This window comes from Nocardioides sp. (assembly GCF_004803405.1).
Taxonomy (GTDB): Bacteria; Actinomycetota; Actinomycetes; order Propionibacteriales; family Nocardioidaceae; genus Nocardioides; species Nocardioides vastitatis.
In genome coordinates this window covers 1-43,322 of the sequence record NZ_SSXI01000261.1, presented here as the reverse complement: position 1 = coordinate 43,322, position 43,322 = coordinate 1, and the positions used below count along the sequence as shown (strand labels likewise).

55 protein-coding genes and 1 tRNA gene are annotated in these 43,322 nt (G+C 70.7%); 17 read left to right on the top strand and 39 right to left on the bottom strand.

Features of this window, described 5'->3' with window-relative positions:
* The 9 genes from E7Z54_RS19000 to E7Z54_RS18965 form a co-directional block, all read right to left on the bottom strand.
* On the bottom strand, window positions 1-939 hold a 939-nt coding region (locus E7Z54_RS19000), incomplete at its 3' end, for a WYL domain-containing protein (protein WP_136436291.1).
* A 22-nt stretch (window positions 940-961) separates the two neighbouring features.
* Complete coding sequence (locus E7Z54_RS18995) at window positions 962-1,726, bottom strand: crotonase/enoyl-CoA hydratase family protein (protein WP_136436290.1); 765 nt, start codon at window positions 1,724-1,726, stop codon at window positions 962-964.
* A 99-nt stretch (window positions 1,727-1,825) separates the two neighbouring features.
* Window positions 1,826-4,264, bottom strand: coding sequence for a penicillin acylase family protein (locus E7Z54_RS18990; protein WP_240769788.1), 2,439 nt, complete (start codon window positions 4,262-4,264; stop codon window positions 1,826-1,828).
* A gap of 55 nt (window positions 4,265-4,319) precedes the next feature.
* Entirely contained in the window at window positions 4,320-4,643 is a 324-nt protein-coding gene (locus E7Z54_RS18985) for a co-chaperone GroES (protein ID WP_240769787.1), read from the bottom strand.
* A 2-nt stretch (window positions 4,644-4,645) separates the two neighbouring features.
* A complete protein-coding gene (locus E7Z54_RS18980; RefSeq protein ID WP_136436289.1) occupies window positions 4,646-4,894 on the bottom strand; it encodes a DUF3618 domain-containing protein in 249 nt (82 codons plus the stop codon).
* Window positions 4,891-5,682 carry an energy-coupling factor ABC transporter ATP-binding protein gene (locus E7Z54_RS18975; protein WP_136436288.1) on the bottom strand — a complete coding sequence of 264 codons (792 nt, stop codon included), beginning with the start codon at window positions 5,680-5,682 and terminating at the stop codon, window positions 4,891-4,893. Before E7Z54_RS18975 ends, E7Z54_RS18980 begins: the two co-directional genes overlap by 4 nt.
* Entirely contained in the window at window positions 5,679-6,299 is a 621-nt protein-coding gene (gene cbiQ, locus E7Z54_RS18970; RefSeq protein WP_136436287.1) for a cobalt ECF transporter T component CbiQ, read from the bottom strand. Before cbiQ ends, E7Z54_RS18975 begins: the two co-directional genes overlap by 4 nt.
* Window positions 6,300-6,363: 64 nt before the next feature.
* The gene (locus E7Z54_RS23490) at window positions 6,364-6,696 is read right to left on the bottom strand and encodes a PDGLE domain-containing protein (protein WP_168798413.1); all 333 of its coding nucleotides are present in this window, start codon (window positions 6,694-6,696) and stop codon (window positions 6,364-6,366) included.
* Entirely contained in the window at window positions 6,693-7,400 is a 708-nt protein-coding gene (locus tag E7Z54_RS18965) for an energy-coupling factor ABC transporter permease (RefSeq protein ID WP_168798412.1), read from the bottom strand. The genes E7Z54_RS23490 and E7Z54_RS18965 overlap by 4 nt, the downstream gene beginning before the upstream one ends.
* 116 nt (window positions 7,401-7,516) lie before the next feature.
* On the opposite strand from E7Z54_RS18965, the gene bcp reads away from it, so the two are divergent.
* From bcp to E7Z54_RS23815, 4 genes are all read left to right on the top strand, one after another.
* Window positions 7,517-8,002: a thioredoxin-dependent thiol peroxidase gene (gene bcp / locus E7Z54_RS18960; protein WP_136436286.1), complete on the top strand. Its 486-nt coding sequence runs from the start codon at window positions 7,517-7,519 to the stop codon at window positions 8,000-8,002.
* A gap of 26 nt (window positions 8,003-8,028) precedes the next feature.
* The gene (locus E7Z54_RS18955; RefSeq protein WP_136436285.1) at window positions 8,029-9,144 is read left to right on the top strand and encodes a hypothetical protein; all 1,116 of its coding nucleotides are present in this window, start codon (window positions 8,029-8,031) and stop codon (window positions 9,142-9,144) included.
* A gap of 42 nt (window positions 9,145-9,186) precedes the next feature.
* Window positions 9,187-9,263, top strand: a tRNA-Leu gene (locus E7Z54_RS18950).
* Between the two features lie 44 nt (window positions 9,264-9,307).
* Window positions 9,308-9,868, top strand: coding sequence for a hypothetical protein (locus E7Z54_RS23815; protein ID WP_206056401.1), 561 nt, complete (start codon window positions 9,308-9,310; stop codon window positions 9,866-9,868).
* Between the two features lie 9 nt (window positions 9,869-9,877).
* Here the strand turns inward: E7Z54_RS23815 and rdgB are convergent, their stop codons facing one another.
* From rdgB to E7Z54_RS18920, 5 genes are all read right to left on the bottom strand, one after another.
* Window positions 9,878-10,483, bottom strand: a complete 606-nt coding sequence (rdgB, locus tag E7Z54_RS18940) for an RdgB/HAM1 family non-canonical purine NTP pyrophosphatase (RefSeq protein ID WP_136436284.1) — start codon at window positions 10,481-10,483, stop codon at window positions 9,878-9,880.
* Complete coding sequence (gene rph / locus E7Z54_RS18935; RefSeq protein WP_136436283.1) at window positions 10,480-11,187, bottom strand: ribonuclease PH; 708 nt, start codon at window positions 11,185-11,187, stop codon at window positions 10,480-10,482. Before rph ends, rdgB begins: the two co-directional genes overlap by 4 nt.
* A 10-nt stretch (window positions 11,188-11,197) precedes the next feature.
* A complete protein-coding gene (locus E7Z54_RS18930) occupies window positions 11,198-11,956 on the bottom strand; it encodes an SGNH/GDSL hydrolase family protein (protein ID WP_136436282.1) in 759 nt (252 codons plus the stop codon).
* A 97-nt stretch (window positions 11,957-12,053) separates the two neighbouring features.
* Window positions 12,054-12,887, bottom strand: coding sequence for an ABC transporter permease (locus E7Z54_RS18925; protein WP_136436281.1), 834 nt, complete (start codon window positions 12,885-12,887; stop codon window positions 12,054-12,056).
* Window positions 12,884-13,873, bottom strand: coding sequence for an ABC transporter ATP-binding protein (locus E7Z54_RS18920; RefSeq protein ID WP_206056400.1), 990 nt, complete (start codon window positions 13,871-13,873; stop codon window positions 12,884-12,886). The genes E7Z54_RS18925 and E7Z54_RS18920 overlap by 4 nt, the downstream gene beginning before the upstream one ends.
* 132 nt (window positions 13,874-14,005) lie before the next feature.
* Here E7Z54_RS18920 and E7Z54_RS18915 point away from each other — a divergent pair, with 132 nt between their 5' ends.
* Together E7Z54_RS18915 and E7Z54_RS18910 are read left to right on the top strand one after the other, a co-directional pair.
* Window positions 14,006-15,211 carry a histidine kinase gene (locus E7Z54_RS18915; protein ID WP_136436280.1) on the top strand — a complete coding sequence of 402 codons (1,206 nt, stop codon included), beginning with the start codon at window positions 14,006-14,008 and terminating at the stop codon, window positions 15,209-15,211.
* A gap of 5 nt (window positions 15,212-15,216) precedes the next feature.
* Window positions 15,217-15,873 carry a response regulator gene (locus E7Z54_RS18910; protein ID WP_206056404.1) on the top strand — a complete coding sequence of 219 codons (657 nt, stop codon included), beginning with the start codon at window positions 15,217-15,219 and terminating at the stop codon, window positions 15,871-15,873.
* Between the two features lie 15 nt (window positions 15,874-15,888).
* Here the strand turns inward: E7Z54_RS18910 and E7Z54_RS18905 are convergent, their stop codons facing one another.
* Together E7Z54_RS18905 and murI are read right to left on the bottom strand one after the other, a co-directional pair.
* Entirely contained in the window at window positions 15,889-16,677 is a 789-nt protein-coding gene (locus E7Z54_RS18905) for an MBL fold metallo-hydrolase (RefSeq protein ID WP_240769786.1), read from the bottom strand.
* A complete protein-coding gene (gene murI, locus E7Z54_RS18900; RefSeq protein WP_136436278.1) occupies window positions 16,674-17,495 on the bottom strand; it encodes a glutamate racemase in 822 nt (273 codons plus the stop codon). Before murI ends, E7Z54_RS18905 begins: the two co-directional genes overlap by 4 nt.
* Before the next feature lie 80 nt (window positions 17,496-17,575).
* Between murI and E7Z54_RS18895 the strand changes: the two genes are divergently transcribed.
* The gene (locus E7Z54_RS18895; protein ID WP_136436277.1) at window positions 17,576-18,613 is read left to right on the top strand and encodes an alkaline phosphatase family protein; all 1,038 of its coding nucleotides are present in this window, start codon (window positions 17,576-17,578) and stop codon (window positions 18,611-18,613) included.
* A gap of 3 nt (window positions 18,614-18,616) precedes the next feature.
* On the opposite strand, the gene E7Z54_RS24105 is transcribed toward E7Z54_RS18895, so the two are convergent.
* From E7Z54_RS24105 to E7Z54_RS18875, 5 genes are all read right to left on the bottom strand, one after another.
* Window positions 18,617-18,751: a DUF3152 domain-containing protein gene (locus E7Z54_RS24105; protein ID WP_240769785.1), complete on the bottom strand. Its 135-nt coding sequence runs from the start codon at window positions 18,749-18,751 to the stop codon at window positions 18,617-18,619.
* Window positions 18,752-18,771: 20 nt separating this feature from the next.
* Window positions 18,772-19,740, bottom strand: coding sequence for a PLP-dependent cysteine synthase family protein (locus E7Z54_RS18890; protein WP_136436276.1), 969 nt, complete (start codon window positions 19,738-19,740; stop codon window positions 18,772-18,774).
* Window positions 19,741-19,743: 3 nt separating this feature from the next.
* Entirely contained in the window at window positions 19,744-20,025 is a 282-nt protein-coding gene (locus tag E7Z54_RS18885; RefSeq protein ID WP_136436275.1) for a MoaD family protein, read from the bottom strand.
* Between the two features lies 1 nt (window position 20,026).
* Entirely contained in the window at window positions 20,027-20,491 is a 465-nt protein-coding gene (locus E7Z54_RS18880; protein WP_136436274.1) for a Mov34/MPN/PAD-1 family protein, read from the bottom strand.
* Between the two features lie 74 nt (window positions 20,492-20,565).
* Window positions 20,566-21,516, bottom strand: a complete 951-nt coding sequence (locus E7Z54_RS18875) for an acyl-CoA desaturase (RefSeq protein WP_240769784.1) — start codon at window positions 21,514-21,516, stop codon at window positions 20,566-20,568.
* A 121-nt stretch (window positions 21,517-21,637) separates the two neighbouring features.
* Between E7Z54_RS18875 and E7Z54_RS24225 the strand changes: the two genes are divergently transcribed.
* Window positions 21,638-21,760 carry a hypothetical protein gene (locus E7Z54_RS24225; RefSeq protein ID WP_276606247.1) on the top strand — a complete coding sequence of 41 codons (123 nt, stop codon included), beginning with the start codon at window positions 21,638-21,640 and terminating at the stop codon, window positions 21,758-21,760.
* Window positions 21,757-22,176, top strand: coding sequence for a universal stress protein (locus E7Z54_RS18870; protein ID WP_136436272.1), 420 nt, complete (start codon window positions 21,757-21,759; stop codon window positions 22,174-22,176). Before E7Z54_RS24225 ends, E7Z54_RS18870 begins: the two co-directional genes overlap by 4 nt.
* Before the next feature lie 14 nt (window positions 22,177-22,190).
* Here the strand turns inward: E7Z54_RS18870 and E7Z54_RS18865 are convergent, their stop codons facing one another.
* Together E7Z54_RS18865 and clpS are read right to left on the bottom strand one after the other, a co-directional pair.
* The gene (locus tag E7Z54_RS18865) at window positions 22,191-22,775 is read right to left on the bottom strand and encodes a DUF2017 domain-containing protein (protein WP_136436271.1); all 585 of its coding nucleotides are present in this window, start codon (window positions 22,773-22,775) and stop codon (window positions 22,191-22,193) included.
* Between the two features lie 3 nt (window positions 22,776-22,778).
* Window positions 22,779-23,084, bottom strand: a complete 306-nt coding sequence (gene clpS, locus E7Z54_RS18860) for an ATP-dependent Clp protease adapter ClpS (protein WP_136436270.1) — start codon at window positions 23,082-23,084, stop codon at window positions 22,779-22,781.
* Window positions 23,085-23,188: 104 nt separating this feature from the next.
* Between clpS and E7Z54_RS18855 the strand changes: the two genes are divergently transcribed.
* Window positions 23,189-23,686 carry an ArsR/SmtB family transcription factor gene (locus E7Z54_RS18855; RefSeq protein ID WP_206056399.1) on the top strand — a complete coding sequence of 166 codons (498 nt, stop codon included), beginning with the start codon at window positions 23,189-23,191 and terminating at the stop codon, window positions 23,684-23,686.
* Window positions 23,683-24,939, top strand: coding sequence for an MFS transporter (locus E7Z54_RS18850; RefSeq protein WP_136436269.1), 1,257 nt, complete (start codon window positions 23,683-23,685; stop codon window positions 24,937-24,939). The genes E7Z54_RS18855 and E7Z54_RS18850 overlap by 4 nt, the downstream gene beginning before the upstream one ends.
* On the opposite strand, the gene E7Z54_RS18845 is transcribed toward E7Z54_RS18850, so the two are convergent.
* Together E7Z54_RS18845 and E7Z54_RS18840 are read right to left on the bottom strand one after the other, a co-directional pair.
* Entirely contained in the window at window positions 24,908-25,450 is a 543-nt protein-coding gene (locus tag E7Z54_RS18845; protein WP_136436268.1) for a DUF1697 domain-containing protein, read from the bottom strand. The two genes, E7Z54_RS18850 and E7Z54_RS18845, sit on opposite strands and share 32 nt — an antisense overlap.
* A 49-nt stretch (window positions 25,451-25,499) precedes the next feature.
* Complete coding sequence (locus tag E7Z54_RS18840) at window positions 25,500-25,964, bottom strand: PaaI family thioesterase (RefSeq protein WP_136436267.1); 465 nt, start codon at window positions 25,962-25,964, stop codon at window positions 25,500-25,502.
* Window positions 25,965-26,028: 64 nt separating this feature from the next.
* On the opposite strand from E7Z54_RS18840, the gene E7Z54_RS18835 reads away from it, so the two are divergent.
* Entirely contained in the window at window positions 26,029-26,577 is a 549-nt protein-coding gene (locus E7Z54_RS18835; protein ID WP_240769783.1) for a winged helix-turn-helix transcriptional regulator, read from the top strand.
* Window positions 26,578-26,604: 27 nt separating this feature from the next.
* Here the strand turns inward: E7Z54_RS18835 and E7Z54_RS18830 are convergent, their stop codons facing one another.
* From E7Z54_RS18830 to E7Z54_RS18815, 4 genes are all read right to left on the bottom strand, one after another.
* Complete coding sequence (locus E7Z54_RS18830; RefSeq protein ID WP_240769782.1) at window positions 26,605-28,374, bottom strand: DEAD/DEAH box helicase; 1,770 nt, start codon at window positions 28,372-28,374, stop codon at window positions 26,605-26,607.
* On the bottom strand, window positions 28,371-28,637 hold the full coding sequence (locus tag E7Z54_RS18825; protein WP_136436293.1) for a DUF3039 domain-containing protein: 267 nt from the start codon (window positions 28,635-28,637) through the stop codon (window positions 28,371-28,373). The genes E7Z54_RS18830 and E7Z54_RS18825 overlap by 4 nt, the downstream gene beginning before the upstream one ends.
* Window positions 28,638-28,820: 183 nt before the next feature.
* Window positions 28,821-29,387 carry a YqgE/AlgH family protein gene (locus E7Z54_RS18820; protein ID WP_136436264.1) on the bottom strand — a complete coding sequence of 189 codons (567 nt, stop codon included), beginning with the start codon at window positions 29,385-29,387 and terminating at the stop codon, window positions 28,821-28,823.
* A gap of 35 nt (window positions 29,388-29,422) precedes the next feature.
* Window positions 29,423-29,965, bottom strand: coding sequence for a hypothetical protein (locus E7Z54_RS18815; RefSeq protein WP_136436263.1), 543 nt, complete (start codon window positions 29,963-29,965; stop codon window positions 29,423-29,425).
* Between the two features lie 169 nt (window positions 29,966-30,134).
* On the opposite strand from E7Z54_RS18815, the gene E7Z54_RS18810 reads away from it, so the two are divergent.
* Window positions 30,135-30,884 carry a TetR/AcrR family transcriptional regulator gene (locus tag E7Z54_RS18810; protein WP_136436262.1) on the top strand — a complete coding sequence of 250 codons (750 nt, stop codon included), beginning with the start codon at window positions 30,135-30,137 and terminating at the stop codon, window positions 30,882-30,884.
* A 15-nt stretch (window positions 30,885-30,899) separates the two neighbouring features.
* Here the strand turns inward: E7Z54_RS18810 and E7Z54_RS18805 are convergent, their stop codons facing one another.
* The 6 genes from E7Z54_RS18805 to E7Z54_RS18780 all read right to left on the bottom strand — a co-directional run bounded on the left by E7Z54_RS18805 (window position 30,900) and on the right by E7Z54_RS18780 (window position 36,271).
* Window positions 30,900-31,916: a DUF3048 domain-containing protein gene (locus tag E7Z54_RS18805; protein WP_168798411.1), complete on the bottom strand. Its 1,017-nt coding sequence runs from the start codon at window positions 31,914-31,916 to the stop codon at window positions 30,900-30,902.
* A gap of 90 nt (window positions 31,917-32,006) precedes the next feature.
* Entirely contained in the window at window positions 32,007-32,777 is a 771-nt protein-coding gene (locus tag E7Z54_RS18800) for an SDR family NAD(P)-dependent oxidoreductase (protein ID WP_136436260.1), read from the bottom strand.
* A 90-nt stretch (window positions 32,778-32,867) separates the two neighbouring features.
* Window positions 32,868-33,275 carry an HIT family protein gene (locus E7Z54_RS18795; RefSeq protein ID WP_136436259.1) on the bottom strand — a complete coding sequence of 136 codons (408 nt, stop codon included), beginning with the start codon at window positions 33,273-33,275 and terminating at the stop codon, window positions 32,868-32,870.
* Between the two features lies 1 nt (window position 33,276).
* Window positions 33,277-34,710, bottom strand: a complete 1,434-nt coding sequence (locus tag E7Z54_RS18790) for a M15 family metallopeptidase (protein WP_136436258.1) — start codon at window positions 34,708-34,710, stop codon at window positions 33,277-33,279.
* A gap of 42 nt (window positions 34,711-34,752) precedes the next feature.
* Window positions 34,753-35,931, bottom strand: coding sequence for a glycerophosphodiester phosphodiesterase (locus E7Z54_RS18785; protein ID WP_136436257.1), 1,179 nt, complete (start codon window positions 35,929-35,931; stop codon window positions 34,753-34,755).
* A 130-nt stretch (window positions 35,932-36,061) separates the two neighbouring features.
* Window positions 36,062-36,271, bottom strand: a complete 210-nt coding sequence (locus E7Z54_RS18780; RefSeq protein ID WP_206056397.1) for a DUF4287 domain-containing protein — start codon at window positions 36,269-36,271, stop codon at window positions 36,062-36,064.
* Window positions 36,272-36,399: 128 nt separating this feature from the next.
* Between E7Z54_RS18780 and E7Z54_RS18775 the strand changes: the two genes are divergently transcribed.
* Together E7Z54_RS18775 and E7Z54_RS18770 are read left to right on the top strand one after the other, a co-directional pair.
* Entirely contained in the window at window positions 36,400-36,963 is a 564-nt protein-coding gene (locus E7Z54_RS18775; RefSeq protein WP_136436255.1) for an RNA polymerase sigma factor, read from the top strand.
* On the top strand, window positions 36,960-37,811 hold the full coding sequence (locus E7Z54_RS18770) for a hypothetical protein (RefSeq protein WP_136436254.1): 852 nt from the start codon (window positions 36,960-36,962) through the stop codon (window positions 37,809-37,811). The genes E7Z54_RS18775 and E7Z54_RS18770 overlap by 4 nt, the downstream gene beginning before the upstream one ends.
* Before the next feature lie 84 nt (window positions 37,812-37,895).
* On the opposite strand, the gene E7Z54_RS18765 is transcribed toward E7Z54_RS18770, so the two are convergent.
* Window positions 37,896-38,555, bottom strand: a complete 660-nt coding sequence (locus E7Z54_RS18765) for a MerR family transcriptional regulator (protein ID WP_206056396.1) — start codon at window positions 38,553-38,555, stop codon at window positions 37,896-37,898.
* A gap of 141 nt (window positions 38,556-38,696) precedes the next feature.
* Here E7Z54_RS18765 and E7Z54_RS18760 point away from each other — a divergent pair, with 141 nt between their 5' ends.
* Complete coding sequence (locus E7Z54_RS18760) at window positions 38,697-39,197, top strand: DUF6194 family protein (RefSeq protein ID WP_136436252.1); 501 nt, start codon at window positions 38,697-38,699, stop codon at window positions 39,195-39,197.
* Between the two features lie 30 nt (window positions 39,198-39,227).
* On the opposite strand, the gene E7Z54_RS18755 is transcribed toward E7Z54_RS18760, so the two are convergent.
* Window positions 39,228-39,707: a hypothetical protein gene (locus E7Z54_RS18755; RefSeq protein WP_136436251.1), complete on the bottom strand. Its 480-nt coding sequence runs from the start codon at window positions 39,705-39,707 to the stop codon at window positions 39,228-39,230.
* A 1,052-nt stretch (window positions 39,708-40,759) separates the two neighbouring features.
* Between E7Z54_RS18755 and E7Z54_RS18750 the strand changes: the two genes are divergently transcribed.
* Window positions 40,760-41,524: an inositol monophosphatase family protein gene (locus tag E7Z54_RS18750; protein WP_206056395.1), complete on the top strand. Its 765-nt coding sequence runs from the start codon at window positions 40,760-40,762 to the stop codon at window positions 41,522-41,524.
* A 40-nt stretch (window positions 41,525-41,564) separates the two neighbouring features.
* Here the strand turns inward: E7Z54_RS18750 and E7Z54_RS18745 are convergent, their stop codons facing one another.
* Window positions 41,565-42,995 carry an LCP family protein gene (locus E7Z54_RS18745; RefSeq protein WP_240769781.1) on the bottom strand — a complete coding sequence of 477 codons (1,431 nt, stop codon included), beginning with the start codon at window positions 42,993-42,995 and terminating at the stop codon, window positions 41,565-41,567.
* A 55-nt stretch (window positions 42,996-43,050) separates the two neighbouring features.
* Window positions 43,051-43,322, bottom strand: a 272-nt coding sequence (locus E7Z54_RS18740; RefSeq protein WP_136436249.1) for a pyridoxal-phosphate dependent enzyme, incomplete at its 5' end; no start/stop codon positions are given.

The window sequence follows — 43,322 nt, the reverse complement described above, 5'->3', positions numbered from 1 at the left end:
CGCGGCCAGCTCGGCGACGACCTCGGCGCGCACGTCCTCGGGGCCGACGATCCGCACCCGGCGTCCCAGCTCGTTGAGCCGGGCGCGCAGCGCCGCCCGGTGGGTGACCAGGTAGCGGATCAACACGGTGTCTCCCCCGGCGCCGGGCTCGACGGAGAGCGGCTCGCCCAGCCAGCGTCGTACGTCGGGCTCGAAGTCCGCCGTGGTCTGCAAGGTCACCTCGACCGGCGGGTCGATCTGCCACGTCATCGGGTGCAGCCCGGTGTGCCGGACCGCCGGGAGCGCCCGCGCCGACCCGGGCGCGCCGACCTCGGGGTCCTTCATCCGGCCCACCACGAAGGCCTTCACGACCGCGCTCTCCGGTCCGGCCGCGCTCCCGGAGAGGTCGGTCTCCTCGACGCCGCGGAGGTACCACGTGCCGTTCTGCGTACGGAGCGACTCGGGGTGCACCTCGCGTGCCGTGCCCTTGTAGCCGAACCGCAGCATGCACCGATCACGGACGGCGCGTACGACGTGGGTGAGCCGCTGGTCACCAGGCGCCGCGGCCGTCGGCACCTGGGCGTCCACCTCGGACGGCTTCGACGACTCCGGCAGACCCAGCCGTTGCACCAGGTCGCCGCGGTCGGCCAGCAGCACCGCCCGCCGCAGCGCGGCCTGCTGGCCGGGCGTCAGCCGGACCCGGAGCCGGTTGTCGACGGTGGTCATCCGGTAGACGGCGGTGCCGCCGGGCTCGCCGATGTTGTCGATCTGCCAGCCCTGGCGCTCGAGGTACCGCAGCTCACGCTTGAGCTGACTGCCCGGGTCGGCGCCCGTGAACCCGGCGAGCTGAGCGAGGCGGTCGCCATCCACGCCGTGCTCGCTGTTGGCGCGCAGCACGGCCGCGATCCGCACCAGCCGCTCCATCGGCTCTCGCTGGTCGCGTCCCGGACCGTTGACCACGTCGTTCCCTCCCGAAGGACTGCTACTCGAAGGCACCGTGCCGCCCGGCTCCACCGGCGAAGCGTGCCACGCCGTGGAGAGTATCGGCGGCGAGCGAGCGCAGTCCGTGGCGCCACTCGACCATCAGCGCCTCGTCCAGTGCCAGGCCCTCCTGCTCGTACGTCGCCAGGCGGTCCTCGCGCAGGCACGTCTGCGGGAACGCCGCGAGCTGCGCGGCCAGGACGAGCGCCTCCTCCAGGGCCGCACCCGGGGCGGAGACGCGGTTGGCGAGCCCCATGCGCAGCGCCTCCTCGGCCCCGACCTCGCGGCCGGTGAGGACCAGGTCGAGGGCGTGCGAGTGGCCGATCAGCCGCGGCAGACGGACCGTGCCACCGTCGATCAGCGGCACACCCCAGCGCCGGCAGAACACCCCGAAGCTGGCGGCCGGGTCGGCCACCCGCAGGTCACACCAGAGCGCGAGCTCGAGGCCCCCGGCGACGGCGTAGCCCTCCACGGCGGCGACCACGGGCTTCGACAGCAGCATCCGGGTCGGGCCCATCCCGGCGGGCCCCTCCCCCGGTGCTCCGACCTCCACCTCGCCGCGGCTCACCGCCTTCAGGTCGGCACCGGCGCAGAAGGTCCCGCCGGCGCCGTACAGCACGGCGACCGCGGCGTCCGGGTCCGCGTCGAACTCCTCGAAAGCGCGGGTCAGCGCCCGTGCGTGCTCGGCGTCGACGGCGTTGCGGACCTCCGGACGCGCCAGGGTGACGAGCGTGACCGGACCGCGCTTCTCGACCTCGACAGCCATGGCCGGAGACTACGGTCTCGTGACGGTCGCTGCGCGACCTCCTCGACCTGGGATGGGTCGCTGCGCGGCATCACGGTCTCGACCTGCGTTGGGCCTGCGTCAGCTGCCGCGCAGCACGACGGTCGCTTGCAGCGCCGCCGACACCTGCGCCGGCGTCCAGGCGAACCTCACCCAGCGCTCCTGGGAGAAGAGCTGTGTCTGGTCCGAGGACCACGGGGACGCCGGGTCGTCGTACTGCCCGTAGGTCAGGATGGTCTGGGCGTCGAGCGAGCCGTCGGGGAGGTAGGAGACGGCCTGGATGTGCGAGGAGCCGTAGGAGATCGGCTTGTACCGGGCGGTGTTGGCCGGGGCGTTGCGTGACGCGACGGCGTTGGCGTTGCCGGCGAGGTCGCCGTTGCCCCCACCGATCGGGTAGGCCGGAGCGCCGCGGTCGCCGGCGACCTGGAGTGAGCCCCACGCCGCGTCGAACGACACGCCCTTGGCCCGCACGTGCGCGATGGCGTCCCTCATCGCCTGGACGACGGCCGCGCCGGTCTTGAGGCCGCGCGGAGTGTGGAACGGGTCGTTCGCGTCGAACGGCACGTCCCAGAGGTTCATCCCGGTCGGTGCGCGCTCCACGAACGCCTCGAAGATGTGCGTCCCGACGGAGTCGACGTCCGAGTGCCCGTCCCACGCCCTCAGCACGGCGCACGCCTCGGCCTCCCCGGTCTGGGCACAGACCTCGTCCAGCCGGCCGTCCTCGCGCATCACCTCGGCGGCGCGGACCCGGTTCTCGTGCTGGTGGCCCCGCAGGCTCTGCGGGGTCTCCCTGCCCACCTTCAGCCGGTCCACGACGTACTGCGACACCATCCGGGTCCGCATGGTCCGCACGCACTTCTCGCAGCCGATGATCGAGGGGTACCCCTCGAGCCGGACCCGGTCGTTCGGCGTCCAGTAGGAGTCGTTGGCGTTCATCACCCAGTCGCGTCGTACGACGTCCGGCAGCTTGGCCGGGCCGAGGATTCCCGGCCGTTGGGCGTCGGGGTCCGAGCCCCACTTGCAGGGACCGTCGGCGAGGGTGCCGTTGAGACCGGGCAGGCGGGCGACGGTCTTCAGCAGCAGGCCCACGACGGTCATGCAGCGGCTGGCCATCTCGTCGGTGACGTGCGGCACGACGCTGTGGTCGGCGTACAGCACGTCGCCGTGACGGTCGGCCGCGGTCGTGTTCACCCACGGCATGCCGCCGCCGGCGTCCTGTCGGGCGAGCAGGTCGCGGCTGCTCGTCGCCTCGCCCATGCCGAGGAAGGTGTCGATGGTCCGCAGGTGCTCGGCGTTCGCGTCCCGGATGGCCCAGAAGCTGGCCGGCGTCCAGCCCATGAACTGCGAGGGGCTGTCGATCACGTAGCCGAGGGGCACCCGGTAGAGGTCCTCGCGGACCGTGGTCAGCGAGTCGTCCGGCTGCCTGACCTCGACGTCGACGAGCCGGCGCTCGGCGTTCTTCGCCAGGCCGTTCGCGGTGAGGTACGTCGTGCCGGGGCCAACGGTGGGGAACTCGTAGGGCGTGAACCGGTAGGCCGTGGAGACCGTGTGGCTCCAGGCGACGTCCTTGTTCCATCCGATGTTGACGACCGGGGACCCGATCAGCGAAGCGCCCGCGACGTCGTACCTGCCCGGGATGGTGAGGTGCTGCTGGGTGAACCGGTAGCGCCCGACCCAGGGGAAGTGCGGGTTGCCGAGGATCATGCCGCGGCCGGTCGCGCTCGCATCGCCACCGATCGCGGTCGCGTTGGAGCCGAAGTCGCTGTCCTGGCCGAGCGACTCGAGCAGCGCCTCCCGGTCGACCGTCGCGGCGTACTCGTCGACCTGGGCCTTCGACGTCGGCAGCGGCAGGCCGGAGCCGGGCAGCCCGGGGTCGTCGAGGGTCGGCGGGTCGGCGTCCACGATCTGCTTGACGAAGACACCCGAGGAGGCGAGCAGGTTGGCCAGGTAGACGCCGTACCAGAGGTCGAGCGGCGTCGCATCCGGTCCGATCCAGGTCGCGTCCTTGCAGGCGGGGTCGGTGACCTCGTTGTCGCGCAGGAAGCGGTTGATCCCGGCGGTGTAGCCGCGCACCATCTCCCGAGCGCGTGGGCTCGGACCGGCCGGGGACTCGAGCAGCCTCTCGACCACCCTGCGGTTCCGGAGGTCGGTGACGAACGCATCCACCTGGAGGTTGCTGGCGTCCATCGTGACCCGGTCGGCGTAGCGGGCGTCGCCGCCGAGGTACTTCGACCGCTGGCCGCGGGCGGTCAGCAGGGTGTCCGCGACGTTGCAGATCGACGAGCGGGCCACGGCGTAGCCGCTTCCGTAGCCGAGGGATCCCCAGTCGTCGGCGACGACGTGCGGAATGCCGTGGTCGGTGATCCGGATCTTGGCGGCGAACTCCGGACCGGCGACGGCCCGCACCTCGGAGGACGTCCGGTTCGTCACCTGCTGCCGGGCCTCGGCGGGCCCGGTGGCCGCGAGCGGCGGCACGATCAGGAGGGCAGCGAGCAGCGGAAGGAGCCGGGGGGATCTCACAGACCTGTAACGCGTTTCACCTGACTCGCGTTACGCCCGGCGGCCCGGGCCGGTCTCAGAGGTAGAGGCCGGCAGCCTCGTCGGCGAGCCGCTCGGCGGCGACCGCATGGATGTCACGCTCGCGCATCACGACGTACACCTCGCCCGAGACCTCGACCTCGGCCTTGTCCTCGGGGTCGTAGAGCACCTTGTCGCCGGCCACCACGGTCCGGCAGTGCGGCCCGACCGCGACGACACGCGACCAGGACAGGCGCTTGGCACCCATCGCCGCGGTCGCGGGGATGACGATGCCGCCGGACGAGCGCCGCTCGCCGGCGTCGGTCTCGGTCTCGCACAAGATGCGGTCGTGCAGCATCTTGATGGGCGTCTTGTCGGACACGCCTACTTCGTGATCTTGCGGAGGACCACGATCGCGACGATCACGCCGACGACGCCACCCACGGTCTTGAGGATGTTGTCGGTGCGCGGCTCGCCGGTCTCGGGGTCGATGTAGTACGCCTTCACCTGCGCGACCTCGCGGCTCACGATCGTCTTCGGGTGCGAGCGGTAGAGGAGCTGGTCGATCGTGCCCGCGAGGCGCTCACGGGCCTCCTCGATCTCACGCTCGATGTCGGTGGGGAGATTGCTCACCCGGGCAGGCTATCAACAGCACCGGACCGCCCATCCGCGATCCCGCGCGGATCGAAGCCCCATGGCAGCTCCAGCCGATGCGCGCGCATCAGGGCGTCGTCGGTCAGCACGTCGTACGTCGTGCCGTCCGCGACGACCCTGCCCCCGCTCAGCACCACGGACCGCGGGCACAGCTCGAGGGCGTACGGCAGGTCGTGGGTGACCATCAGCAGCGTCACGTCGAGCCCGCGCAGGATGTCGGCGAGCTCACGCCGGGAGGCCGGGTCGAGGTTGGACGACGGCTCGTCCAGCACCAGGATCTCCGGCTCCATCGCCAGCACCGTCGCCACGGCGACCCGCCGCCGCTGGCCGAAGGAGAGGTGGTGCGGCGGCCGGTCGGCGTACTCGGCCATCCCGACCTGCTCGAGCGCGTCGGTCACCCGCTTCTCCAGCGCCGCGCCGGTGAGGCCGAGGTTCGCCGGCCCGAAGGCCACGTCAGCGCGCACGCTGCCCATGAAGAGCTGGTCGTCGGGGTCCTGGAAGACGATCCCGACCCGGCGGCGGATCTCCAGCAGGTTCCTCCTCGTGACCGGGAGCCCGCTGACCGCGACCGACCCGGCGCCCTGCCCGGCCGACGCCGAGAGGATGCCGTTGAGGTGGAGCACCAGCGTCGTCTTTCCCGCACCGTTGGGGCCGAGCAACGCCACCCGCTCCCCCGGGTGCACGTGCATGTCGACCCCGAAGAGCGCCTGGTGGCCGTCGGGGTAGGCGAAGGCGAGACCGCGGACGTCGAGGACCGGCGTGCTCACGGCAACCGCCCGTCGTAGCCCCGCGACAGCATCGCCAGGTGCACCCGCTCGCCTCTCTCGTAGGACCGCACGAACAGGGCGCCGAGCGTACGCGCCAGCGCCGGCCAGTGCCGCGGCGACCGCGGGTCCGCACCGCGGGACCGCATCGCCGTCAGCATCCGCTGCAGGTCACCGGTGACGACGGAGAGGTAGCGGACCATGAAGCCCATGATCTGCACGATCAGGTCCGGCATCCGCAGTCGCTGCAGACCGGCGAGCACGGCGACCGGCTCGGTCGTCGCGGCCAGGGTGAGGGAGGCCAGGACTCCGATCGTGCCCTTCGCCGCGAGTCCCCAGGCGGCAAGCAGGCCGGGCTCGCTCAGCCCGACACCGAGCACCTCGATCTCCGGCCCACGGACCACGAACGGCATCAGCGCCGCGAAGACCAGGAACGGCACCTCGATCACCATCCGCTTCGCCAGCCACCCGAACGGGATCCGGGCGACGAGGAGGGCCACCCCGAGGATCGCCACCAGGTAGCCGCCGAACGCGCCGAACCACTCCCGAGGCGTGGCGACCACAGTCAACACGAAGGCCAGCAACACGAGGATCTTCACGTGCGCCGGGGCGCGGTACACCAGAGTGCGGCCCTGCCCGGTTCCGCCGGGGAGCCCCGACCCGTGCCCGGCCCCCACTAGAGGCTCACTTCGTCTCGGAGAGTGCGGCCGGGTCGGGCTTGCGCCGCAGCAGCATGAAGAGACCCCCCGCGAGCAGCAGCGTCGCCAGCACCCCGACGACGCCGGCGATGCCGCCACCGACACGCGGGTCCTCCACACCCTTGGTGCCGTAGTCGGCGAACGGACTGTCGGCGGCGGCGCCGTCCTGGGCCGAGTCGATGAATCCGGTCCGCTCGGCCACGTACTCCAAGCCGTCGGGGTGGCCGCTGGCGTAGTAGGACCCGACGCCGGCGATCAGCAGGGCGGTCAGCAGACCGACCAGGAGGAAGGCCCGCTTGGAGATCCGGGGACTGGTCACGCGAGACCGCCCCTCACCGGCTCCGCGTCCGGCAGGACCAGCGGCGCCTTCGCGGCGGCGAGGCCACGGGCGCCGTACACGAGGTCAGGGCGGGAAGCGACGACGGCGCCGATCACCAGGCCGGTGACCGCCGCCTCGCCCGCGCCGATCACCGTGTGCCAGCCGAGCATCGCGGTCAGCACCGTACCGAGGGGCACGTCGGCCGTGCCGCCGGCCGCGAACAGCGCGGTGAAGACGGCCGCCGCGGCCGGGACCGACACCAGCGCACCGATCGCGCCGGCGACGGGCACCGAGCTCACGTTGCGCGGGAGCACGAGCAGCGCCAGGCGGAACGCGGCGTACCCGACGAAGACCCCGACCAGGCCCATCAGCGTGATGTTGGTACCGAGCGCGGTGAGTCCGCCGTCGGCCATGAAGAGGGCCTGCACCATCAGCACCACGCTCAGGCACAGGGCGCCGGTCCACGGTCCGACGAGTACGGCGGCCAGGGCCCCGCCGAGCAGGTGTCCACTCGTGCCGGCGCCGACCGGGAAGTTCATCATCTGCCCGGCGAAGACGAACGCGGCGACGAGGCCCGCCATCGGTGCGGTGCGGTCGTCGAGCTCCGCGCGCGCCTTGCGAAGCGCGATGCCGACGCCCGCAGCCGCGACGAGACCGGTCGCGATCGACGTCGGAGCGTCGAGGAATCCGTCGGGGACGTGCATCAGGCGGTGCTCCTGTGTTCGGCGGGAGGTGCCCGGGTAGTTAGATGGTTCCGAGCACGTCACCCACGTTATTGCATGGGACTTGCAACAACATACCCGTATCAGGAGACCGCAGCATGAGCGACCAGGTCCGCCTCTCCGCCGGCGACCCCGCCCCCGACTTCACCCTCGCCTCGGATCAGGGCGACGAGGTCAACCTCTACGCCCTGCTCGAGGAGGGGCGGAAGGTGATCGTGTACTTCTACCCGGCGGCGATGACGCCGGGGTGCACGAAGCAGGCTTGCGACTTCACCGACTCCCTCGACTCCCTGCAGGCGGAGGGCTACACCGTCGTGGGGATCTCGAAGGACACCACATCGAAGCTCGCGAAGTTCCGCGAGCGCGACGGGCTCACCATCACACTGCTCTCCGACCCCGAGCTCGTCGTGCACGAGGCCTACGCCGCGTACGGCGAGAAGTCGCTCTACGGGAAGCTCGTGCAGGGCGTCATCCGGTCCACCTTCGTCGTCGGCACCGACGGTCGCATCGAGATCGCGCAGTACAACGTCAAAGCGACCGGACACGTCGCGAAGCTCCGCAAGGACCTCGGCCTTGCGGCCTAGGACCTGACCGAACCTAAGGAACCCAGATGGTGCTGCACCAGGCCCTCGCCGAGCTCGCCCGGGACCACGGGCACGGCCTATTCCGGGACGCCTCGGCGTTCCGCGGGTCGCTCGACGACTACCTCGACGAGGGTCAGGCGTCCAGCGGCACGATCAACCTCCTCACCGACGCGGTTCGCCTGGGCGCCCTCGACGGCATGCTCACCATGCTCGACAGCGGCGCAGCCCCGGCCGACGCGGTCGACTCGGCCGGCCAGCGACTGGCCCGCGACCGCGGCAGCGCCGACGTTCGCGGCTGCCAATGGGCGGTCGCCGTGCTCGGGTTCGCACTCGGCAGGGTGCCCGAGAACCTGGTGACCGGGCTCGACCCTGAGGCGCACACGGCCGCACCGCCGCATCACGGCCCCGGCGGAACCACTCCCGTGCAGTACCCGGTCCAGTCACCGCCGCATCAACCCTTTGCCGGACCCGGGTACGCCCCCGCCGGGCAGCCGTCGTACCCCGGTGGCTGGTCGCAGCCGCCCGCGAGCAAGAAGAGCAGCGCGGGCCTCGTCATCGGTGCCATCGCCGTCGCGGTGGTCGTGATCGTCGCCGGGATCGTCGGCATCGTGCTGCTGGCCAACGGCGGTGGCGAGGACCCGTCGGCCGACGAGACGTCGGAGACCGTCGATCTCGGCGGCATCACGATCAAGGGCCAGGGTTATCAGGTGCAGGCTCCCGAGGGGTGGAGCGACGGCACCGAGGAGTTCGTGAAGAACAACCCGGGACTGACCACCCTCGACAAGGTCGTCCTGTGGGGCGACACCTTCAACACCGCGCGCGCCAACATCATCGTGGAGACGCAGTCGTCCTACGGCGCCACCGACCCGAACGACCTCAAGGATGCCTGGAAGGAGGCGCTGGTCTCGGGCGACCCGACTGCCGACGTCACCGACATCCCGAACGTCGCCATCGACGGTCAGACCGCCCTGGGCGTGGAGATCTCCCGCACCAACGACTCCGGCGTGAAGGTCAAGCAGCGCTCGCACCTGGTGATCAGCGGCGAACTCGGCTACTCCATCACCGTCTCTCTCAAGGACGGTGACGAGAAGGTGCTCCCCCAGTTCGAGGAGATCCTGACCACCTGGGAGTGGAGCGAGTGACCTGAGGTCAGCGGCCGTGGCACACATCCCCGGCCGCATCGAGCGCCCGTAGCCCAACTGGCAGAGGCACACGGTTTAGGTCCGTGACAGTGTGAGTTCGACTCTCACCGGGCGCACCAGCAGCGGGTTGACCCACCTCCGGCGAAGCGGAGATCGTGTCGCCATGACCCGGTTCGTCGACCATGTGGTGGACGGGACCGCGGTCGGCCGATGCGTGGTGCTTCCCGGCAGGCGGTACACCCCCGACGGCCCGCTGCTCTTCTTCGCCACCCAGGTGGCGCTGATGCGGGGATGGGACGTGCGCCAGGTCTGGTGGGAGCCGCCGGCGTTGGACGGCGACGCCGCCGAGGTCGCCTGGGTCGGCGCCCAGCTCGGGGCGGCCCTCGATGACCACGACGGACGGGTGCTCGTCGTAGCGAAGTCGCTCGGTACGCTGGCGGCCCCGCTCGCCGCGGCGCGCGGATACGACGCCGCCTGGCTCACGCCGCTGCTGACCGAGCCCGACGTTGCCGAGGTGCTGCTGTCCTACCCGGCCGAGCAGTTCGTCATGATCGGTGCGAGCGATCCCTACCTGAGCCGCGAGGTGCTCGACGCGCTGCCGGGTGAGCGAGTGGTGGTGCCGGGCGACCACGTCCTGCGGGTCCCCGGCGATGCAGCGGCCATGGTCGCCAGCCACGACCGCTTCGTCCGGTCGTTCGACGCATGGCTCGGCGTCATCCGCTGAGCTCCCCGGTCACGCCAGCATCTGCGCGACGAGCGGCGCGATCTCCCGCAGCGCCTTCCCTCGGTGCGAGATCGCGTCCTTGGCGTCCCGAGACAGCTCCGCGGTGGTGAGGTCGGGGAACTCGTCTGCCACGAAGAGGACGTCGTAGCCGAAGCCCCCGCTCCCTCGCACTTCGCGGATCACCCGGCCGTCCATCCGACCCTCGACCACGATCTCCCGGCCGTCGGGGTGCACTAGCGCGACCGCGCAGCGGAAATGAGCCCGCCGACGCTCGTCCGGCACATCCGACAGCTGCGCGAGCAGCAGTTCGTTGTTGCGCTCGTCAGACTTCGGCGGCCCGCTCCACCGTGCCGAGAGCACACCTGGCATCCCGTTCAGGGCCTCGACGCAGAGGCCGGAGTCGTCGGCGATCGTCGGCAGCCCGGTCGCGGCGACTCCGGCGCGCGCCTTCAGCAGGGCGTTGCCCTCGAACGTCGGCTGGTCCTCGACGGGTTCGTCGAACGGCTCGACGTCGTCGAGCCCGACGACCTCGACCGACTCGAGATGCTCGGCGAGAATCCGTCGCATCTCCTCCAGCTTCTTGGCGTTGCGGGAGGCGACGAGGACCGTGCTCACGAGTCGAGCGCCTCCTGCTGCATCCGGGTCAGGTCGGCGCAGCCCTTCTCCGCCAGCGCCAGCAGAGCGTCCAGCTCGGCCCGGTCGAACGCCACGCCCTCGGCGGTGCCCTGCACCTCGACGAACCTGCCCTCGCCCGTCATCACGACGTTCATGTCGGTCTCTGCCCGGACGTCCTCGACGTACGGGAGATCCAGGCGCGGGACGCCGTCGACGATGCCGACGCTGATCGCGGCGACCGACCCGGTGAGCGCTTGCGTGACGCCGAGCGTCGCGCACGCGTCGGCGAGGGCGATGTAGGCGCCGGTGACCGCGGCCGTACGCGTGCCGCCGTCGGCCTGGAGCACGTCGCAGTCGATCTGGATGGTGTTCTCGCCGAGCGCCTTGTAGTCGATGACCGCGCGCAGCGAACGACCGATCAGTCGGCTGATCTCGTGGGTCCGGCCGCCGATCCGCCCCCTGACCGACTCACGGTCCGAGCGGGTGTTGGTGGCGGCGGGGAGCATCGCGTACTCCGCGGTGACCCAGCCGAGCCCGGAGCCCTTGCGCCAGCGCGGCACGCCCTCGGAGGCGGACGCCGCGCACAGCACCCGGGTCCTCCCGAACTCGATCAGCACCGACCCCGCCGGGTGGTCGAGCCAGTTGCGGGTGATCTTGATGGGGCGCAGCTCGTCGTCGGCGCGACCGTCCACTCGGGTGCTCATGACGGCAAACCTAGCGACCGGCTCCGATCGCCCGGCGCACCGCCCACGGCCCCAGGTCCCGTGCTCGCCGTCCGAACCACGGCGCGCCCTCGATCACCATCCACGCCATGTCGCGCCGCCAGCTCGGCGGGCACCCTCCGGCCGGCTCCAGGCTCGGCAGCGCGAACTCGTACCCGGCCGCACGGAGCTGCTCCCCCCAGGCGCGGGCAAGTGCGCGATGGCCGACCTCCGATGGGTGGAACCGGTCGATCGACCAGCACTCCCGGCGGGCCACCTCCGGGAGCAGCGCGAGGTCGAGGCGGAGGCCGCCGTACTGCTCGTGGATCTCGTCGTAGACGGCGTTGACGACCTCGATCCGCTCCCCGATCGGCCGGACGAGCATCCGCGGCAGCCCAAGAACGGCGCCGTGGTCGTGCCACCGCGCCGTCATCAGGATGGCGCCGATCGCGTCCAGCGATCCGGCGATGGCCAGCAGGTCCTCGCGGAGCCGCGCTGGATCCCACGTCGAGCGCAGTGTGTCGTTCACGCCGACCAGGAGGGAGGCGAGGTCCGGCCGGTGCGCGAGCGCGGCCTCGAGCTGCTGCTCCCGCACGATCGACGCCGTGGCGCCGGAGATGGCGACGTTGCAGAACGAGACGTCGTACGACGACCTCAGCGACTCCGCGAGGAGCCGTGCCCAGCCCCGCCACCCGCCGCCGGGGACGGGGTCGCCGAGTCCGACGGTGGTGCTGTCGCCGAGTGCGGCGAACCGCAGGTAGCCGTTGCGCACGCTCCTGAGCGTGGCGGGAACCGCTACGGGACAGGCACCACCAGGTGGCCTGTCCCGCAACGTTCGATGACGAATCGCCCCGGCCGGGGCGCTGCGACTACTTCACCTCGGCCCTGAGGATCCGCCACATGCCGAGAGCGACGGGCACTCCCACCCAGACCAGTGCGGTGAAGGCGGTCTGGACGTAGGTGACCGCCTCGACGTCCACCGGTCGACCCAACGGGTCGGCGCCGGTGGACAGCGGGGCCATCGCGAACCCGAGGTCGACCCACGGCAGCACGTCCTTCGCCCAGTCGAAGATGGCGTAGAGGGTGCCCCACACCATGAGCGGCAGCATCAGCGCGATGACGTAGTAGATCGCGATGGCGCCAGGGGTGTTGAGGAGAAGCATGCCGAAGGCGAAGCCCATCGCGAAGAACAGCATCTGCTGGATGACCAGCCAGACCAGCTCGGAGCCGTCGAGGTTCCACTCCAGCGGGTTGCCGGTCACCGCCGCGCACAGCACGTTGGTGAGGGCGCCGAGCACGAAGGCGACCGCGATCGTGCAAACCGCGAGCGTGGTGACGGCGACCAGCTTGGCCAGCACGACCCGCGAGCGATGCGGTTCCAGCGTGAAGCTGGTGAGCGCTGTGCGCTGGCTCCACTCACTGGTGACGATGAGGATCGCGAACACGGGCAACAGCAGCGACACCGGGATCGTCATCCCCTGGGAGATGCCGCGCGCGTCGACCTGGAAGTCGTTGAGGCCGACCACCAGCACGATGAGCGCCATCACGAGCGCCAGGAGGCCTGCGGTGATGGTGAGGAGCCAGAAGCCGCTACGGGTGTCGACCATCTTGCGCCACTCGACCTGGACGAGCCGGACGAAGGGCGTGCGCGGGGTGGACGCCACGTCGAGCGTGGCGGGGGGAACCATGGATGCGGTGCTCATGCGTGCGGACCTCCGGTAGGAGCAGTGGGCGAGTCGACGGGGGGCATGGGCGGCAGAGCCGGCATGTGCTCGTGCACCGGCCCGCCGGGGACCGCGTCGCGCTGCGTGGTGGACGTGAGCTCGAGGAACAGGTCCTCCAGGCCGGCACCGCCGGACCGCAGATCAGTGAGCACCGCACCCGCTTCCAGGGCGGCCCGTCCGACCTGCTCGCTCGTCGCATGGACGCGGAGCCCCTCGCCCACCGGGTCCACGACGTAACCAGCCTTCGTCAGCGCCTCGGAGAACGTCTGGTTGTCGAGCGAGGTCACCAGCGTGGTCGTCGCGCCCTCGGCGTTCGACAGCAGCGTGTTCCGGTCGCCCTGGGCGACGATCCGGCCGTGACCGATGAGGATCATCTCGTCGGCGATCTGCTCCACCTCGTGGAGCAGGTGGCTGGAGAGCAGCACCGTGCCACCCCGGTCGGCGTAGCCCTTGAGCAGGCCGCGCATCCAGCGGATGCCGGCCGGGTCGAGACCGTTGGCCGGCTCGTCCAGGATCAGCACGGCGGGATCCCCGAGCAGCGCGTGGGCGATGCCGAGCCGCTGCCGCATGCCGAGCGAGTAGTTGCGAAGCCGGCGCTTCGCCTCGGTCTCGGTGAGGCCCACCAGGGCGAGCATCTCGTCGACCCTGTCTTTCGGGAGTCCCATCGTCTGCGCTCCGAGGGTCAGGATCTCCCGGCCGGTACGGCCTGCGTGCTGGGCTGACGCGTCGAGAAGCGAGCCGACGTGTCGCCCCGGGTTCGGGATGTCGTGGTACTTCAGGCCACCGATGGTGACCTGTCCGTGCGTGGCGGGCGTGAGCCCCACCATCACGCGCATCGTGGTGGTCTTGCCCGCGCCGTTGGGACCGAGGAAGCCGGTGACCCGGCCCGGTTGGCACGCGAAGCTGACGTCGTCCACGGCGGTGAACCCGCCGTAGGTCTTGGTGAGTCGATCGACCGTGATCATGGTGCACAGCCTGCCCGGGAGCCCGCGCCGCACGCATCGGACCACGGTCGGCGCATAGGTCGACCAAAGTAGGGGGTGCTCCGGGCCCGCCGGCGCTGCCGCATGGTGCCCGCGGCCCCTACCCTCGGGTCCATGGACGGGCCTGGGACGAGCGACTACCAGCCGCCGCTGCACTGGTACAGCCACGTGTGGCGGTACGCCCTCTCCCTGGTGATCGGTCTCGTCGTCTGGGTGCCCGTGATCGAGAGCCAGGTCCGCGACCGGCCCGTGCTGTTCTGGCTCGACCTCGTCGTCGGGCTGCTCGCCTTCGTGCTGGTCTGGTGGCGGCGCCGCTGGCCGATGACGATCGCGGTGATCGCGGTGCTGCTCACCCCGGTCAGCTCGTTGGCGGCCGGACCGATCACGCTCGCGGTGGTGTCGGTCGCCACCCGCCGGCGGTGGGGCGAGCTGATCACGCTCGCGGTGCTCAACCTGGCCATGACCGGCGTCTACTACCTGATCCAGCCGGTCAGCGACAGCGAGCCGTGGTGGCTGATCACGATCTTCACCGTCGCCGCGATCGCCGCCTCCCTCGGCTGGGGCATGTTCATCGGGTCCCGGCGCGAGCTGATCTGGACGCTTCGCCAGCGAGCGGAGACGGCCGAGGCCGAACGGGACCTCCGTGCGGCACAGGCGCGCTCGACCGAGCGTGCCCGCATCGCCCGCGAGATGCACGACGTGCTCGCCCACCGGATCTCCCAGATCTCGATGCACGCCGGCGCCCTGACGTTCCGCGACGACCTCACGGCCGACCAGATGCGCAGCAGCGTCGCGGTCATCCAGGAGAAGGCGCACGAGGCGCTCACCGACCTCCGGGAGGTGCTCGGCGTCCTGCGGGACACCGTGGGAGGCTCCCCGCTGACCGGCCCGCAGCCGACACACCGCGACGTCCCGGCGCTGGTCGAGGATGCGCGGGCCGCGGGCGCAGCCATCGAGTACGACGACCGGCTGGCCACGCACCCGACCCTGCCCGACGCGGTGGGACGGACGGTCTACCGGGTCGTGCAGGAAGGCATCACGAACGCGGCGAAGCATGCACCCTCGGCCACCCTCCGGATCCACGTCGCGGGCTCCGCGGAGGATGGAGTGGACGTGCAGCTCCGCAACGCCGTCGGCTTCGGTCCGACCCGCACTCCCGGCGCCGGGCTCGGCCTCGTCGGGCTGGCCGAGCGCACGGCGCTCCGGGGCGGGTGGCTCGCGCACGGGATCGAGGAGCCGGGAGCCGGCACGAGCGTGCCGATCTTCGTGCTCCATGTGTGGCTGCCGTGGGCCGCCGACCTGGAGGAGGTGAGCCGGTGACGGACCTGATCCGCGTGGTGGTCGTCGACGACGACCCGTTGGTGCGGTCCGCGCTCACCCTGATGCTCGGTGGGCAGCCCGACGTCGCCGTCGTCGGCGAGGCGGGGGACGGCCGCGCAGGCGTGACGTTGGTGCGTGAGCTGCGACCCGATGTCGTGCTGATGGACATCCGGATGCCGCGGCTCGATGGCCTCGCCGCGACCCGTGAGCTGCATGCGCAGCCCGACCCGCCGCGCGTGATCGTGCTGACCACCTTCGACGCCGACGACCACGTGGTCGGTGCCCTGGCGGCGGGTGCGGACGGGTTCCTGCTCAAGGACACGCCACCGCCGGAGATCGTCGCTGCCCTGCGCAAGGTTGCCAGCGGCGACCCGATGCTCTCTCCCTCCGTCACCCGCACCCTGATCGAACGGGTCCGCAGCGGCTCCGGTGACGGCCGCGCCGCGGCGGCGCAGAGCAGGCTCGCGGCGCTCACCGAGCGGGAGCTGGAGGTGGCGCGCGCGGTGGGTCGCGGGCTGTCCAACGCGGAGATCGCGACCGCGCTGCACCTGTCCGTGCCGACGGTGAAGGGCCACGTGTCGAGGCTCTTCGACAAGCTCCACGCCACGAACCGGGTGCAGATCGCGATCTGCGTGCACGACGCCGGGCTGGCGGCCGAGTAGGCGAGAACGCCGCGCTCAGACGACGTAGACGGCACCCATCGTCGCCAGCTCGGTCGGTCCGTCGTAGGCCTTGCTGGCCTCGCTGAGCATCGTCTCCGCGTCGTGCCACGGCGGGACATGCGTGACCACGAGCCGCTTCACGCCCGCCTGGGTGGCGAGCTCCCCGGCGTCGTGGCCCGTGAGGTGCAGGCTCGGCGGGTTCTCGTCGCACGCGCGGAACGACGCCTCGCAGAGGAAGAGGTCCGCGTCCCTGGCGAGCTCGGTCAGCACCGGCGTCAGCCCGGTGTCGCCGCTGTAGGCCAGCGTCCGGCCGAAGGCGCTCACCCGCATGCCGTACGCCGGCACGGGATGGTCGACCTCGAACGGCTCGATCGTGAACGGGCCGACCGTGACCGGCGCGCCGTAGAGGTGGAACTCGAACTCCTCGCGCATGCCGGGCTTGCGCGGCAGGTCGTAGGCCTTGGCGAGCCGCTTCGCGGTGCCCTTGGGACCCCACACCGGGATCTTCGGCTGGGTGCCGGAGGGGTGGTACTTGCGCAGGACGTAGTAGCTCGTCATGTCGACGCAGTGGTCGGCGTGGAGATGGCTGAGGAAGACCGCGTCGACGTGGAGCGGGTCGATGTAGCGCTGCAGCACGCCGAGGGCGCCGTTGCCCATGTCCAGCACGAGGCTCCAGGTGCGCAGGCCGTCGGCTGCCTGGACGAGGTAGCAGCTCGCCGGCGATTCCGGACCGGGATAGGAACCCGAGCAGCCGACGACCGTCAGCCGCATCGTGCGCACCGGCACCGGGGCGAAGTCGGTCATGCCAAACCTCCCGCGAACTGTGCTGCAGCGACCAGCTCGGGGCCGAGGAACCGGCGGCCGATGGTCTCGAACTCCGCCGGCGCCCCGGTGGTGACGAAGGAGTACGACGGCGTGCCGGTCTCCCGCATCAGGCCGGTGTCGGCGAGCATCTTGTAGACGTCCTTCGCGCACTCCTCGGCGCTGCTGACGAGGGTGACCGCGTCCCCCATCACGTAGGAGATGACGCCGGTCAGCAGGGGGTAGTGGGTGCAGCCGAGGATCAGCGTGTCGATGCCGAGCTCGGTCAGCGGGTCGAGGTACTCGTGCGCCACCGCGATCAGCTCGTCACCGCCCGTGACGCCGGCCTCGACGAAGTCGACGAACCGCGGGCAGGCCCGCGTCGTCAGGGAGAGGTGAGGAGCGGCGGCGAACGCGTCGTCGTAGGCCATCGACTCGGCGGTCGAGCGCGTGCAGATGACGCCGATCCGGCCGTTCCGGGAGGCGGCGACCGCCCGTCGGGTCGCTGGGTAGATCACCTCGACCACCGGGACGTCGTACCGCTCGCGGGCGTCCCGCAGCATGGCGGCGCTGGCGGAGTTGCACGCGATCACGAGCGCCTTGACGCCCTGTTCGACGAGGTGGTCCAGGCACTCGAGGGCGTACTCCCGGACCTCGCCGATCGGCTTGGGACCGTAGGGCTGGCGCGCGGTGTCGCCGACGTAGGTGATCGACTCGTGCGGGAGCTGGTCGATGACGGAGCGGGCCACCGTGAGGCCGCCAAACCCGGAATCGAAGATCCCGATCGGGGCGTCGACATCGACGAGGGTCTGGGGCCGCACTTCTCCAGACTAAGGCGTCGACACCACCCGGGTCGGCATTACGGGATCGAGATCACGTCCGATGGGCCTACCCTTCCGTGGTGACTTCCTCGGCTCGTGGCGAGTGGCTGCTGGTCGCCGCCCTGACTCTCGCGCTCACCCTGCTCGTCCCCGCCGCCGGCGGACCGACCACCGCGTCGACCCAACCGGCCGCTCGTGAGACGACCTCGGTCAACGGGATGCGGGTGATCGCGATCTCCCTCGACGGGCTGAGTCCCCGGGCTCTCGTCCGGCTGGGCCGGGCCGGGGCGCCGCACCTGCACCGGATGCTCACGACCGGCGCCGGGACCCTCAACGCGCGCACCCAGGTCGAGCTGACCGTCACCCTGCCCAACCACACCTCGATCGTGACCGGCCGCCGGATCGCGGCCGCGCACGGAGGTCACGGCGTCACCTGGAACGACCACCTCTCCGGCACCACCGTGCACGGTGCGGCACGCGCGCCCGTGTCCTCGGTGTTCTCCGTGGTCAAGGCCGGCGGCGGCTCCACCGCCGTGTTCGCGACCAAGCGGAAGTTCTCGCTCTTCGACCGGTCGTGGCCCGCGGAGATCGACCGGTCCGTGATCCGCGAGGAGGACGACGCTGCGGCCACGAGGGCGATGCGCCGCGACTTCCTGGCCCGCGCGCGATCGTTCGTGCTGCTGCACCTGGGGCTGGCCGACCGGGTGGGCCACGCCCGCGGCTGGATGAGTCCGGCGTACCTGCGGGCCGTGATGCGGCTCGACCGGCTGGTCGGGTCGGTGATGCGGATGGTCCGCGGGCATCCCCGGCTGCGACGTTCCACTGTTGTCGTGCTGACCGCAGACCACGGTGGCGTTCCGGGTCAGCGACGCCACAGCGACGCCAGGAGCCGAGAGAACTACCGAGTGCCCTTCGTCATCTGGGGCCGCGGCGTGGCGGACGCCGGCCTCTACCGCCTCAACCCGTCCCGCAAGTGGCCCGGACGGACTCGGCCCGGCTTCGCCGGCCGCCAGCCCATCCGCAACGGCGACCTGGCCAACCTCGCGACGGACATCCTCGGCCTCGGCCCGGTGGCCGACAGCCTCTGGAACCACGACCAGCGCCTCGCGTGGCGCTAGGCCTCAGCGCAGCTCGCTGCGGATCGGCCAGGGGTTGAACCGGCGGCCGTCGAGCCCCGTGGACTGCGTCATCTCCACCGGCGCGGGGCGGCCGGGCGCCGGGCACGCGCGGTGCCCGTGTCCGAGCCGGCGCGTCATGCGCCCACCCTAGGTGGGGCTCACGCCCAGAGCTGGCCCTCGAGCCGGTCCTCGGCCTCGTCGATGGTGCCTTCGTAGGCTCCGGTGGAGAGGTACTTCCAGCCGCCGTCGGCGACCACGAACGCGATGTCCGCGCCCTCCCCCGCCTTCGCCACCTTGGCGGCCTGCCCGAGCGCCGCGTGCAGGATCGCACCGGTGGAGATGCCGGCGAAGATGCCCTCGAGCTCGAGCAGCTCCCGCACGCGTCGTACGGCGTCGCGCGGGCCGACCGAGAAACGGCTGTCGATCAGGTCGGCGTCGTACAGCTCGGGGACGAAGCCCTCGTCGAGGTTGCGCAGGCCGTAGACCAGCTCGCCGTAGCGCGGCTCGGCGGCGACGATCCTGACCTCGGCCTTGGCCTTGCGGAAGAAGCGCCCGACCCCCATCAGCGTGCCGGTCGTGCCGAGACCCGCGACGAAGTGCGTGATCGAGGGCAGGTCGGCCAGGATCTCGGGGCCGGTCCCCTCCTCGTGCGCGAGGGCGTTCGCGTCGTTGCCGTACTGGTAGAGCATCACCCAGTCGGGGTGCTCGGCCGCGATCTGCTTGGCGACGCGGACCGCTTCGTTGGACCCGCCGGCGGCCGGTGATGAGACGATCTCGGCGCCCCACATCCGGAGCAGCTGCCGCCGCTCCTCGGACGTGTTCTCCGGCATCACGAACACGGTGCGGTAGCCCTTGAGCGTCGCCGCCATCGCGATCGAGATGCCGGTGTTGCCCGAGGTCGGCTCGAGGATCGTGCAGCCGGGAGTCAGCAGGCCGGACTTCTCGGCCTCCTCGATCATCCTCAGCGCCGGGCGGTCCTTGATCGAGCCGGTCGGGTTGCGGTCCTCCAGCTTCGCCCAGATCCGGACCTGCGGCCTGCCGTCGGCGTTGAACGGCGCGGACAGCCGCGGAAGCCCGACGAGCGGCGTGCCGCCGACCGAGGCGAGGAGGCTGTCGTAGCGGGTCACGGCTCAGCGAGCTCCGCCGGCGACGGCCGGCAGGATGACGACCTGGTCGCCGTCGGAGAGCTCGGCGTCGAGGCTCCCGATGAACCGGACGTCCTCGTCGTTGATGTAGATGTTGACGAAACGGCGCAGGTCTCCGTTGTCCTCGAGGAGGCGGCCCTTGATACCGGGGTGGCTGGCGTCGAGCGCGTCGATCAGCGCGTGCAGGTTGGCGCCGTCGGCGTTGACCGCCTTCTCGCCACCCGTGTAGGTGCGCAGGATGGTCGGGATCCGGACCTCGATGGCCATGTCAGCCAGTCTCCTCGTGTGATGCCTCGGGCGAGAGCGTGGCGACGGCTGCGTCGACCTGGACGTCTTCCTCGGTCACGACACCGTCGATGATTCTGTAGGACCTGAACTCCACCGGCCCCTCGTTATTCCCGTGCTCCCGGGTGCTGACGAGCACGTAGTGCGCTCCAGGCTCGCTCGCCAGGTTGATGTCGGTGACGCTCGGATAGGCCTCGGTCGCGGAGTGCGAGTGGTAGATCACCACCGGCTCCTCGTCGCGGTCGTCGAGCTCCTTGTAGAGGTGCAGGAGATCGGTGGAGTCGTACTCGTAGAAGGTCGGGCTGCCCGCCGCGTTCACCATCTCGACGAGCCGCTCCGGTCGATCGCTCCCGACCGGTCCCACGACCATCCCGCACGCCTCGACGGGGTGATCCCGCTTGGCGTGCTCCACGATGGCGTCGTACGTCGCCTGGTCGATGCGCAACACGCCGTCCAGCGTATTGGCTCCGCGACGTCAGCCCGGAATCGGCCCGGAGGCCGGACAGCGACGACGGGGTGGGGTCAGGCCGCCGTGCGCACCGTCTTCGACTCGATCCGCTCGGGCGTGGGCCAGCGCACGTCGCGCGCCCAGCCGAGCTTCTCCAGCACCCAGATCACCCGCGCGGAGGTGTCGAACTGCCACCGCTTCACACCGTGCCGGGCGGAGGTGGGGTCGGCGTGGTGGAGGTTGTGCCACGACTCTCCCCCGGACGGGATGGCCAGCCACCACACGTTGCCGGAGAAGTCCCGCGAGGCGAACGGCCGCTCGCCGAGCGTGTGGCAGATCGAGTTGATCGACCAGGTGACGTGGTGGATCAGGCCGATCCGCACGATCGTGCCCCAGAAGAACGCGGTGAGCGCCCCCTGCCACGACCACGTCAGCAGGAACCCGAGCAGCGGCGGCAGGAACAGCGAGGTGAGCACCCACACCCAGAAGGTGCGGGAGATCCGGACGAGGTCCTTGTCCTTGGCCAGGTCCGGGGCGAACTTGTCGACCGGCGTCTGCTCGGGGTCGAACAGCCACCCGACGTGCGCCCACACGAAGCCCTTGGTCAGGCCGCGCAGGCTGTTGCCGTAGCGCCACGGGGAGTGCGGGTCGCCGTCCTTGTCGGAGAACTTGTGGTGCTTGCGGTGGTCGGCGACCCAGCGGATCACCGGTCCCTCGATCGCCATCGAGCCGAGGATCGCGAGGGTGACCTTCACCGCGCGGTTGGGCTTGAAGGACTTGTGGGTGAACAGCCGGTGGTAGCCGACGGTCACCCCGTGCAGCGTCAGCGCGTACATGGCGGCGGTGATGGCGACGTCGCTCCAGCCGAGCCAGCCGCCCCACGCGATCGGGATCGCGGCCAGGAAGGCGATGAACGGCACGGCGATGAAGAGCGCCAGCGCGAACCGCTCGGGCCAGGACTGGGTGTCACCGCTCAGGGTGACCTTCTCAGGAGGAGAGTCGGGGCGGTTGTCGATCGCAGTCACGTGTTGCTCCCAAGAACTGATCGGGTGGATGGAATCGTCCCGCTGAGGCGAGCCTAACTGACTTGCGGTACCCGATCCTCATCGCTCGATCCGGTACCGCCGCTCGTCGTGGGGCGAGCCGGTGGCCGTGGTGGTGTACTGCGTGATGGCGGTCATGCTGCTCGCGATGGTCGTCACCGGGCTGCGGAAGCCCGCCGAGCCCGAGCAGGACGCCGCCGAGGAGAAGGAGCTGGTGAGTCGATGAGCACCTCCAACCCGCTGCAGCCGCGATGCGTGGTCGCGGTGTTCAGCCCCGACGAGTACGGCAGGGCCGCCGTGCTCAACGGAGAGACCATCGCCCGGGCGACCGGCGCCCGACTGGTCGTGGTCAACGTGACCCGCGGCGACAGCCTGGTCGACACGCGTTACGCGCACGAGGACGAGGTCACCGCCATGCTGGACCGGATGGCGGCCGAGGGACTCGAGGTCGAGGTGCACCGCGAGGTCGTTCCCGACATCGCGGAAGCGGTGCTCGAGGCGGCCACGCAGGCCGGGGCCGACCTGATCATCGTCGGTGTGCGGCGCCGTAGCCCGGTCGGGAAGCTGCTGCTCGGCAGCATCGCCCAGCGGGTGATCCTCGAGGCCGCGTGCCCGGTGCTGGCGGTCAAGCCGGCCGTCTGAGCGGGTGACCGGCCTCAGGCCAACGACAGGATCAGCGTCTCCTGGAGGTAGCCCAGCCACTCGTAGACGTGGTGCGCCTGGGCACGGGGGTCCTCCTCGGGCAGGGCGTACCACTTCTCCTCGTCGCCCTCCTCGACACCGAGCCGGGTGCCGAGCGCGAGCCGGAGGTCGGTGAAGGAGCGCAGCCAGACCTGGGCGGTCTCCTCGTCGAGCTCGACGTCGATGGTCAGCTCCTCCTCGCCCGGCTCGGGCGGCAGCCCGGCCTCCTCGAGGGTGTCGATGATCGTCGCGGCCGCCCGCGCCTTGCCGTCGCGCAGCGAGCCCTCGGTGAACCGCCGGAACTCCGCTGCCGCCTCGTCGTCATCCCGGTAGGCACTCGGGAAGAGCCGCTTCAGCACCGGGTCCTCGGGCTCGGTCGTGGGACCGGAGAAGTCCAGCATCGCCTCGAGCGGATCGGTTCCGGCGGACGGCATCGCCGACTCGTTGTGCAGCAGCTCGACCAGCTGGCTCGCGAGCGAGCGCAACAGGTCGGCCTCGAAGTCGGAGAAGGTCGCGTGGATGCGCTTGCTCCGGCGATGCCGGACGAAACCCGAGGACACGGGTCACTCGGCCTTCGACAGGGTGGCCCAGAGGCCGTACTCGTGCATCGCCTGGACGTCCCGCTCCATCTCCTCGCGGCTGCCGCTGCTGACGGCGGACTTACCGTCCTCGTGGACCTCCATCATCAGCTTCTCTGCCTTCTTCTTCGAGTAGCCGAAGTGCTTCTGGAACACGTAGGTGACATACGACATCAGGTTCACCGGGTCGTTCCACACCACGGTGACCCACGGCGTGTCGGCCAGCGTGATCTCGTCGGGGGTGAGGTCCTGCTCGACTCCCGGGTCCACCTCGACAGGGCTCGCAGTCACGGCTCCATGGTGGCACAGTCGCCGACTCCCCAATAACCGCTTGACAGTACGGCGGCCAGCCGGTCTACTCCCCAACGAACCTTGGACAGTAGAACGGGGCGGCCGTGACCGACGAGCACATCACCTCACTGCGGGCAGCCGCACATCCGTTGCGCCTGCGCATGCTGTCGCTGCTGACCGGCACGGCCATGAGCGCCGCGGAGGTGGCGCGTGAGCTGGACACGACCCACGCGAACGCGTCGTACCACCTCCGCGTGCTGCTCGACGCCGGCCTGATCGTGGTCGAGGGCGAGGAGCGCATCCGCGGCGGGGTCGCGAAGCGCTACCGCTACCTGGTGGGCGAGGGCCCGGCACAGTCCGAGGCCGACCTCGCGGCCGAGGTGGAGGTGATCGCCCAGGAGCTGGTGCGGCGCCACCGCGAGGGCGCGCAGGCGCCGCGGGTGATCGCCGACGCGGAGCTGTGGCTGGCGCCGGAGACCTGGCAGCAGGTGGTCGACCTGCTGAAGCAGGCATCACGGCTCATGCACGAGGGGGCGCTGCCGCCGCGCACCGACGGTGCCGTCAAGGCCAACCTGTCCCTCGCGGCCTTCCGGATGTCATGAGCGGCGCCGCCCTCGCTCCCCTGCGCGACCACCGGTTCCGGTGGTACTTCCTCTCCCGTGTCGTCGACCTCGTCGGCGACATCATGGGCAGCGTCGCGCTCGTGTTCGCTGTCCTCGCGGTCAGCAGCTCCCCGATGGCCCTGGGTGCCGTGCTGGCTGCGCACAGCATCCCGGTCGTGATCTTCCTGCTGGTCGGCGGTGTGCTGGCCGACCGTTTCGGACGCACCGTGGTCATCCAGCTGAGCAACGTCACCGCCGGTCTCACCCAGCTCGCGATCGCGACACTCGTGATCACCGGCGCCGCAGAGATCTGGCATCTCGTCCTCCTGACCGCCATCAACGGTGTCGCGGCGGCGGCCAACGGCCCCGCCCTCGCCGGCCTGCTTCCCCAGCTGGCACCGAAGGACTCGCTCCAGCAGGCCAACGCCCTCAACGGCCTGCTCCGCAACATCGCGCTCGTGATGGCCCCCGCCCTCGCGGGCGTGCTCGTGGTGGGTGTCGGAGCCGGCTGGGCGATCGCGATCAACGGAGGCACCTACCTGCTGGCCGCGATCCTGCTGCTGCCCATCAAGCTCCCGCCCCCGGCGTCGCGCGAGGACGGCGACAGCATCCTCCGCGATCTTGTGACCGGCTGGACCTTCTTCCGCATGACGACGTGGCTGTGGGTGATCGTGCTGGCGTTCGGCGCGCTGAACGCGCTGCACAGCGGCGGATTCCGCACCCTCGGTCCGCCACTGGCCGAGGAGTCGGAGCTCGGCGTCGAGGGCTGGGCCATGATCCTCTCCGCCGGCGCGATGGGCCTGGTGGCGACCTCGGTGGTCTTCCTCCACGTCCCGCTGCGCCGCCCCCTGCTCTACGGGATGCTCGGCTGCGCGGTGTACTCCGTACAGATCATCGCGCTGGGCTCCACCACCCAGCTCTGGATCCTGGTGGCGGCCGCATTCGTCGGCGGCGCCGGCATCGAGATCTTCGGACTCGGCTGGGAACTCGCCATGCAGGAGCGGGTGCCGGAGGACATGCTGTCGAGGGTCTACTCCTACGACATGCTCGGCTCGTTCATCGCGATCCCCGTGGGGCAGCTCGCGTTCGGTCCCCTCGGCGAGGCGTTCGGCCTCCAGAAGATGATCCTGGTCGCCGGCGTCGCCTACCTCGCGATCTCGCTGCTCACACTGGGGTCGAGGTCCGTGCGGGACCTGCAGCGCGCGGACCAGGAGCCCGAGGTCACGAACACCACTTCCGTGCCAGGGTCGTGACGACGTTGAGGTTGCGGTTCGTGGCGACCACGCCGAGAGCCTTCTCGACCTTGTAAAGATCGACGTTTCCGGCCGCGTATCCAGGGCCGAGCAGCACGTGCGCAACCCGTCCGCGCACCACCACCGTGTTGACCTCGTCGCTTCGTCCCTCGACCGCGGCGACCTTCTCAGGGTCCGGCTCGTCCTTGAGGAGGTAGAGGTAGTGCCGCTCGAGGTCCGAGCGCGCGCCGCTGAGGTCGAGCGCATCCTCGGCGACGGCCAGGAGCTCGGCGGGGGTGAAGGCGATCGTCGGCACCTCGAAGCCGGCGCGCTCGAGGTAGGCGGTCTCGAGCGCGGTCTCGAGCTCGGCGCGGGACCGCAGTGGACTGGTGAGCCGGACGTTGCCGGTGTTGATGTGGGTGGCCACGTCGGTGCACCCTGCGGCCTCGGTCGCCGCCACGATCTCGGCCTTCGGGAACTTGCGGTTCGGCCCGAGGTTGATCGCCCTCAGGAACGCGACGTAGGACTGCATGACCCCAGTCTCGGACATCCTTCCGACCCGCGCCTGCTCGTCGGAGCGGTCAGCTGAAGATCATGCAGGTCGAGGTGGCGTGGGCGACCAGCCGGTCGGAGCCGTCGTAGAGCCTCGCCTCGGCGAGCGCGGTGCGACGGCCGCGCTGGAGCACGGTGCCGACGGCACGCAGGCGGCCGGAGTCGGCGGTGATCGGCCGAAGGAACTTCACGGCGAGATCCAGCGAGGTGTACCCCTCACCGACACCCAGCGTCGAGTGGACCGAGCATGCGCAGGCGGTGTCGAGGAGCGTCGTGTGCACGCCGCCGTGGACCGTGCCCAGCGGGTTGTAGTGGCGAGGCTCCGGCACCAGCTCGACCGCGACCGAGCCGCGCTCGAGGAGCTCGAACCCGGTCATGCCCAAGGTCTCCGCGATCGGCGCCGGCGGGAGGAGTCCGTCGATCATCGCGGCGAGCTGTTGGTAGCCGTCCAACGTGGACGGATCCACCTGGGTCTTGGTGAGGGACTCAGTCATGCTGCATGGAACCAACCCGAGACTGAGTCTGTCAACGAGACCTAGATCGCACTATCCTGACCGGGTGACCGCGCATCTCGTGCCAGTCGAGTCGCCCGCCGCTCTCGCCTGGTCGGTCGACAACTGCACCGTCGGCCGGGCGATGGCGATCCTCGGCGAACGATGGACGGTCGTGGTGCTGCGAGAGGTCTTCCTCGGCGTACGTCGCTTCGACGACATCCGGCGGCACTCGGGCATCCCGCGCCAGGTGCTGACGAATCGGCTGGCCATGCTGGTCGAGCAGGGACTTCTCCAGAAGGTGCCCTACCAGGTCACCGGCGCCCGCTCCCGCCTCGAGTACCGGCTGACCCCGAGGGGACTAGAGCTGCAGCCGATCCTGCTCGCCATCGTCCAGTGGGGAGACCGTCACCTCGCCGATCCCGATGGGCCCGCCCTCGAGTTCGTGCACCGGGACTGCGGCGAGCCGGTCCACGTCGAGCTGCGCTGCTCGGCTGGGCACGCGCTGGACAACCCGAGCAGCGTGACCAGCACGCCGGGTCCGGGCGCCCGCCCGTTCTCGGGTCCTCAGATCGCGCCTCAGGCGCGCGAGCGCGCCAGCAGGAGGACCAAGTAGGGCGCCTCACGTGGGAGGTGGCCCGGATCAGGACGTCTTGCGCATCGCCCACTCGCGGATCTGGTCGATCCGCTTCTGCAGCTGTGCGGCGTTCGCCACCGCGGCGGCCGGCCCGCCGCACTCCTTGCGGAGCGCCGCGTGCGTGATGCCGTGGGCCTGACCGGTGCGGTGGTGCCACGACGCGACGAGACCGTTGAGCTCGCGGCGCAGCACCGCGAGGTGCTCGTGCGTGGTCACGTCGGCGATGCTGTCGGCCGGGCGCTCCTCGGCTGCGGGCTTGCGGACCTTTCGCCGGTCCTCCTGCCGCTGCCGCAGCAGCGCCCGCATCTGGTCGGGCTCGAGCAGCCCGGGGATGCCGAGGAAGTCCATCTCCTCCTCCGAGCCGACCTGGACCTCGCCCTCGTGGCCGAACTGAGCGCCGTCGTACAGCGCGTGGTCGAAACGCGCCTCCGAGCCGAGCGCCTCGAACGGCACCGCCTCGAGGTCGGCCGACGCGGCCTCCCCCGCCTGGGCGCGGGCCATCAGGTCCTCCTCCGCGGCGAACCAGTCCGCGTCGTCAGCGTCGCCCTTCGCCTTCCCGAGCACGTGGTCACGCTGGACCTCCAGCTCCGAGGCGTAGGACAGCAGAGTGGGGACGGAGGGCAGGAACACCGACGCGATCTCGCCGCGAGTCCGCGCCCGTACGAAGCGACCCACCGCCTGGGCGAAGAAGAGCGGCGTCGAGGTGGTGGTCGCCCAGACGCCGACCGCCAGCCGCGGAACGTCCACGCCCTCGGAGACCATGCGGACCGCGACCATCCAGCGGCGGTCGTTCTCGCTGAACTGCGAGATCTTCTTCGACGACGCCTTCTCGTCGGAGAGCACCACCGTGGCGGCCTCACCCGTGATCGAACGCAGCAGCTTCGCGTAGGCGCGGGCGGAGTCCTGGTCCGACGCGATCACGAGTCCCCCCGCGTCGGGGACGTGTCGGCGCACCTCCGAGAGCCGCTTGTCGGCCGCGGCCAGCACCGACGGCATCCAGGACCCCTCCGGATCGAGCGCGGTCCGCAGCGCCTGCGCGGTCAGATCCTTGGTCAGCGGCTCACCGAGGCTCGCGGCGACCTCGTCGCCGGCGCGGGTCCGCCACTGCATCTGACCGGAGTAGGCCAGGAACAGCACCGGTCGCACCACATGATCGGCGAGCGCCTCGGCGTAGCCGTAGGTGTAGTCGGCAGCCGAGACCGGGATCCCGTCGGGGCCGGGCCGGTAGGTGACGAACGGGATCGGGTTCACATCGGAGCGGAACGGCGTGCCGGTCAGCGCGAGCCGGCGAGCAGCCGGCTCGAACGCCTCCCGCACGCCTTCACCCCAGGTCAGCGAGTCACCGGCGTGGTGGATCTCGTCGAGGATCACCAGCGTCTTGAACCGCTCGGTCCGGATCCGCATCGCGAGCGGGTTCACCCCGACGCCCGCGTAGGTCACGGCGACGCCGACGTAGTCGCTGGAGATCTTCCCCTTGCCCGCCGAGTAGGTCGGGTCGATGGGCAGCCCGGCCCGCGCGGCCGCCTCCGCCCACTGGAGCTTGAGGTGCTCGGTGGGCGCAACGATGATCAGCCGGTCGACCAACCGTCGGCCGAGCAGCTCGGCTGCGACGGTGAGCGCGAACGTCGTCTTGCCCGCCCCGGGCGTGGCGACGGCCAGGAAGTCGCGGGGGTTGCGGTCGAGGTACCCGCGGAGCGCGGCGGTCTGCCAGGCACGCAGCGAAGGCGCCGTGCCCCAGGCCGCCCGCTCCGGCCAGGCCGGAGGGAGCGAGCTCACTCCGAAGAACCAGAGGAACCGTCGGCCCCGTCGTCGCCGATGCTCTCCCAGATCTCCTTGCATTCCGGACAGACCGGGTACTTCTCCGGCGCGCGGCTCGGCACCCAGACCTTGCCGCAGAGGGCGACGACGGGCGTACCCATCACCATCGCCTCGGTGAGCTTGTCCTTCTCCACGTAGTGGGAGAAGCGCTCGTGGTCACCGTCGTCGGTCGGGACGGTCCGACGCTCGTGGAGCGTGTCGGTGTCGGTCGAGAAGCCGATGGTGGTCACGAGGAAGAGTCTAGACGCCAGGTCGGCGCTCGCGGCGCCCGATCCCGCGCGAGCTCGCTCGCCGCCCTGCGCCGGAGACGCGCTCGGCCAGTTCAATCAGCCGGCAGCGCGGCGGGAGGCGCCGTCGCGAGCTTGCTCGCCGCCCTGCGCCGGAGACGCGCTCGGCCCGTTCAATCAGTTGAGGTCGGGATCGGAGGGACGGGTGGCGTGCAGGGCGAGGTCGCCGGGCTGCCGCTTCATCACCTGGCGCCAGAGGTCGCGAGTCTCGGTGCCGAAGATGTCGTCGACCTGCGCCGGCACGACGTACCAGCTTCCCTCGGCTATCTCGGCCTCGAGCTGGCCGCCGCCCCACCCCGCGTAGCCGGCGAAGATCCGCAGCCGGTCGACGGCGCCCTCCACGAGCTCGCTGGGGGTGTCGAGGTCGAGCAGGCCCAGCCGGTCCCACACGGGCCGGAATCCGGCGGAGTTCTCGCCACCGGGCGCGGCGAGGGCGATCGCGAGAGCGCCGTCGGTCGCGACCGGCCCGCCCTGGAACAACACCTCGGGCTCCTCCACGACGTCACCCCATTCGCCGAGCACCTCGGCCACGGGCAGCGCGGTGGGGCGGTTGAGCACGACGCCGAGAGCGCCCTCGTCGTTCACGTCGAGAAGCAGCACCACGGTGTCGGCGAAGTTCGGGTCGAGCAGCTCCGGGCTGGCCAGGAGGAGCATCCCGGCACCGAGCTCGGTCACCCTGGCCATGGACCCATCATGGCGCATCCGCGAAGCCCGCAGGATCAGGCGGCGACCACCGCGCGCAGGCGCTCGAAGAGGCTTGCGCGCGGCTCGGGCTCCTCCATCGACTCCGGCGTGACCACGGGGATGCCGCGGTGCAGCAACCGGGCCTGCTCCTCGATCTCGGCACCGACGCGCGCGGCCGCCTCGTCGCGGAGACCGGCCAGGCCGGACATCACGGCGAGCAGGTGGCGCTCCTTGGCCGTTGCCGCGGCCATCGCCTTCGCCATGGCGTCGTCGACCGGGTTCTCGCGGTAGTTGTCGAGGATGAGTCGTACGCCGGCGAGCTCGTGGGCGGTGTTGCTCCACGCGATCGTGACGGACTCGCGGAGGTCCAGCGGCTGGTGCACCGTCATCTGCTCGATCTGTCCGGACAGGCGGGTGTGCCACTTCAGGGTCAGGGCGGCGAGCAGGTCGAGCTCGTCCCTGAAGGACTCGGCGACGCCGTCGACATCCATGGGGAGGATCCCGTCCCGGCGCTTGTCGGCGGTCGTGATCACGGAGCGGAGGGTCTCGCCCCGGGTGTGAAAGGCCGTCCAGGTCATGGTCAGCTCCTCTTTCTCGTGCGGCTGCCGGTGGTCGACATACCGCAGGTACGTACTCTGAGTATGACGGACACTGCCGGTATGCCACACGCGGCGGGACCGTGATTCCGCCCACCTCGCGACGTGACCGGCGCCACGTTCGTCACGCGACGGCCCCTATGCTGGGCCGGTGCCGAAGGCGTCCGTGTCCAAGCTCGTTCCCAAGGTCCCGAAGGTCCCCAGCGTCCCCGGCGCCAGCCGCCGGGCGGCGTACTCCGCCTCCACCAAGCGGGCACTGGTCGAGGTGGCGGAGGAGCTGTTCACCGAGCACGGATACGCCGCGACGTCTCTCGACGCGATCGTCGCCGGTGCCCAGGTCACCAAGGGCGCGCTCTACCACCACTTCTCCGGCAAGCAGGCCCTCTTCGAGGCCGTCTTCGAGCGGGTGGAGCAGGACGCCGCGAAGCGCATCCAGAAGGCGCTCCGCGGTCGTCGCGACCCGTGGGAGAAGGCTCTGGGCGGCCTCCGCTCGTTCCTCACCGTCGTCCAGGAGCCGCAGTACCGACGGATCGTGATCCAGGAGGGCCCCGCCGTCCTGGGCTACGAGCGCTACCGGGAGCAGGAGGAGCGCTCGACCTTCGCGATCATCGTGGAGATCGTGCGCGCCACGCTCGAGGCCGGGTCGTGGCACCTGGACGAGGAGATGCTGCAGACGTTCGCACGGATCTTCTTCGGTGCGATGTCGTCGGCCGGCGAGTCCGTGTCGACCTCCGAGGACCCCGAGGCCGCCGCTCAGCGGGTCGAGAGCGCGATCGGGTTCCTGCTCGCCGGCGTGCAGAGCCTCGTCGAGACCGGTGCCGACCTGCCGAGCGCGTTCGAGCCCGGCCGAATCACCGAGAGCGGGCCGGGGATCGACCCCGACCCGCCCTCGTCAGTCTGACGAAGCGCTACCGCCTCACTTGCCGAACGCGACCGAGCCGTTGTTGCCGTCGACGGGCACGAGCTCGACCCACACCTTGCCGGCGGGGACCTTCAGCTCGCCCTCGGGCGTCGAGAGCGCGATCGCCGAGCTCAGCTTGTCCTTGCTCCAGCTGCCCTCGATGACCTTGCCACCGTGGAACAGCTGCGCCGTGCCCTTGCCCTCGAACTTGCTCTCCGGGACGAAGTTGCCACCCGGGTCGGTGTAGCCGGCGTCGACGACCTTCACCCGGAGCACCAGCACGGAGTCGGCCTGGAACCGGTCGCCCTTCGCGGCATAGCTGTTCTTGTTGACGTACTTGCCGCCCTGGAACGCCCAGTTGGTCGTGTGGTTGCCGAAGTCTGCGGACAGCGTGCGGGCGGGTATCCCCTCGGGCAGGTCCTCCACGGTGCCCCACGGGAGGTAGTCCGCCGGTCGCTCGTCGGTGCCGTCCTCGGTCTCGGCGGCGACCTTCGACAGGTCGGTGAAGAGGTTGTACGGCGCGTAGCGACCGTCCTTGCGATAGAACCCCGGGCTGCCCTCACCGAAGAACGGGATGCTCGCCCGCTTGATGCGGTCGATGGTGACCTGCGCGGCGCCGCTGGTCACGACCGTGGCGTCCACCGGCGAGACGATGCCGATGTCGCTGGCGCGCATCGACCGGACCGGACCGACGTCGGTCGGCACCTGCGAGTAGAAGAACGCCGCGAGCCGGGTCGTGCCGCCCTCGACGAGCTCCTCCACGACGAGGTCGGCCTGGCCGAGGCCCAGCTGCGGCGCGCTGCTCTGGGAGTTGTCGATCTTGGCGACGAGCACGGGGTGGTCCTGCTCGACCGACTCACCCTCGGCGGCGGGCAGGCCGGTGAGCGGCCAGGTGGCCGGCTCCTCCGGGGCCGGGGCCTCGGACGTCTCGTCCGCGGACTTCGACTCGGCGGCGTCGTCGCCGCAACCGGCAAGGAGGAGGCTGAGCGCTACCAGCGCGGCGGGCAGGGCGGATCGCTTGGAGAAACTCACCGGACCAGTCTGACCCACCGTGCCCGACGTGCAGGGAGCCACCCCCGGTGTGTCGTGGGGGTGGCTCCAGGCTCTGCGGTGCGGCTCCCGTCAGGTGCCGAGGCTGATGCCGCCGTCGACGAACAGCGTCTGCCCGGTGATGTACGACGCCTCGTCGGCGCAGAGGAAGGTGACCGCCGCGGCGATGTCGGCGGGCATGCCGACGCGCTTGACCGGGTTGGCCTCCGCGTTCAGCCGGCGGAACTCCTCGACGTCCATCTTCAGTCGCGCGGCGGTGGCGTCGGTCATCTCGGTGGCGATGAAGCCGGGAGCGATCGCGTTGACGTTGATGCCGAACGGGCCGAGCTCGATCCCGAGCGTGCGGGTGAAGCCCTGGATGCCGGCCTTGGCAGCGGAGTAGTTGGCCTGGCCGCGGTTGCCGAGAGCCGAGATGCTGGAGATGTTCACGACCTTGCCGTACTTCTGCTCGACGAAGTGTCGCTGCGCCGCCTTGGTCATCAAGAACGCGCCCTTGAGGTGAACGCCCATGACCAGGTCCCAGTCGTCCTCGGTCATCTTGAACAGGAGGTTGTCGCGCGTGATCCCGGCGTTGTTGACCAGGACGTGGATGCCACCGAGCTCGGTCACCACCCGCTCCACCGCTGCGACCACCGATGCGGCGTTGGAGACGTCTGCGCCCACACCGATCGCCGACGCTCCGTCGACGACGGGCAGTTTCGCGGCAGCCTCCGCGGCGGCGGACTCGTCGAGGTCGACGATCGCGACGGAGGCGCCCTCCTCTGCGAACCGCGTGGCGGTGCCGAAGCCGATGCCGCGCGCGGCCCCGGTGATGACGGCAACTCTTCGGTCGAAACGACCCATCGTGTTCTCCTCCAAGCTCGACGGCGGTCCCGCTGCGCCGGGACCGCCGGTCACTCTAGAGGGTGGTCGCGAGGCACGGCCCGGCCCTCGTCACAGGGCTCCCCGTAGCCGGGCGGCGAACTCGGCGGACTCATCGCCGGCGTACCTGGTCCGCGGCCAGAAGAACCCGCGCAGCCCGTCGCCCTTGGTCCGGGGCACGACGTGCAGGTGGAGGTGCGGCACGGACTGGCTGACCGTGTTGTTGACCGCCACGAAGCTGCCCTGAGCGCCGAGCGCCTCGACCATCGCCGTCGCAAGCCGTTGCGCAGCCTCCAGGAAGCCGTCACGCAGCTTGGCAGGCAGGTCCGGCAGCGTGACGACGTGCTCTCGCGGCACGAGCAGGACGTGCCCCTTGAAGACCGGACGGCGGTCCAGGAACGCCACCAGGTCCGGCTCGTCGAGCACGAGGTCGGCGTCCACCTCGCCCGCCACGATCGCGCAGAACACACAGTCAGCCATGTCAGTGGCAGACCTCGCCGGGCGCACAGCCAGGCACCCGGATCAGCCGGCCGCCGCGCGGCACCGCGTCGAAGTGATGCGCGTCGGCGCGGCCGTAGGTCCAGCGGAGGCCGTGGCGCGCCATGATCCGGACGACCCGGTGCGCCCGGGAGCGCCAGGCGATCCGCGCGTCCGAGCGACTCGGCCACCACCTGTTCGGAACCCACCCGTGGCTGGACCGGTACGGGTTCTCCCATGGGTTGATGTCGAGCGACCTGCCGTAGGAGTGCGGACTCCGCACGCCCTGGCGACCGACCACCCAGCGGCAGTTGAAGGCCGAGGTGTTGTCGGCGGCCATGGACCGGTAGTCGTCGGCCCCGCGCAGCCGGCGGGACCACCCGAAGCGATCGACGCGGTACATCCGCCGGATCGGGAGCTCGGCGCGGTACATGTCGCTGAGCGCGCCGGCCATCTGCTGGATGACGCTCGCGGCGGCGACGATCTCGCCGCGGTGCCGGTAGCCGTTGAAGCCCCAGTAGTTGATCCGCAGGATCCGCAGGCCCCTCCGCCCGACCGGGCAGCCGCGGTGCCAGCTCCGCCCGACCATGTTCCGCCACACGCCGTCGGGGATCCGGGAGATCACCGGGTTCGGACCAGCGCCGGTCGCCCGCGCCTGCGTCGGCAGGCTCAGCCTCGGCCGCGGCGCGGCCCTGGGAAGGCGCACCGGCACGCCGGGCGGCAGGTTGTCGATGCGGAGCGTGCCGCTCGTCGAGCCAACAGCCCACACGAGCGCTCCACCCACGGCCCGCCACCGGCTGTCGGACCTCGGCGAGACGGCCGTGGCGACGGTGCCGGAGAGGCTGGTCGTCAGGGTCCGGACCGAGCGCCATCGGCCGTCGACGTACCGCTGGAGGGTGACCGGCCCGGGCACGGCCCGGCCGTCAGTGGTCTGTCGCGTGATCCGCAGGGTGGCCGACCTCTCGTCCACCACGCTGCGCGGACCGCTGATCCGGGTGGTCGTCGGGTGCGGTCTGATCGGCAGCCGGTACTGGACCTCCGCGCCCTCGTAGGTGCCGTTGGCGGCGTAGGTCGCTCGCAGCAGGTTGTCCGCCGGTGACCTCTCGACCCAGGCGGACGTGGTGAAGGCGCCGTCCTCTCCCGTGGACGGTGCGGCGATCTGGATCCACTGGCCCGTCGCCGGGTCGTGCCGATCGACCACGACCTCCTCCCCCGACACCGGGAGGCCGTCAGCCAGGAGCTGTCCGGTGACGGTGACCCAACGATCGGCGTACTGCGCCGGCGCGGACAGGGTCAGCGTCGTGGGCTGCTGCGCCGCGGCGGACGCCGTGCTCGGGAGCGCCGAGGGCAGCACCCCCGCGATCAGCACGGCGACGAGGCCGAGGAACGGGACGCGGGCGCTGGGGGATCCGAGATGCACCACCTCATCTTCACCCACGCCACGCGTACTGTCGCCCGCCCCCGGCCCCGCAGCGTGTCGCTACCGCGCGGCGACGGCGCTCCGGTCCTCCACCCACGCGTCGCGGGCGGTCACGCCCACGTCGGGGTGGTCGGTGAAGAGCGCGTCGACGCCGGCGTCGAGGAGCGCCTGGGTCTCGGCGACCATGTCGCCCGGAGCGTTCGGGTCGGTACCGACCCTGAAGTTGGTCGCCATGAACTGGTTCTCCAGGCGCAGCGTCCAGGTGACCACCTTGAGACCGGCGGCGTGGGCGTCGCCGACCAGCGCTGTCGGCTCGCCGGTGGCTCCGGTCGCCCGGTCCCGCGGCAGGATCAGGCCCTTGGTCGGGGACACCCACTCCGCGTAGGTGGCGATCTCGGTGAGCCCCGCCGGCGTGATCATGTCGCGGTAGGTGGTGGGCGAGCCTGCGGCCCGAAGGTCGTACGGCGCGCCGCTGCCGTCGATCAGCTGCGCGATCGGGACCTCGGTCATCTCGGCGAGGTCGCGCAGGTTGCCGGTCTCGAAGGACTGCAGCACGACCTTGGCGTTGGGCCGGTCCAGGCCGTGCCTGCGCAGGGTGGCGACCAGCGGCTCCTCCATCGAGAGGCCGATCGAGTCGAAGTACGTCGGGTGCTTGGTCTCCGGCGCGAGACCGATCCGACGGCCGGCGCGACGGGACTCCGCCTTCACCAGCCGGATCACCTCCGACAGCGTCGGGACCTCGAACCTGCCGTCATAGACAGTGTTGCCGGGCCGGACCTGCGGCAGCCGCTCCTTGGCGCGGAGCGTCTTGAGCTCGGCGAGCGTGAAGTCCTCGGTGAACCAACCGGTGATGGGCGCGCCGTCGATCAGCTTGGTCGTGCGGCGGTCCGCGAACTCCGGGTGCTCCGCGACGTCGGTCGTGCCGCTGATCTCGTTCTCGTGACGGGCGACCAGCACGCCGTCCTTGGTCGAGACCAGGTCGGGCTCGACGTAGTCGGCACCCATCTGGATCGCGAGCTTGTACGCCGCCAGCGTGTGCTCGGGCCGGTAGCCGGAGGCACCGCGGTGGGCGATCACCAGCGGCTTCGCGTGGTGCCGCCCGCGGTCCGCGCGGTCGTGGTCGTGGCCGCCGGGGCCGGCGTGGGCCGGGACGGTGGTGACGCCGAGCGCCAGGACGGACGTGGTGGCGAAGGCCGTGAGGGCCCGCCCGATCAGGGGGGTCCGGGAATCGGTTGTCATGGCCGCAGCCGACCAGCCGCAGGTGGCGGGCCGTCGATCGGCAGGTGAAGCGCCGGGAACCGTCAGTCGGCGAGGAGGAGCACGGGTTCCCGGATCCGGTCAGGCGTCCTCAGTCGTCCCCCAGTAGTCCTCAGTCGTCCTCATTGAGCGTGTGTGCGACCAGCGCGTTCGCATGCCCGTGTCCCAGACCGTGCTCGCTCTTGAGGAACGCGACGAGATCAGAGTGCTTGGCACCTGCTCCGTAGCCGGTGTGCGCACGCAGGATCTGCTTCCAGTCGGCGATGGGGCGGCCGTACTTCTTCTCGATCGAGGGGAAGTAGGAGGCGGGGCCGTTGGTCATCGAGCTCTCCTTGGTCATGGACGTCGAGACTCTCGCAGGCGGGCAGAGTCATCGCCCGACGACCGACTCCAGCCCGGCACCCTCGTCGCGAACCGGCAGTCCTGGGTCGGGCATAAGGTCACGTGACCATGACATCCGACGTCGAGATCATCGAGCGATCACGGCGTCATCCCGAGTCCTTCGCCGCGATCTTCGACCGCCATCACCGCGCGATCCATGCCTACGTCGCTCGACGCGCTGGCAGCCAGGCAGCCGACGACGTCCTTGCGGAGGTTTTCACGGCAGCGTTCTCGCAGCGAGCCGAGTTCGTCTCCGAGGCGGGATCCGCCCTTCCCTGGCTCTACGGGATCGCACGCAACCTGACCCATCGACACTTCCGGAGCACCGCGAGCGCCCAGCGCGCGTTCGGCATGTGGGCCGCGCTCCAGCCGGACGCGTCGAACACACACGACGATGAGGTCATCGCGGGGGTCGACTCCGAGCGCAGGTGGGTGGCGGTGCGGGACGGACTCGCAGCCGTCGCATCGGACGACCGCGAAGCGCTTCTGCTCTACGCCTGGGAAGAGCTGTCCTACACCGAGATCGCGGAGGTCGTCGGCGTCCCCGTCGGCACTGTCCGCTCCCGCATCCACCGCGCTCGCGCCGCTCTGCGCGCCGGGCTCATCCCCGCACTCGAGGAGACTCCGCGATGATCGACGAACTCACCTTGCTCCGCGAAGCCCGGCCGGACGTCGCAGCGCCGGATCAGCTCACCGTCACCCGGGCTCGTCGCCGACTTCTTCGCCGAGCCCTCTCAGGCCGTCGACACCGTCGCCCACTCCGGCTGGTCGCCATGGTCGTCGCGACAGCGGCTGCGATCGTCATCGTCGGGCTGGCCGTCCCCGGGGGTGGCGGCTCCGCCGTGGCGACCCCGCTCACCGCAGCGCACCTCGCCGTCCACCCCGAGGTGGGACCCGATGAGTTCCTCCACATCAGGCGCGTCGAGCGCACCTGGGGCTACGGGAAGCCGGGCGCCGTGGACCACGAGGGACCGCGGCTGGAGTACTGGATCCCGGGGGACGGAACCTCCGACTGGGTCGAGCGCTCGGTCTTCGGCGGCCGCACCTACACCCACGCGTTCGACGACTGGGGCCCCAAGCTCTACGTCCAGCACGCGGCCGACGTCACCGGCCTGTTGGAGGATCTCCGCGACTACGCCCAGGAGAACCAGCAGCGCCGCGACCTGCACGGCCTCTGGACGGTCGCCTTCTGGATCGTCAACGATCCGACCGCCCCCGAATCCTTCAAGACCGAAGTCCTGAACGCACTCGTCACCCTCGACGGGGTCAAGGTCGCGGATCCCGACTTCACCAGTCCCGGACTCGCGGGCAAGGCCATCACGATCGACGGCGAGCACGAGGTCTGGTTCGTGGTCGACCCCGCCACGGGTGCGTTCCGAGGCCTGGTGGGCCACCCGGAGAAGGACGAGACCTGGGTCGGCCCTGAGCAGCCGATGTGGACCAGCACCTTCGAGACCGACGTGGTCACCCGAGCTCCGTGATCACGCGCCGGTTTCTTCGTCACTCCACTCCGTTGTCGCCCGCGTCGTTCGCTCATCGAGGCACGGGGGTGGTCAGGCACTCCCCTAGCTGTTGGGGGCGTTGGTCAAGCTGACCTGGGCTGACTCGATGATCCCTGCCAGCAGAGTTCCCGCTCGCATAAGGGCGAGTGCGCGTTGGGCGATCGCCTGCAGGCGCGTGTCGAGCGCGGTGAGCGAGTCGCTGACGTCGTTCAGGTCGCGGACTGCTGTGATCGCCTTCTGTACATCTGGGATGCGGTAGCCACCGGCACGGAGGGCTGCGGTGATGCGTGCTTCCCGGATCGCGGTGACGGTGTAGCGCCGTGCTGTCCCCGCTCGCGTTGCCACTCGCTCGGGTGCGACCAGACCGACCTTCTCCCAGAAGCGGAGCGTGGATGCCTTGACGCCGAGGGCCTGTGACAGCCCGGTGATGGTCATGGAGTCACCTTCGACGGGCGCGGCATCGGTCGTCGCCTCGGCGCGGATGGACTCCAGCGCACAACGTGCTGCGAGTGCCTGCTCTCGCTCGTCGTTGAGCCTGGCATGGAACCCGCAGATCAGCGCCGACGCCTGGTCGGGCGGCTGGACTCGTATCTCTCGCATCGCCCGTCGAGCCTCGACAGGCCCGACCGCGTGAGCGAGGTCGCGGTAGGCGCGAAGGCCGCGCACGTGCTCTGCGGAGAACTGCCGGTACCCGTTGGGTGACCTGGCTGCAGTGGGGATCACGCCAAGAGCCTCCAGGTCACGTACCTGCTGTGCGGAGTATCTCGACGCTGCCGCGACAGCAGCAGTGTTCATAGGTCGCGTCGCCTCGCCCGCTCGGTGCATCCGAACCCTCCATAAGCACTTCAACCACATGCTTGAACCATGAGTATGGACCGACTTCTCGAGACCATCCGAGCATTCGACGGGGTGCTTGAGCTTGCCCCCGACGAGGGCAGCGCATTCCCGGAGATCGCCTGGGGCGACCACTTCTTCTACTACTCGCCCAGCGGCCAGGTGCCTGCGCGCGAGCAGCCCTACGCCACCATCGTGACGAAGAACTATCCCGGCGACGCCCTGTGCGACCTCGACCATCCGGATCGTTGGCGACTGAACATTCATGTCGGCACGAATGCGTTCCTCGAGCTCACAGGTGAGAGCTCTCGGGCTCTGACGACCCCGTGGGACTACGCCGCCGCCGACGTGGTCCTTCCTCACCCGGTGTACCGCGCGCAAGGGTGGGTGTCGATCGTCAACCCAGGCAGGCGCACACACGTGCTGGCGACCGACCTCTTGCGTCAGGCGCATGAGGATGCGAGGCGCCGTGCGGATCGCCGGAGTGCGACCGAGCAGCCGGTCGTCGACACAGGTCAGGACGGCACCTGACCCGACCCGGGGGGCATCGACCGCGCGAAGTCAGCGGGTGTGAGACGCACCTACGTCGGGCAGGTGGGTGCCGGTGTGGTCGACGGTGCGTCGGATGCCGTGGGGTGTGGTCCATTCATAGGACCCAGGTCCGGTCTGGCGCAGGGTGTAGCCGTGGTGGGTCTTGGCGCGGTGATGTCGTCTCGTGAGGGGGGCGTCGTTGAGGTCGCCGGTCTGTCCGGGTGGGCCGCCCGGCTCGTAGGGGACCGGGTGGTCGTGGTCGACCAGCGTGGCACCCGGGAGGTGGGTGGAGTGGGGGAACACATCCCCCACCGTGCGCAGCTCGGTGCGGGTCTTCATCGCCGCGGGGTGCTCGTAGGCGTTGACCGAGGCCAGCTGGCGGAGGTCGATCACCGGGGCCAGTGCGATGTCGCTGCGGCCCAGCAGCTCCGCGAGCTGACCCAGTAGGAGCGGACCCAGGTCCTCCACCCGCACCACGCCCTCGGCGTGGCCGGCCAAGAACGGCCGCATCGACGTGCACGTGCACGGTGGCCCGGCGGGCGGTCTTGCGCTTCCGTTCGGGACACTGCTCCACGATCGCCCGCCCTGGAATGGCGGTGGCCTCGTCGAGGATCGCCGCCGCCGCATACGGGTCGGCCAGCACCGCCATCGCCTCCGCACGCAGCTGGTCACCCGTGGGCAGCTCGGCATCAGGATCCGCGGCGTACTCATCGGCCAGGTGGTCGGCGATCAGGTCCACGGTGTGCTCCAGCTCGGCGACCTGACCCGGCTTCAACCGCGCCGCCACCCGGCGCGAACCCGCCAGGCCGTCGATCTCCAGCTGCTCACCGGGCCGTGGTCGGGGGAACCACACCCCCCGCCGCACATGCGCCTCGCGAACCAGGTCCTCATGCGCACGCGTGTCGGCCTCGATCACCTTCGCCTCCACGATCCCCAGCACCCGCCCCGGGGACTGATCCAGCACCCCCACCGCCGCCGCATCCACGAACCACGCCTGCGCCTTCGTCAGCCGTCGGGCCAGCACCGTGATCCGGCGCAGCACCCACACCTCGCACACCAACTCCTGCGCCCGCGCCCACACCAGCGGGAACCGGTGCCGCAGATCCAGCGCATCGGCCATCAGGTTCTGCGTCGCCCGCACCCCGGCCTGTCGGACCACCGCGTATTCCACCGCACACAGCTCCGAGACATCCGGCGTCCCGTCCCCGCCGTACCGGGTCAAATGGTCCCCACCCATCGCCAACGGGACCGCCCCCGGATCGGACTGCGGGTCGACCGAGTTCAGGTCACACCACTCCAGCGCCTCCATCAGGTCTCGCAGCTCGGCTGTCCGGCGCAGGAACGGCGTCTGCTCCGCACGGAGCAGGAACTCCGCCTTCGAGCCGGAAGGAGGGGTGTGATCCATGCCTCATTCTACTCGAACGCCTGTTCGAAGCCAAGGCTCGATCACGGACTTTCCGCAGCGTCAGCGCCACTCTCCCTCCACTGCAGACCCGGCAGCCCACAGCTGTTGCGGCCGGACCGCGTCAGCCCGCAGCACTGGGCCCCACTACCGTGGGGACGTGGACACCGACACCGTGCTCAAGCTCCTGCAGGACGTCGCGGCCGAGGTGATCACCCCGCGGTTCCGCCAGCTCGCCGAGCATCAGATCTCCGAGAAGAATCCCGGCGACCTGGTGACCATCGCCGACCACGAGTCCGAGGAGCTGATCACGGCCGCTCTGCTCGCCGCCTACCCCGAGGCGGTCGTCCTCGGGGAGGAGGCGATGGCGACCGACCCGGAGCTGCTCGGCCGCTTCGGGGAGGCCGATCACGGCTTCACCGTGGACCCGGTCGACGGCACCAAGAACTTCGTGCTGGGGTCGCCGAACCACGCTGTGATGGTGTCGGAGGTCCGTGCGGGCGAGGTGACCCGCGGCTGGATCTGGCAGCCGCAGCACGAGGCCGCCTACGTCGCCGAGCGTGGCGCCGGCGCCTGGCACAACGGGGAGCGGCTCACCGTGAGCGAGCCGAACGGTGCGCCGTACCGCACCGCCCGGCGGCAGTGGGTCGGCCGCGACCTGCCCGGTCTCGGCAGGCTCGAGCTGACCTGGGCCTGCTGCGGGATCGACTACCCGCACCTGGTGGCGGGCGACGCCTCGGCGCTCGTCTACAGCCGCAGCATGCCGTGGGACCACCTGCCGGGCAGCGTGATCCTGACTGAGGCCGGTGGCGTGATCGGCACCATCGGCGGCGAACCGATCGCCCCGCTGGCGCTGCAGGGCGGCCTGGTGGCCGCGCCGGACCAGCAGACGTACGACGCCGTCGTCTCCGCGTTCGCCGCCTGATCCCGAGACGGCCGAAGGTCTTGCCCTGAGCGGGCGGGCCTCAGCAGGCAGCGGCGAGGTCGTCGGCCTCGTTGGCGGCGTAGCCGTCGTTGCGCGAGCCGATCGACCCGCCGGTCACCTTGCCGCTCGCCGGCTTCGCCTTGGCTTTGGCCTTCGTCTCCGGCGAAGCCTTCCCCTGGGCCTTCCCCTCGGCCTTGTCGATCGCCTTCCGGATCATGTCCTGCACGAGGTCGATGTCGGGGTTGGCGGTGTCGATCCGGGGCGGGACGAGCGAGACCGTCGAGATCGGCTGGCTGCGGGCACGGAGCGCCAGCTGGGCGAAGTCGTTGAGCGCCGCGCCCGGCAGGTCGGTCTGGATCATCGCGCTGGACGCCTCGGCGATCTCCTGGAAGTTCGTGAGCGCCTGGCGCGGGCTGATCTGGGTGAGCATGGCGTTGAGCACGCACTTCTGCCGCGCCATCCTCGAGTAGTCGTCGGATCCCTCGCGGGCGCGGGCGTACCAGAGCACGTCGTGCCCGTTCAGCTTCCGCGTTCCCGGCTCGATGTATCCGGTCACGTCGCTGCCGAGACCGCCGACGGGGATCCGGTCACGCACGGTGAGGGTGACGCCGCCGAACGCGTCGACGAGCCTCTTGAACCCGCGCATGTTGACCATCACCCAGTTGTTGACCCGCAGTCCGGTGATGCCCTCGACGGCCATCACGGTCGCGTCGACGCCGGCGGTCTCCTCGTCGTCGAACAGGTCGGTGTGGTCCTGGGCCCAGGTGCTGACGCCGTTGAGGTAGCAGTCGTCGCAGTCGAACCCGCGGGGGAACTCCTCGTGCATCACGGTGCCTTCGCGGAACGGGAAGTCCTGCATGTTGCGGGGCAGGCCGATCATCACCGTCTGGCCGGTCCGGGCGTCGACGGAGGCGACAGTGAGGGAGTCCGGGCGCAGGCCCCAGCGGTCGGCGCCGGAGTCACCCCCGAGCAGGAGGATGTTGTACCGGCCGTCGTGCGCCTCACCGAGCTCGCCATCGGCGAACATCGTCAGCCAGTCCCGCTGGGCAGCGGCGAGGTGCGCGCCGAACAGCATGGTGCCCGCGACGGAGAAGCACAGGATGCCGTTGACGCCGACGATCGCGCGGCGGTGCTGCAGCCGCAGGCTCATCGGTCGGCCGATCCGCCAGGCGTCGATGAACAGGCCCGCCCAGGCCACGGCGCCGACCAGGAGGTAGAGCCGGGCGGCGAGCAGCACGTCGGGGTTGAACACCAACCAGTACGCGAAGGGACGGTGCACCAGCACCACCGCCGCGGTCAGGGCGAGGGCGGCGACGGTCGCCAGCCAGATGCGGACGGCGAGCCGGCCGAGGTCGCGGTTCCCGGCGATCAGCTGGGCCGACCCGGGGACGACGAGCGTGAACGCCATCAGCGCCAGCGCGCGACGGAAGCGGACGCGCGCGGCCCGCTCGTCGACGGCGATCTGAGGCACGGAACCCAGTATCACCAGTCACAGGCGCCACAGAGGTTGCGACGCGCCGTCGTGCTCAGGCCGCCGCGAGCCTCGCGATCTCGTCGGCGGACGCGTTCGCGCCGGTGCAGATCACCGCGATCGGCCCAGCCTGCCGGCCGGTCCGGACCTCGCCCCGACGGTCGGCGATCAGCCCGGCCAGGGCGGCGGCTCCGGCACCCTCGGCAAGCGTGTGCGCCTGCGTGGCCAGGAGTCGGGCGGCCTGGTCGATGGCGTCGTCGCTGACGAGCACGAAGTCGTCGAGCCGGCCCCGCAGGACCCGTTGGGTCAGCTCGTAGCCGGTGGTCG

Coding starts and splice junctions, on each gene's coding strand:
- E7Z54_RS18995 (WP_136436290.1), bottom strand. CDS start 1,726: ATGGCTGTCGAGGTCGAGAAGCGCGGTCCGGTCACGCTCGTCACCCTG.
- E7Z54_RS18965 (WP_168798412.1), bottom strand. CDS start 7,400: ATGCACGTCCCCGACGGATTCCTCGACGCTCCGACGTCGATCGCGACC.
- bcp (WP_136436286.1), top strand. CDS start 7,517: ATGAGCGACCAGGTCCGCCTCTCCGCCGGCGACCCCGCCCCCGACTTC.
- E7Z54_RS18955 (WP_136436285.1), top strand. CDS start 8,029: ATGGTGCTGCACCAGGCCCTCGCCGAGCTCGCCCGGGACCACGGGCAC.
- E7Z54_RS23815 (WP_206056401.1), top strand. CDS start 9,308: ATGACCCGGTTCGTCGACCATGTGGTGGACGGGACCGCGGTCGGCCGA.
- rph (WP_136436283.1), bottom strand. CDS start 11,187: ATGAGCACCCGAGTGGACGGTCGCGCCGACGACGAGCTGCGCCCCATC.
- E7Z54_RS18925 (WP_136436281.1), bottom strand. CDS start 12,887: ATGAGCACCGCATCCATGGTTCCCCCCGCCACGCTCGACGTGGCGTCC.
- E7Z54_RS18920 (WP_206056400.1), bottom strand. CDS start 13,873: ATGATCACGGTCGATCGACTCACCAAGACCTACGGCGGGTTCACCGCC.
- E7Z54_RS18915 (WP_136436280.1), top strand. CDS start 14,006: ATGGACGGGCCTGGGACGAGCGACTACCAGCCGCCGCTGCACTGGTAC.
- E7Z54_RS18905 (WP_240769786.1), bottom strand. CDS start 16,677: ATGACCGACTTCGCCCCGGTGCCGGTGCGCACGATGCGGCTGACGGTC.
- E7Z54_RS24105 (WP_240769785.1), bottom strand. CDS start 18,751: ATGACGCGCCGGCTCGGACACGGGCACCGCGCGTGCCCGGCGCCCGGC.
- E7Z54_RS18885 (WP_136436275.1), bottom strand. CDS start 20,025: ATGGCCATCGAGGTCCGGATCCCGACCATCCTGCGCACCTACACGGGT.
- E7Z54_RS18870 (WP_136436272.1), top strand. CDS start 21,757: ATGAGCACCTCCAACCCGCTGCAGCCGCGATGCGTGGTCGCGGTGTTC.
- E7Z54_RS18850 (WP_136436269.1), top strand. CDS start 23,683: ATGAGCGGCGCCGCCCTCGCTCCCCTGCGCGACCACCGGTTCCGGTGG.
- E7Z54_RS18845 (WP_136436268.1), bottom strand. CDS start 25,450: ATGCAGTCCTACGTCGCGTTCCTGAGGGCGATCAACCTCGGGCCGAAC.
- E7Z54_RS18840 (WP_136436267.1), bottom strand. CDS start 25,964: ATGACTGAGTCCCTCACCAAGACCCAGGTGGATCCGTCCACGTTGGAC.
- E7Z54_RS18820 (WP_136436264.1), bottom strand. CDS start 29,387: ATGGCCAGGGTGACCGAGCTCGGTGCCGGGATGCTCCTCCTGGCCAGC.
- E7Z54_RS18815 (WP_136436263.1), bottom strand. CDS start 29,965: ATGACCTGGACGGCCTTTCACACCCGGGGCGAGACCCTCCGCTCCGTG.
- E7Z54_RS18800 (WP_136436260.1), bottom strand. CDS start 32,777: ATGGGTCGTTTCGACCGAAGAGTTGCCGTCATCACCGGGGCCGCGCGC.
- E7Z54_RS18795 (WP_136436259.1), bottom strand. CDS start 33,275: ATGGCTGACTGTGTGTTCTGCGCGATCGTGGCGGGCGAGGTGGACGCC.
- E7Z54_RS18785 (WP_136436257.1), bottom strand. CDS start 35,931: ATGACAACCGATTCCCGGACCCCCCTGATCGGGCGGGCCCTCACGGCC.
- E7Z54_RS18780 (WP_206056397.1), bottom strand. CDS start 36,271: ATGACCAACGGCCCCGCCTCCTACTTCCCCTCGATCGAGAAGAAGTAC.
- E7Z54_RS18775 (WP_136436255.1), top strand. CDS start 36,400: ATGACATCCGACGTCGAGATCATCGAGCGATCACGGCGTCATCCCGAG.
- E7Z54_RS18770 (WP_136436254.1), top strand. CDS start 36,960: ATGATCGACGAACTCACCTTGCTCCGCGAAGCCCGGCCGGACGTCGCA.
- E7Z54_RS18760 (WP_136436252.1), top strand. CDS start 38,697: ATGAGTATGGACCGACTTCTCGAGACCATCCGAGCATTCGACGGGGTG.
- E7Z54_RS18755 (WP_136436251.1), bottom strand. CDS start 39,707: ATGCGGCCGTTCTTGGCCGGCCACGCCGAGGGCGTGGTGCGGGTGGAG.